Raw genomic sequence first — 57,671 nt, 5'->3', positions numbered from 1 at the left:
CGGGTCGTCCGGGAAATAATGGACCAGGGTCAGCACGGACGGGATCCATCGGTCGAAGGCATATGGTTCCCGGCATATCCAACCGCGTGAACGACCCGGGTGGAAGAACATATTGGTGTTCACCCCGTTCAAGTCCGCGGGCAGCTCGTAGTCCGAGTAGTACGGTCCGTTGTTGACGAGGAAGTACTTGCCAGCCGAAAGGAAGCTCAAGCCGAAAGATCGGTGATTCTCGGTCACGTCGAAATCGACAATTGAACCGGGCACCGCGGTCATCAACCGCTCTGCGATCTCCGTCATCCTCTCACTCATCATGAAAGCGAAACGGTCCGCTCGTTCGCTCGGGGTGTTGGTGTCGTCTCCGTGATGGTGTTCCGGGCTGTCGCAGCCGTACTGGCTCACCGCATCAAGTTTGAAGTATGTAATGCCGAGTTCGCGATTGATCCGGATGAGGTGACCCACGAATGTCTCGAACCAGTCACTAACTAAACACATGGGGGCGCTGGGCTCGGTCTCCCACACTTCTCGTGGCCGAAGGGGTTCTCCTTGCCACGTCTTCATGTCACGGGGATGCGCGGCCAGAGCGCGGCTCGAGAATGCCGCCAACGTCGGATCGAACCAGATCCCGAGGCGGAGGCCAAGTTCGCCTGCTCGTTGCCTGACATTCAGCAGGGCGCCAGGGAAACGTTCCGGGTTCACCTCCCAGTCTCCGGTTGCGGTGTACCAGCCGGTGTCGATCACGTAAGTATCGATTCCCATCCGAGCTGCCACTTCCATCTCGGCGAGCACGCGCTCCTCAGTCAGACCATCGATGTAGGTCCTGTCGTGCCAGTAGCGCTCACGCTCCTGGAAGTTCCATGTGTTGTAGAAGATCTGCGGTCGACGGGACTCCGCGTTTTCGGACTGGTACTTCAACAGAAACGTACGGAACGCTGCCGCCACGTCGTCCAGATTGCCTTCGACAGCGGCCGCTAGAAGCCAGGGAGTCCGGAATCCCTGGGCCGTGTCCAGCCGCTGACCGTTAAGGTAGGCACCCTTGACTGAGCCAATTCGAACGCCGCGGGCGCCATCGACCCAGAACCCGCAGAACAGATCCCCGCCAGAGGTTCCATGCTCGTAGGCCAGCAGCCAAGAAGCCCCGTCCTCAACGCCTACCAGAATGGGGCCGATCAAAGGCGACAATGCCTTGGCAGCCGCAGAATCGATGGGGACCTCGTTGGGCATGAAAGAGTGGCCAAGCTCGACGAAATCGGAGATCCTCACTTCAGTGATGGCACTGGTGGGACGGAGCAACTCGACGTATGAAATCCCTTCCTTGCCAGCACTTTTGGTGAGCCGCCGAGGCGTCGAACTGCGCAATTCGTAGCGGAAGCGCACCACTGGGCTTTCCGGTGTCACACGCAGCCGCATCGCGAGCTGGAGCCCGGGCTCGCCGTCGACCTCGCCCTCGAATAGGAATTCCTCAGCGCGGCTGGTCAAGATACGGCGTTTGACTTCGCGATTAAATTCCCGAACTGTGCACGTTACAGCTCGTCCATCGATTTCAAAGACCGGCGCAGCGATAATGAGGCGCATCTGAGTGCTGTTGTTGGTCAGCTCCCAGAGCGGGCTGGTTTCGGTGTGAGATGGCCCAGAGGCGATGATCGACCACGACACGACGGAGGCGGATTTAACATTTGAATCGATGGTCACTGTTTGACAGCTCCAGACAGAAGACCGGCAACGAAATAGCGCTGCAGGAAGATGAATACAAGACATACGGGGATGATGGAGAAGGTTGTTGCCGTGATGAGGGTGCCGTAGTCGGTCAGATTGACATCACGGAAGGATGCCAGGGCCACCGGCACCGTGTAAGCAGATTCTGCGCGCAGGATCACCAAGGGCCAGACGAATTCGTTCCAGATCGCCAGGAAGAGGAAAATCGCCAGAGCGGCCATTGCCGGGAGGATCGTTGGGAGCACGATCTGGAACAGGATGCGGAACTCGCCCGCGCCATCGATGCGGCCGGCCTGGATCAATTCGTCAGGTACTGATTCCATGGCCTGCCGCATTAGGAATAGTCCAAACGGGTAGGCCAGTCCCGGGAGGATGAGGCCTTGATATGAGTTGAGCCATCCGAGTGTCACCATCGTCTGGAACAGGGGAACCAGGGTTACCTGACTCGGGATGGCGAGGGTCGCAATAACCACGCCGAAAAGTAGCGTTCGGCCTCGGAACTGAAACTTCGCGAAGGCGTATCCGCCACAGAGGCAGATCAACGCACCAAGAATCACGAAGATGACCGAGACAGCAGCGGAGTTCGCGATTGCACGCCCGAATCCGAGGTCACCGAACAGGACCTGAATGTTTGTCCACAGCTGATCTCCCGGCAATAGATTTGGAGGGTTGGCGAAGATTTCATCTGAGCTGTGCGTTGAGCCGATGACCAGCCAATAGAAGGGTGCCACCATCAAGATGAACCCTAGGAAGATGACTGCCGTGAGCAGTGCGCTCGAAGCTTTGGTGTGCCGGATGCGCGCGGAAGTACGCATTTTCTCTACTGAAGTGCTCAACTTTTCTTCTCCTGAATGAACCGGAACTGGACCAGGCTGACGATGACAACCATTCCGACAAGGACGAAGCCGATAGCTGAGGCATAGCCGAAATCAAAGAACTTGAAGGCGTTCTGGTAGAGATACATGCCGATCGTCATGGTTGCGTTGTCGGGACCGCCGTTGGTCAGGATGTACGGTTCATCGAACAGCTGAAGTGTGCCGATGGTTGAGGTGACGACCGTCAAGAGGATTGCCGGGCGTAACCCCGGGATGGTTACGTTGAAGAACTGTTTGACTGTATCTGCGCCGTCCATGGAGGCCGCTTCGTAGAGGTCCCCGGAGATGCTCTGCCGCTGGGCAAGATAAATGACAGCGTTGATCCCCGTGTAGTGCCACGTCATCGCGATTCCGAGCGAAATTTTCGCCCAGAACGCGTCCTGAAGCCAAGGGATCGCCGGTAGACCAACCGACTGAAGCGCGACGTTCACGATGCCGTTGTCCGTGGCAAGCATCATGCTGAAGACAACACCATAAGAGACGAGACCCATGACGACCGGAACGAAGTAACCGAGACGGAAGACCGCACGGAACTTCAGGAGGGTCGAATGGAGAGCCACAGCCAGCAGGAGCGCCAAAATGAGCATCACCGGTACTTGGATCACCAAGATGATTAAGGTATTGCCCAGAGCGTTGTAGAACAGGGGGTCGCTAAAAATGCGCTCGTAGTTCGCGAACCCAGCGAAGCCCTGCACTCCCCCACGGTTGGTCGTGAAACTTAGCCACGCAGCATAGCCGACGGGGTAGACCTTGAACGCGGCGAAAAGGATGATCACCGGAGAGAGCAGGACATATGGCACCTTGCCCGGAGTAAGCCAGGGCCGCCTGGAAGGGGGTACTCGTCGTGCCACCGGCGGCGATTCAACTTGTGGCGATTGGACGTGCGTATCGGTCATGACCGTGGTGCTCCCTCGGTGGCGCCTGGCTCCGCCACGCCTACCTGGTGGGGCGGGGCCAGACGCTCTATCGGATTTGGTGAAAAGCGGCTTCAGCCGGTGTTTCAGCTGGCGATCTTTCGGCCAGTTTGAGCGGCGAGGAGCTTGGCAGCCTCGTCGAGCGCGGCCTTCGGGTCTGCTCCGGAGAGCATCACTTTTGTCTGGGCATCTGTGTAGATTCTGATTGCGCGAGCGTAGTCGCTTGTGTAGTTCGACACGGCGAGGTCGGGCTGAGTGATCGAGTCGACGAAGACCTTGCTTGGAGAGTCGCCGACCCAGTAGCCGCTATTGTCAGTGAAGCCTGGAGTCTTATACATCGGTACGAAGCCGGGGGTGAAGGGCTGTGCGGTCTGCATCACCCGCTGACCATCCAGTGTGCCCAGGGCAAAGTGAACAAATTTCCACGCCAGGTCCTTGTTGGCGCTATTGCCTGCGATGGAAAGGTAGGTGGATCCCGCCAGGGCAGCAGTTGAGCCTCCTGCGTCTACCACCGGGCGCAGTGCGGTGGCCATTTTTCCTTTGAGCTGAGGTTGCTTGGCCTCGATGTAACCGGGCCACCATGACGCACTCGGGCTTATCGCCACCGACCCGTCTGCGAACCTAAGCCCATTGCTACTTGTAAAGGATGCAGAGTCCGCGAGGACTCCCTTGTCATTCATCTTCTTGAGCAGTGTCAGCGACTTGACCCCTTCCGGGCCATTCAGCGTGATGTCGCCGTCTTTGTTGAAGTAGAACGCGTTCTGCTGCTGCGTAAGTGTCTGCCAAAAGTCGGCTGCGTTCGTATTCGCTGCAGCCTTGTTGAGTTCGAAGAGACTCGCTCCGGTTTTGGCTTTCAGCGTAACACCGGCGTCGATGAGCTCGTCCCAAGTTTTGATGGATGCCATGTCGATGCCTGCGGCATCCAAGAGGTCCTTGCGGTAAGCAAATCCGGCCGTGTTCACCTCAAACGGGATACCCCATACCTGCCCGTCCTTGCCCAGTCCTCCACCCCAGGCGCTAGGTACGAAATCGCCAGCGAGATCCTTGGCCCCCAGGGGGCCCATGTCCGCGAAGCCGTTCGGGAACTTGTCGGTGTAGCCGGGCAGCTGGTCGATGGCGGTGTTCATGATGTCCGGGAGTCCTTGGCCGCCAGCAGCGAGGCCGGTAGTGATTTTGTCCCAGATGGCAGGGTTTCCTACATCGACAATGTCGACTTTGGTTCCCGGGTTGGCTTTCTCAAAAGCGTCCGCGGCCGGTTTGAGAAGCGCACCCGCCGTCGTCCATGTCCAGACGCTGAGAGTCTTGCCGTCGCCGGATGATGACCCGCCCGAGCTGCAGCCCGCGAGTGCCGTTGCGGCGAGGGCGGCGATGCTGAACACGGCAGCAAGCCGTCTGGTGAAGGGTTTTAGCTTCATTGGTAGTTCCTCTTTCATGTGATGCGGGTCCGGTACAACGTTTGGGCTCGATCAGGTGCGCCATTACAGCTGCTGAACGCGTCGTTCTGAGCCTGCCGCGAATACAGCCAGGCATCGTCGACCGGGATACGGAGTGTGACCGGGCACGGAGAATGACCAGGATAAGGAGGGGATAACCGGGTACGGAGGGTCGACCGGGATAGGGAGGACTTAGGAGAGATCGTACCCACAATTTAATGACGTTACAATTCTTTTTTGAGAAAATTTTTGACGTTACAATAAATCCAGCACCCACCGTGGGTGCGTAGTGGCCACGACACCCCTCGCTGCGTTTTCCCCATCCATACTGCCGCTCGTCGCCGAGCCAGCACCCTGGGGACACCGCGTGAGTCAGGTCGGGCTCAACCGGTTCGCTGATTGAGCCCGGCTTGAGGCTGAATGCTCGCGAACTCGAATCCGAGCCGGGGTTAAATGCGTCTCTATAAGCAGGGTTGGGGCCAATCGCGTTCCACTACGAGCTGGCAGGCAGGGAGGGCAAAATGGCAGCCGACTACAACGAACCGGGGGGCGCCCCGCGTCATACCAACATGAACGATGTAGCCTCACACGCGGGCGTTTCGGTGATGACGGTCTCGAATGTCATCAATCGCCCGGATATCGTCTCCGAGAAGACCAAAGCAAAGGTCCTCGCGTCGATGAGAGAGCTCCGTTACCGGAAAAGCACTGCCGCCACGAGCCTGCGCCTGTCCAAGCCGACTCAGATCGGATACGCGCTTCCCTCCACCCAGCGCAGCGGTGACGGGTATATGGATGACTTCCTATACTCGCTCGCGGCCGCGTGCCAGGCAAAGGGCATGCATCTGACCCTCATCGCCGCAGCAGACCCTGAGGATTGGCTCAGTGCATGCGATGCGCTCTACTTCGGAGGCTCAGCCGCAGGCATCATCATGGGCAGTATCGCCCCCCATGATCCCCGCCCTGCGCAGCTGGTATCGCGTTCCATTCCCTTCGCCGGGTACGGCCAGACCTTGGAAGGAAAATCGGCGCCTTGGAGTTGGGTGGAGATCGACGAAGCACGCGGAATTGAGCTGGCAGTCGAGCACGTCGTTGAACGCGGTCACCGGCAGCTCGCCTTCATCGGCCTCGGGGTCGATGCCGTGTGGAGCGCGGCGCGTCTCGAGGGATACGTCGCGGCGTGCCGGAAGCACGGGCTTCAGCGCTCCGTCGTCGCGGACCGCGTTTCCCTCGCGACCGATGAGATCGCCGCAGGGGAAGAAATAGCCATGCAGCTCCTCCAGTCGGAGTCGCCTCCAGACGCCATCATCTGCGCGTCTGATTACCTTGCAGTTGGAGCGATCTTCGCGGTGCGTGCACACGGTCTCGTTCCAGGCGTTGACGTGGCCGTGACCGGGTTCGATGACACATCCTTGACGTCATTGGGCGCCATCGGCATCACGTCAGTACGTCAGCCTTCGACCCGCATCGCCCAGGAACTCGTGAAGATGATCATCGACCCCCCTGACCAAGCGCTCCATCTGCTCCTCGAACCGGGGCTGACGATTCGATCGAGTACGACAGGCAAAGCCCCCACGGCCAGTTTTCGAACACGTATTGGACCAGCCGACCCACTCCCTGACTGAGTCACCGACCTGTTCCGCATGGGCAGCCATGCGGAAATAGCTATCGCAGCGCTCGAAGCCGGTCAATTTCCGGTCCGGTGCAGGAATGGCAGTCGTCGTCGCCGCCATTGCTCTCCGGCCGTAGGAGGCGGTCGGCTGTGGTTTGGCCAGTTCTCATCGGGGTTCTTCATGTTGCGCGTTCCGCTTGGTGAGGTTCTTGGAAATGTACTGACTGAGTAGTGAGGAATTCTTCAATGCCGTGGGCTCCTCGTTCCCGGCCAAACCCTGACATCCGGAAACCTCCAAATGGGGCATCCGGATGGGTGGCCGCCCCATTCACTGAAACGCTTCCGGTCCTGATCTTTGTGGCCACCAAGCCAGCTTCTTCCGGACTTGGCCCCCACACAGCTCCACTTAGGCCATACGGTGAGTTGTTGGCGATGAAGATCGCTTCCTCGACGTCGGCGTATGGGACGACGGCCAGCACTGGACCGAAGACTTCCTCTTGGGCCAGTTCGTCATTGGCGCCGGTGAGAAAAGCTTGAGCCGGGACGTAATAGCCTTCCGGATCCCCTGAAACAGGGCCGGAGGCCAGAACTTCAGCTCCGGATGCACGGGCTGCGGTGGTGAGGTTGAGGACCTTGTCGCGCTGCGCGGCCGTGGCGACCGGTCCCAGGACAGTGGCCGTATCCTGAGGGCTGCCGACGGCAAAAGCAGACACCTGTGATTTCAGTGCCGAGGAGACCTGTTCCAGCGTCTCGGACGGGACCAGAAGCCGCGTGAGGGCTGCGCACGTTTGCCCGGAGTTCTGGAAACTCTTCTCGAGTGTTTTGCCCACCGCGTGCGGGAGGTCGGTACCGGGGAGAATGAGGCTTGCCGATTTTCCTCCGAGTTCCAGCGAGACCTGCTTGATGAGGCCGCCGGCGACGCTGGCGATCCGCCCACCAGCCCGGGTCGATCCGGTGAAGGACACGAAGTCGATTGCGGCGTGGCTGATCAGTGCCTCACCGGTGGTCGGGCCTTCGCCGAACACGACATTGAAGACCCCCGGGGGTAGTCCCGCATCGGCGGCGACATCTGCCAAAATCGCTGCGTTGCTCGGCGCCACCTCGCTGGGCTTGAGCACGATCGTGCAACCGGCCACGAGGGCCGCTGCGACCTTGGATGCAATCTGGTACAGCGGGTAATTCCACGGGGTGATGCACGCTACCACCCCGACTGGAACTTTGTGGATTTGGGTCGAGTCCAACTGTTCGGGAACCAGGACTCCGGGACCGAGCCGGGCCGCGCTGCGGAAGCTGTGCAGGGCTGGAACCACCTGCATGCGCACACATTTGTGCCGCGGCGTGCCCACTTCAGCGGTAATGCCATCGGCCAATTCCTCCGCACTTGCCTCAAGGCCGTCAGCAATCCGGGCGATGATTGCGGCCCGATCCCCTACTGACGTGGTGCTCCACGATGGAAAGGCCTCAAGAGCGGCCAGGCTGGCAAGGTCGACGTCCGTCTGGCTGGCCGCGGCCACCTCTCCGATGAGCTGTCCATTGGCCGGGTTGTACACACCCAGAACATTCGAGCCAGTAGCCGGCCGCCAGTGGTTGCCGACGAAGATCCCCTTCAACACTGCGGTTTCAGCCATTGTCCTTTTCCCCTACCGTGTATAGAATCATATAGGAAAGTCTATAGGAGAACTTAGGATTGGTAAATATGCAGACCACCGCAAATGAAAACGGAGCCGGCCCCAGGATCCGGGCAGCGATCGATGGGCTTCCCCCCTACAGTGCGGGAAGGAGCGTTCGTGATGCCGCTGGGGAAGGCGCCGTACTGGAGCTCCTCGGGTTGGCCGCCAATGAAGGCCCCTACGGCCCGTTCCCGTCCGCCGCGAAGGCCGCACTGGAGCAGGTAGGAAAGGCCAACCTGTACCCAGAGTCCGGTTTCCGCACCCTGCGCGGAGAATTGGCCCGGATGCTAAACGTCGACGTCGCTGAGGTCGCCGTTGGCGCCGGCGGCATCGGACTGATCCACCACTTGTCCGTTGCCCTCCTCGATGAGGGGACTAACATTGTGGTTTCAACCCCCACCTTCCACGCCTACGCCCTCGACGCACGGAAGCAGGGAGCAACCACGCTGAGCACGCCCGTGCGCGAAGATGGCAGCTACGACCTCGAGGCGATGCTGGGCCTGATCACTGAAGACACCCGCATCGTCTACGTCTGCAACCCCAACAACCCCACCGGCGGCATCGTAGGCCGCGAAGAGCTGCTCCGCTTCATCGATACTGTCCCCGAGTACGTCACCATTGTTGTGGACGAAGCCTACTTCGAATACGCCCAGTCCCCTGAATACACCGACACGATTGCTGAACCCGCATTCAACCGCCGCAACCTCGTCACTCTCCGGACGTTCTCCAAGGCCTACGGTTTGGCCGGGCTGCGCGTGGCCTACCTGGTGGGGTCCCGCGAACTCATCGCCGCTGTCCAGAAGGTGGAAAGCAACTACGAAGTTTCCAACGTCGCCCAGGCTGCAGCCCTGGCGAGCCTGCACGAGGAAGCCGAACTCACCCGCCGCGTCGGGCTGAACAAGGACGGCCGTGACGCCCTCACCACCGGCCTGCGCGAGCTCGAATTTGAGCCCCTGGAGTCACATGGGAACTTCGTCTACGTCAAAGTCGGCGACGCCAAGGCATTCACCAAGGCCCTGGAAGGCGAGGGAATCATTGTTCGCCCCGGTAACGCCATGGGGGATCCCGAGAGTGTCAGGATCACCGTTGGAACACCGGAACAGGTGAAGGCAACCATCGCCGCCATGGGCCGCGTCATCCTCAGCACGGCACAGCACAGCACATAAGAGCGGAGATTTTGCGAGTGGATCCCGTCGCAGCCGGACACGATCGCATAGGATTGGCTATACGACCCTTTTGGGTTGTCGTGAGCTGCCCCTGACCGTCGCGGGAAAGGGCATTGCCAATGCCTGAGTTTTCGTCGTTACCGCTCCGAGGGGGAGACATGACAGTTACAACACCAGCCGCTGCTACCCAGTCCAAGGTTGATTTTGCCCATGAAATCCTTCGCAATCGCATAGTTGGCTCACAGTACGCTGCGGGCCAGCGTCTGATCATTGACAATCTTGTCAAGGACATCGGAGTCAGCCAGGCTCCGATCCGCGAGGCGTTGCGCCGGCTCGAGGCTGAAGGTTTGGTCGAGTACGGGGCGAACTCGGGTCCTTCCATCGTGCAGCTGGACAAGACGCACTGGTTCAACCTGATGGAGATGAAGGCCGTCATGGAGGCCTACGCGACCCGGGCGGCGGCGCCGCTGCTCACCGCCGAAGAGATTGCGGCCCTGCGGGAAACCAACGGCCTCCTCATGGGCGCACTGGATGAGTTCGATTTTGAATCCTGGACCAGCCTGAACCGGCGCTTCCACGAGATGATCCATAACCGTTGCCCCAATGCCCTGCTGATCCAGGAACTGCAGCGGCTGTCCCAGTGGACAGACACGGTCAGCAGCCTTGTGTTCGCGCGCGAACGGGGCATCATCATTCAGACCCTTGGGCTTTCTGCGGGCAAGGAAACCATTGGCTTCCACACCCGGATTCTTGATGCCATCGAGAACGGAGAGGCCAACTCCAACCTTGAAGAGATCAGCCGCGAGCACACCCTGGTTCTGGTCCGCCGCGTGCAGGAGAAATTGAGTTCCCGGCCCGCAGCCTAAGTGCCGGAGGCATGCCCGGTAAATCAAAGAAAAAAGAGAGGTGGTAACGGCCGCAGAGCCAGTACCACCTCTCTTTCTGTTGCCATCTTTACGTCCTGAACCAAGTTGCAGTGCGCTGCATGAGTTCGGTCGAGGACAGCGATGCCACCGAGTGCAGTGATTCACTGACTTCCTGCTCGGTGGCCCATATCCGGTTCGAGCTGACACCCAGTGAGTAGACCGAACCAGTGACCTTCATCAACGCGTCAGGACGGACCAGCAGGACATGCCGGTGGCGCAGGACATGCTGCATGAGACCGGCGTACAGTTCCGGGTCGTACCCGGTGGAGGTAGATCCGGAGATCCCTAACTCTCCGGCAGGAGCCCGAAGCGAGTTGGTCAGTTCATCCAGAAGGTCAGGGGAAGCGTTGTTGCTCTCGTAGGAGCCTTCGCTGGATTCCATGTCCTCAGCCCGCTGGCGTTTGAGCGTGAGCTGCAGCTCCTTGGTAGGAGCTACCACGACAAAAAGTGTCTCTGGCCCGGCCAGGGGTCGTTCTGCCTCATCGCCGGTGATGTGGGACAGCTCAGAGAACCTGCCCCCGATATGAGGAGCTTCCACGATCAGCATTTCTTCGCCGCCGGGGTGTTCTGCGAACCACTTTCCCACCGCCGAACGGACCCAGGTGCCCATGGCGAGCCTGATCCCCGCATGGGTGATCCCGTCAACTTCGGGATAGAGCGCCGACGCCGTGGAATGGGAATCCCAGGACTCCCGTGAGACATCCCATTGCAGGACGGTACTGATTCGCCCGGTCGATTCCACAGCTGCTGCGAGTTCACGCACCAGCAGGCTTTTCCCGGTCCCGGGCAGCCCGACGATGACGACGCAGCGCAGCTCGTCCAGCTTGCCCCAAAGTTCTTCCAGGTACGGCGCCGGCGGCCTTTTCAGCGTCTGGCTCACCGGAACTGATCCACACTGATCATGTTTCCAACCACAACTTCAACTACCGTGGGCTTGCAGGACCGGAAGGCGTCTTCAAGTACCGGCCCCAGTTCCTGCGGGGATGCCGCCCGGCCATAGGAGGCACCAAACGAGGTGACGAACTGTTCAAAGTTCGGGTTGACGAGGTCCGTGGCGATAACCTTGCCGCCGTAGAGATCGCGCTGCATTTGTTGGACGTTGCCGTATTGGGAGTTGTTGAACAGGACCGTTACGAGGCCAATGTTGTGCTGGACTGCTGTCGCCAGTTCCGTAGCAGCGAACATGAATCCGCCGTCTCCGGTAACGGAAAGCACCCGCGTGTCCGGCTTTGCGACTTTCGCACCAAGCGCTGTCGGGAACCCGTATCCAAGTGTGCCCATGTACCCGGTGGAGATGAAGGTGCGGGGTTTGTAGACAGGGAGCAGGATGCGGCTTGCGAAACCAATTTGGGTCAGTTCGTCAACGAAGATCCCGTCCACGCCCAGGGCTTCGCGGATCACTGCGAGGTAAGCTGTCTGCTGGTCCAGGACCGCGCTGCGTTCCTTCCATTCCTTGTGCACCAGTGTCATTTGTTCGGTGATGTCGGCGTTCTGGACACCGCGTTTTTCCAGTCCCTCGATCAGGGCAGGCAGGTGCGATTCGAGGCGTCCGGTGATGGCGGCATCGGGTTGGCCGTAGCGGCCGTGGACCGTCTGGTCGACGTCGATGCGGATGAGTTTACGGTTGCCACGTCCCCAGCCCTGCAGAGCAGACCTGGCACTGCCTCCCAGAGCGATGACGACGTCGGTTTCGGCCCACAGCGGCTTGGCTTCGGGCAGGAAGCAGCTCAGCGGATGGCGGCTGTCAACAATGCCTCGTCCGGTGCGGTAACCGACCACGGGCGCCTGAAGGATTTCGGCGAGCCTGGTGACTTCGGCGGAAACATCCTGGGCGCCGTTGGCGACGAAGATCATGGGGTTCTTTGCGCTGGCCAGGATGCTCAGGGCCTTTTCGATGCCCTCTTCGTCGATGATGTCTTCGGCCGTGTCGGCCACCGGGACGTGGTCCGGGACAGGAGCGCGTTGTTCCAGAACGTCCATGGGGACTTCCAAGGCAGCGGGGCGGGGCCGTCCTGTGTTGAGGGCGCGGATAGCGTCGGCGATTTTGGTACCGGCTTCGGCAGGGTGGGTCACACGGTCGTAATGCTTGGTAAGTGAGCGCAGCAGTCCAGGCTGGTCCGGGACTTCGTGAAGGGTTCCCAGTTCACGGCCGATCAGCTTCTGGGGAATCTGGCCGGTGAGGAACAGCATTTTGGCGTTCAATCCGTAGGCGGTGGCCAGGGCGGCTCCTGCATTCAATGCGCCGGGGCCCGGAACGACGTTGCACACACTGGGCTTTCCGGTAGCCATAGTGTGACCCAGTGCCATGTAGGCGGCGCCTTGCTCGTGCCTGGTGTGGATGATGCGGATGTCATCCCCGGCGTCGTAGAACGCGTTGTACAACCAGTCGTTCTGGACGCCTGGCAGTCCGAAGACAGTGGTCAGACCGTTGGCCTTGAGACTGTTGACGACGGCTTCGCCGCCGGTGTTGTAAGTGGTCATGGAATTAGTTCTCTCCTGGTTATGAAAGTGGTATGCGTAGGAAGTCGCTGCCGACCCGGGTCCTGCCGGTGAATTCGCCGGCCGCCTCGGCGAGGATTTCGTCGTCGGACGCCGGGCCGAACGTGCCTACCGGGCTTAGCAGAAGCTCCCTGGACCCAGCCTCGGCTGCAACATGGGCGGCTCCCCGGGGGTCGCTGTGGACGCTGCGCATGCGGGGAAGCACGCGAGCAGCCCGTTCAGCGCTTAGATAATCAGTGGCGTTGGTCAGGTAGGTCGTCTCATGGATCAAAAGGTCCGCGCCCCGCGCCAGAGAGGTGATCGCTTCGCTGGGACGGGTATCCCCGGAGAAGCACACACTCAGGCCGCCCTGGTCGATCCGGTAGCCGAAGGCGTGTTCAACCGGCGGGTGATCCACCAACACTGCGGTGATTGTGGTGGAGCCGTCATCGATGGTTTCAGGGCCGGTTATTTCCTGCACACGGACAAATTCGCGCAGGTGGGGGCGGCCTTCATCATTCATTCGTGACCGGATATCGAAGTCGAAAGCCTCGTAATGCAGCGCGAACAGACGCGCCAGCGGCGGTGGACCGATGACGTGGACAGGGGCCTTCAGCTGGGACCATGCCAGATGCAACAGCATGGCCACGTCCGCGACGTGGTCAATGTGGTGATGCGAAATCAGGATCCTGCGGAGCCGCCCAAGATCCAAACCGGCGCTGACGAACTGACTGACTGTGCCGTTACCGCAGTCCACGAGGGTGACGTCCTCGTCGATCACCAGTGCATGGGAAACGGGACGCCGACCGGATTTAGGGGTTGGACCGCCCGCTGAGCCGAGCACAACAACTTCGTTGACCTGCGGCGTCAGCCCCGGGTCCTTTGATTCGCTCATGCGTGCCGCTTCCTTCGAGGGATCACTTTGAAAGCACGGGAACGCGCGCGGGGCTCACAGATGCGTCGGTGAGGTTCCTCTTATAGGTCTCCGGCAGCTTCAAGATCGCGATCATCCCGATAGCCCCGATCACGATCAGGTAGAACGCCGGCATGAGTTTCAGTCCTGTGGAAGCTACAAGGAACGCCGCGACATATGGGGCGGTGCCGCCGAACAGGGCGTAGGCGACGTTGTAGCCCAGGGACGCTCCGGAGTACCGGACCTCGGTCGGGAAGAGCTCGGTTTGGGCCACGACCACGGCTACGGAAATGGCTGTTCCCGGGACGATGGCCATGATCTGTCCGACGATGGCCCCGACGAGGCTGCCGGATCCGATGAGCAAAAAGGCCGGGACGGCCAGAACCATGAGTCCAAAGGTGCCGCCGATGAGGAGTGGCTTACGACCGATCCTGTCGCTGAGCATGGCGTAGAAGGGAATCAACGCCGCCGCCAGCAACAAAGTCACCGATGTGGACAGCAGAGCCGCGCTGGAACTCAGACCGATCGTTGAGATGAGGTAAGTGGAGGCATACGTCTTGGCCACGTAGGAGGCGACAGCTTCGACCATGACGATACAGATCAGGAGCAGCAGGGCTTTTTTGTGGTGACCGAGCAGCTGCCTGATCGGCACGGGCCGGTGTTCGGACTCCTCCTTGGCCACGGCTGCCTGGAACGCAGGGGTTTCTTCGACTTTGAATCGGAGATAGAGTCCGATGCCGGCAAGCGGGAGCGACAGCAGGAAGGGAATCCGCCAACCCCAGGCGATCAATGCCTCTTCACCAAGGACGGCCGTCAGGGCCGCTACAAGGGACGCCGCACAGACAAACGCAACGATTCCCACTGCCTGGATGCTGGAAGTCCACAGCGCACGCCGGCCTTCGGGAGCTGATTCGGCAAGGAACGCTGCTGCACCGGATGTCTCACCTCCGGCGGAGAGTCCTTGAAGAAGGCGAAGGGAGATCAGCAGAATGGGCGCGAGGACGCCAATGACCTCGTAGGTGGGCAGCAGGCCGATGGCTGTTGTGGCGGCGCCCATAAGCAAGATCGTGGTGGAAAGGATGGCCCGGCGGCCGAGTTTGTCTCCGAGATTGCCAAAGATCACAGCACCGACGGGGCGGGCCAGGAAGGCTACGCCAAATACCGCCAATGCCGACAGGATCGAGGTTGCCGGATCTGCGCTGGGGAAGAACAGTTTGCCCAGCACCGTCGCCAGGTATCCGTAAACGCCGAATTCGAACCATTCAACGGCGTGACCGAAGCATGCGGCGAGAACGATCCGCGGTTTGGGTCGGGGTAGGTTGTTGGTTTGGGTGGCCACGTGTGGCCTCCTTTCTGTGGTGCAACCCGGGGTCAGGAGCGTGTGACCTGCGGGGCTGTTGCGTGTGTGTGGTCACTTGCCTGGGAGGCGGTTCGGGGTCGGCCCAGGTGTTCTGCCAGTGTGAAGGCCGCTGTGAGGGCCGGGCCAAGGGAAGCTCCTGATCCTGCGTATCCGGGGCCCATTAATGCCGCTGCGCTCTCACCGACGGCGAAGAGTCCTTCGACCGGTACGCCGTCGTGATCCAGGACTCGTGAGAGGTGGTCCGTAGCAAGGCCGCCTTTGGTTCCGTTGGCACCAAGGACGACTGGGACAGCGAAGAATGGCGGCTGCGCGATAGGACCCAGGCAGGGGTTGGGCTTGTGTGTTTCGTCGCCGTTGAACCGGTCGTGGGGGCTGTTCCCCCGGCCGAACTGGATATCAGTGCCGGTTGCAGCCATCTGGTTGGTTTGGGTGACGGTTTGAATCAACGACGTTGCGTCGATACCGGCGCGGTCGGCCAGGGACTCAAGGTCCTCTTCCTGGATAAATTCGTTTGGAAGGCTGGCCGTGGGGGCCACTCCGGCAACCGTTCGGGTGCTGCGGAAGTCGGCGTCGAAGATCAGCCAAGCAGGTTGGTTAGGGAACCGGTGGCTGGCTGGATCAAACGCAAAGAACGCTTTGCCGAGGTCGTTGTAAGAACTTGCTTCATTGACGAACCTCTCCCCTGACGCGTTGACGAGGATGGATCCCGGGTAGGCGAGTTCCCGGACGACGTTGCGATGCAGGGGCGCATTGTCTATGGACTCGCCGCCGATGGATATCGCAGCGGTCCACCACGCTTCGCTCATCCCCCTCAGAGACCCGCCAAGGGAGGTGCCCAGCTTCAGACCATCCCCCAAGGATCCAGGTGCCGCGGTGGGGACGATGTCAACACGGGGCAGGAAGGCGGAGCGAAGGGTCGCATTCCTGGCGAAACCGCCGGCGGCCAATACTACGGTTCCTGCACTGATCTTGCCCTTGGCAGTGTCCAGAACAAACTGTTCGGATGCCCTTGTGATGGCCGTGACCCGCGCATTAATCTGCAGATCGACGCCGCGCCGCAGGGCCGCCTTCACCAGACCCGCAACAAGCCCGGAACCTTGTGTACGCACGTCGGCAGCGGAGCGCTCACGAAGGACAGACTCCTGGACCCCGGTACGTCCTTCAGGGCCGGTAATGGGTCCCCTTATCGGCGATGTCCGGGTGCGATCACGCCAGGGGCCAAGTTCCTCCGTGGAGACCGGCAACGGCTCGAGGGAACGACCGGAGGCGGCGCCCGTCCAGTCTGGGTGGTAGTCCGGACGGTCAATACTGACCACCGGCATGTCCAGTTCGTTCTCAAGGTAGTCAATGAAGCGTGGCGCGTTGGCAACGAAAGACTGCAGGGATGCCTCCGAGGTGGTTCGGAGGGTGGTGCGCCGCAAGTACTGCAGGGCATCGTCAGCGGAGTCTTCGACGCCGGCACGAGTCATGGCCGGAGACCCTGGAATCCACATCTGACCACCAGAGAGCGCTGTTGTCCCGCCAAGCAGACTCGTCGACTCCAGGACGGCGACGGACAAACCGTGGTCGGCCGCGGCGCATGCGGCAACGAGCGCAGCGCCGCCCGAACCGACCACGGCCACGTCGCAAAAGAATCTGCTCATCGCCTGTGTTGCCCCACTTTTGTTGCTTCGCTGGATTGTCTGCTGTCGGTGCTTGTTGCGGGTTTCATCGGCGGTGGTTCTTCCCTCCCGGGCTGCTTAGGGCAAACGGATTGTTCTCTGCGGCACCTACTGCGACGCGAATGATGCTATTGGAAATCCTATAGGAGATCCTTTAATAGTGAAATTGCTTTTGGGAAGATTTTCTGGACGGCGGGGTCCCAGGATTTGATGTGAACCGTACGCTGGTGGACTCAGCCGAGTCGTGGACCTCATGCCCAAAGGACCCGTCGGCCCTACAGCACCAGAATCTTCGAGAGGAAATCCCTGGCACGTTGCGTTGTGGAGTTCTGAAAAAACTCTTCAACGGGCAGGTCTTCAAGGATCCTGCCCTGGTCCATGAAAACCACCCGGTCCGCGGCCCTTTTGGCGAAGCCCATTTCGTGGGTGACACACAGCATTGTCATGCCCTCCTTTGCCAGACCAGTCATGACTGAGAGCACTTCGTTGACCATTTCCGGGTCCAGCGCGGATGTCGGCTCGTCGAAGAGCATGATCTCAGGGTCCATGGCCAGGGTGCGCGCGATGGCCACCCGCTGTTGTTGCCCACCAGAGAGGTTTTGCGGGTATTTGTCCCCGTGCGCTTCCAACCCGACACGGGCCAGTAGTTGTTTCGACCGTTCCATGGCTTTGGCCTTGCTTCGGCGAAGAACCTTGACCTGGGGCAATGCAACATTCTGCAGGGCCGTGAGATGCGGGAAGAGTTCGAAGTGTTGAAAGACCATGCCGACATTGAAGTGGAGTTTGCGTGGCACCTTTTTGCCCGGCTCCAGCTTGAACCCGGCGATGTCAATTCGTCCCGCGTTGATCGGTTCGAGTCCGTTGAGGGTCTTGATGAAAGTGCTCTTGCCGGAGCCGGATGGGCCGCAAATAATGACGACTTCCCCCTTCTCCACCTGCAGGGAACAATCTTTGAGAACCTCCACAGCCCCGTAGGATTTGGAGACGACCTGAACAGTGATCATGTGATGCGTCCTTTGCTTGCGTAACTGCTGTGGGCTCGACTTGGGGCGAAGCCGGCCGGCGTGTCAGTGGTGAAGTGCACGGAGGAACTCGATGAACCGTGGGTGCGTGGGGTTGTCGATGGTTTCTTTGGCTGGCCCATCCTCGGCAATTTGACCGCTTTCCATGAAAATGACGCGGCTGCCGACCTCCCGCGCGAAGGCAAGTTCGTGGGTGACGACCACCATGGTCATTCCCTCGGATGCGAGCTGCTTCATTTCCTCAAGTATGTCGACCCGCAACTCAGGGTCCAGAGCGGAGGTTGCTTCGTCAAAGAGCATGACGTCAGGCTGCATAGCAAGCGCACGGGCAATGGCAACGCGTTGCTTCTGACCTCCGGAGAGGGAACTGGGGAAGAAGTCTCTCTTCTGTTCCATGCCGACTTTGCGCAGCCCGGCAAGGGCAAGTTTCTCAGCTTCGACACGATCAATGTTCTTAGCCCTGAGCGGACCTATCATGGCGTTCTCAAGCACTGTCTTGTGGGGAAAGAGATTGAAACTCTGGAAAACCATACCCATGGACATCCGCCACTGTGCCATCGCCTGCATTTCTGCCCGGCGACCCCTGAAATCGAAGAAGTCGATCTCACTGTTGGTCCAGGTCTTGCCCTTGAAGGTGATGGATCCCGTGTCTGGGGGCGCAATGAGGTTCATGGACCGCAGCAGTGTGCTCTTGCCGCAGCCGCTGGGGCCGACAAGGACCACTACTTCGCCGGCGTAGACGTCCAGATTAATGCCTTTGAGTACATTGACCTCTTTGGCGGTGCCGGCGTTGTAGGTCTTGGACACTTTGCGAAGTGCAAGAATCGGTACGCGCTGTTCAGTTTCGTCGCGCTGGGGGTCCGCGTCAGGGAGATCTTCAATGTCTCCAACGGCTATATCCTCGTGCGTCATGAGTTCTTCGCCGTTTTCGACTAGCGGATCGTTCATGGCTTGTGGCCCTTTCATACTGTGAGGCCGCCATCAGCCGTGAAGGCAGCGCCGGTGACATACGACGAATCATCGCAGGCAAGGAAAGCAACGAGGTTAGCGATCTCCTCATAGCGCCCCTCCCTCTTAAAGGGAACAATTTCCCGCACTCTGGCCCGCCGCTTTTCCATCATTTCGTCGGAGGAAATGACCTTGCGGTCTGCCATGAAATTTTCCAGAATTCCTGGGCAAACTGCGTTGGCCCTGATGTTGGCATCGGCGAAGTCTCGGGCCGTCACTTTGGTCAGCTGGAGCAACGCTGCCTTGGAGACGCTGTACGCGGCTTCGTTGGTGGAGGCCTTGAACGCGGCGATGGAGGCTGTGTTGACGATGACGCCGCCTCCGGCTTCGATCATCGACGGGATGACGCGTGAAGTCATCATGAACGCTGAGCGGACATTGACTTTCATGGTCAGATCCCAAACGTCCAGCGGGGTGTTCACGACGTTGCCAGTTGGATTGATTCCGGCGTTATTGAACAGCACATCGATGCTCCCGAACGCCTCCAGGCCGGTCGCCACCACCCGGTTCACGACCTCTTCTTCCGAGACGTCGCCGGCCACAGTCACGACCTCCGTCCCGAACCCGGCACGGCACTTGGCCGCCAGAGTCTCGACTTTGTCCTGGTCCAGATCGATCAGGACCAGCGAGGCGCCTTCAGCTGCAAAGCGTCGGGTGCAGGCCTCCCCCAAGCCGCCGGCAGCTCCAGTGATGAGGACTACCTTTGATTGAAAACGCATGGGAGCCTTCCGGTTTGATGTGCACCATATGCCTGGCGTATAAGGGGTGCTGGCTTGAAGATCTGTTGCCCGACGGCCGTGGAAGGCCGCCGGGGAGCATGAGTGGGGGACCAGATCACGGAATCCGCAGCTTTCGCTCGACCCATGAACTGAAGATAGTCATGATGAAAACGACCACCACATACATGAGTCCCACAAGGGTGTAGTACTCGAAGTATTGGAAGGTCTTGGCAGCTGTGTGGCTTGCCCTGTACATGATGTCGGCAACGCCAATAACACCGATGATCGACGAATCCTTGAGGATGATCGTCCACTGACTGACCAACGAAGGGATGGCCACCCGGATGCCTTGCGGCAGGATGATGTCGGTGTAGGTGCGGGTGGCCGACATGCCCAAAACGGCCGCCGCTTCCCGCTGGCCGCTTCCAACGCTGGACAAGGCCGAGCGCAGGATCTCTGCGATATAGGCGCTGTTGAGAATGGTAAGACCGATAATTCCAGCCACGATGGGTGGGATCGGAATGCCGGTGACGGCAGGGAGTGCGAAGTAGATAAAGAGGATGTAAACAAAAGCCGAGAGCGACCGGAAGATCTGCGTCAATGCAAATGCGGTCTTTTCCAGCCACTTGAGGCCGCTCAGACGCATCAGGGTCAGGATGAGCCCACCGATGCAGGCAAGGCCGAAGGATGCGAAGGTCACCGCGAGTGTCACGTAGATGCCCTCGGAGATCGCACCGGTGGAACCCAGAACAGGACCCCACGTGGCCCAAAGCTTTTCGAACCAGTCGCTCATTTGATCCGTAGCCCCCTTTCGGCGAGGTTGAAGGCAAAGGACGCCGCGAAGGCCATCAGGATCAGGATTATTGCCAATCCTGCGTAGGCCTCGAACGGCAGGAACAGGCTTGTCGACATGTCCTGGGCTACGAAAACGGCTTCAGCGACTCCGATGACGGCAGCGTAGGTGGCCCCTTTGAGTTGCATGACGAAGACGTTCCCCAGCTGGGGTAAGGCAATCCGGATTGCTTGGGGAAACAGCACGGAACTGTAAGCCTGCCAGCGTGTCATTCCGAAGGATTTGGCCGCCAACGCCTGTCCCTTGTCGAGGGCAAGGAATGAGGATCGAAAGACCTCGGCCGTGACTCCGGACGTTGCAATGCCTAGCGCGACGATCACGGCAGCCACCGGCGGGATGTTGAAGCCGATGACCTGCGATACGCCGAAATAGACCCAGAGAAGGAGAACGTACAACGGGGCCCCGCGCACGAACTGGACGAGGATGTAGGAAATCGTTCTGAAAAAACCGTTTCCGCGGGACATCGAGGCTAAGCAGAGGCCGACGACGACTGTTAGCACAAAGCTTGCAAGGGCAATGTAAATGTCCACTGCTGCCCCGGCAAGGAAGAGATCATACCGGCTGAGGACTTCGCCCCAATTCATATCAGGCATTATTTCCTAAGTGGCTGTGGGGAGGCTATCCCGGTTAGACCTCAATGAGGGCGCCGCCGGGTCCGACGGTGACGACCGGGAGCTTGAATTCGGTCCGGAGCGCATCTCCGACCCATTTGTTCCACAGTGTCGCGATCGTGCCACGGCCAGCGTGGTGGCGAAGCCAGTTTGAAACCCAGACCTGCGACTTGAAGTCGCCCTGGGGCAGAAGGAAGGTGTTGACGTCTACGTACAGCGGATCGCCGGGCAACACCGTCAGGCCCGGGTTGTTGCGGAGCCCGTTCATGACATTGAAGATCGATGCCAACGTGATGTCCGCACGGCCCGAAGCAACCTCTGCGATAGCCACAGTTGCATCGGCCAAAGCAACGAACGTTGCCCTGGGGTATCGTTGGGCGCCGATAATGGCCTGCGAGGATCCCTGGATCACAGCGATCTTCACGGCTGGATCGTTCAGTTGGGCGTCCTTTTCAAGAGTGCTGCCAGGCCTACGAAGAGCGTAGATGGCTGCATAGTTCGCCGGGATATCCGCGAACATGCCCTCGTTTGCCCGAGTCGGCAGGTTCGTCACCGGTTCGAGCATTTCGACTTTGCCCGACACCAGCGCAGGGACCAGCTGAGCGAAGGGCATCTCGGTGAAGTTGATCTTAATGTCCTTGTCCAGGTCCGCCATCATCATCTTGATCATTTCAACGCTGAACCCGTCCGGCTCCCCTGCGGAGTTGCGGAACTGCATCAAGGGGGTGGAGAACTCCCAGCCCAGGTTGGCTTCCTTTGTACGACGCCACTTGTCCACCAAAGGTTCTTTGTCCGGCGCGCCGGCACCCCCAGAGCTCGCACCGCCGTCGGCGCCCGGAATGAGGCGGGTCAGGCCAAATACGGCAGCACCAGCGGCTGCGCCGGCAATGAGCCCGCGGCGTCCGGGGTGCTCAGTGGCCTTGGTTGCCTGGGCTTCCTGCGTGTCGTTCTCGGTCTTGTCGCTGATGGCCATCTCAAGTCCTTCCTTGTGGGGACGCGGCTCATTCGATCCACGTTGCTGTGATGTAAATCATGCTATCTCATATCGTATAGGAAAACCTACAGGTTCTTGATCGTATTTGAAGTTTCGCCAAATTTGTCTGGGCAGCGTTTGATTGCGGCTTTGACTAGGCCGGTTGTGCCGGCAATTCCCGGGTCATGAATACCCGTGCATGCGCGTCAGGCTGCCGAGTACCGTTCCTCGCTCTGGCAGGCAGTAGTGTTATCTCATCTGCCGTTGCCGTCGTACCACTCGACTTTCCTGGGGAAATCTATGAATGAGAACGCTCTGCATGGATTTGGGGCTCGGCACTGATCGTCATCGCTTTGACGGCTTGCGGAGGCAGCGGCACGTCGAGCGACGCCGTGTCCAAGCCTGCCAGCAAGACAGCCACGCCGACGCCGACTGCGGCGAAAAGGAATTGACACAATGACTGAAATTGCTTGGACCGAGGGAACTTGGACGACCGAACCTGCGAACGTGGAGTTTGCCGAAGACGGCATGCTGGTGACCGCCGTCGAGAAGAGTGACGCCTGGCGCGTCACTTCGTACGGATTCATTCACGACACCGAACACGCCCTCCTCGCCCCTTTCGGGCAGGACACTGCCATGGAGGTGTCTTTCCATCTCGATTTCTCGGCCCAGTTCGACCAGGCCGGGATCTTCGTCCGTGTCGATGACACGACATGGATCAAGACGGGCATCGAGTGGAGCGACGGCGAGGGAAGCCTCGGAGCGGTGGTGACGCGTGGTGTATCTGATTGGTCTTTGTCCCCGGTTCCCGGCTGGGATGGCCGGTACGTCACTGTCCGGGCCAGTAGGTCCGGCAACGCCCTGACCGTCCGGGCCCGAGTTGATGACGACCTATGGCAGCTGGTAAGGGTAGCGCCTCTTGACCCGGAAGCTGTCGTCACCGCAGGGCCCTACTGCTGCGCCCCTTCGCGCCCTAACCTCACCGTGCTCTTCACGTCCTGGCGAACGACAGCCCCGGACGACAGCTTGCACCCCGACGCTTAGGTGCCCATCGAAGGCCGCGCTCCCCCGCCTGCCCTAACTGTCCTGCAGTCTCCCAGCACGGATATCCTCCTCATCCGTGCAAGAAGTCTTGACGGGGTGGGCGAGCCTCGTCTTCGAGATAGAGCCGCACGACCGGACCCGCCGCCGTCGACGATTGGGGCGGCAACGTCACATCAAGCGACTCAGCGGAACGCTGCCAAGCAACGTCGTCGGCAGAACCGAGGACTCGAACCTCCCGGATTCCTCGGGTAAGGAGCCCGGCGCCGCTTCCAAACGATCGGATTCTGGCCTTTCCATCCTGCGGATGTGCAAGCAATGTCGCATAAACGTAGTCGCCGGTGACATCGTTCCGAGTCGTGAAACGAACATCGGCGCCGGTGTAATCAGGCGAGGAAGTGTCGACGAACGAGCCGGCCGTGACCACCGTTGGACCTTCCCCGGGAATGATCCACGGTCGACTGCCGTAGATCGCTTCCCCGTTTCGGGTCAGCCACTCCCCGATGGCTTTGAGGAGCTGTCGTTCCCTTTCCGGGATGGTGCCGTCGGGCTTCGGTCCGACGTTCAGGAGGAGAACGCCGTTTTTTGAGACGGTGTCAACCAGTTCGGCAATTAGCTCGTCGGCGCCTTTGTACACGTGTCCTTCGACCCAGCTCCACGATGTTCGCGACACCGACGTGTCATTCTGCCAAATGTCGTCGCGAATGCCGCCCATCGTCCCGCGTTCGATGTCGTAGACAGCGCTCCCGGGCGCGAATGAATTCCACTTGAAGTTGATGACGACCTCACGGCCCCACTCGGCGGCGCGGTTGTAGTAGTACGCAGCGAAGCGACGCAGATACGGCTCGAACGCAGCCGACTCGATCCACCAATCGAAGTAGAAGATCTGCGGCCGGTATTTGTCGACGATCTCGACACACCTCAGAAGCCAGTCCTCGAGAAAGCGCTCATTCGGAGCGATCTCCTCACGCTGGGCCGGTCCATAGAAGTCCGCGTAAGCGGGATCGCGAACGTCGGAGTCGAACCGGGCACCTCCGTTCATGAAGAACCAATGCTCTGCGCGATGACTCGACGCGCCGAGAACCATCCAGGCACGATCCACTGCGTCGCCGAGCTGCCGGAACACGTCCTGGCGCGGGCCCATCTGCGTCACGCTCCACCGCGAACGGCCGGTGTCGTACAGGGCGAAACCGTCGTGGTGCTCGGCCACCGGCACCACGAACTGCGCCCCGGCCTCCTTGAACAGCGCGGTCCAGTCGTCGGGCTGGAACTTGTCCATGGTGAAACTTGGGATGAAGTCCTTGTACCCGAATGTGCGCTGCGCTCCGTATGTGGCGATGTGATGCTCGAATGACTTCGTACCCTGCAGGTACACGGAGCGGGAGTACCACTCGTTCTCAAACGCAGGGACGGAGAACACTCCCCAATGGAGGAAGATCCCAAACTTGCCGTCGCGATACCACAGCGGTGCCCGGTACCTCTGTAGCGACTCCCAGGTCGAGTCGTAGGGCCCGGCATCGATGACCTGCTTCACGCCCGCCAACGCCGCGGTGTTATCAGAAACATCGACCGGAACGGGGAGGTCGTCAGGGTTGATCAAGGGCAACGTCATTGTGGATCCTTCTCACGAGCGTCATCGAATCGAGGTTTTTGGGCCAAGCCGACCTGTTGGAAGGTTGACAGCATTGGGCGTTCTGCAGGACAGTGTACCTCAACTTGGAGCGCTCCAAGGATATGACTGTTCAAAGGAGAATGGAATGGAAATCCCATGCTGAAAAGTCCGAAACGTCCCCGAGCCATGCTTTCCCTCCTCGCCGCCGTACTCCTCACGGTGGCGGCACAAAGCAACGCCGGGGTGGCAAACGCTGCAGGATCAGACCACTTCGTTGATTGCTCGGCCAGCACGAATGGCCTGGGGACTCAGGCGAGTCCGTGGAATTCGCTGGCACCGGTGAACTCCCTGCAGTTCGGCCCTGGCGAACGAGTCCTGTTCAAGGCGGGAACGACCTGCGTTGGTCAGCTGACACCGTCCGGGTCGGGAGCGGCAGGCAGCCCCGCCGTCATCACAAGCTATGGATCTGGTGCCAGCCCGACCATCGATGGCAACGGCGTGGTGGGTGCGGTGATCMAGCTCCTCAACGTCCAGCAGTGGCAACTCTCGGGTCTCGAGGTCCGTAACGCCGCGGCGTCCCCCGCGTTCAGGAGCGGAGTGCTGGTCGAGAACTCGTCGGGGACGACGCTCTCGGGCATTTCCATTACCAACATGACGGTTCGCAATATCTCCGGATGGTCAGGCGGCTGGTACTCGTCGAACGCGGGAATCGGCGTCCAGACCGACCAGACGGCGTCCGTCTCCACCTGGAACGACATCACGATCGCCAACAACACCTTCGACCACGTCGACCGCATCGCCATTGCTGTCACACCAGACGGCAACGCTCGTGGTACGGGCCAGACGACGAACGTTCGCATCCTGAACAACAACATCCGGTACTCCGGCGGCGACGACATCCTGGTCGTCAACGGCGCTGGAGCGCTGATTGACGGGAATGATGCGGCATACGGCGGGGTCAAAGCGACGACCGGCTGCCCGCCCTCCGGGAACATCTGCAATACGGCCGCAGCTTCAATCTGGGTGGCCGGCAGCAGCGACACGACGATCCAGAACAACACAGTGGCGTGCACGATCAACCAGCAGGACGGCATGGCGTTCGACGTCGACTGGGGCAACCACAATACGACGATCCAGTACAACTACTCGCGCAATAACTCCGGTGGCTTTCTCTTGATGATGCAGCAGATCGGGAGCGAACCCCCAAGCGACGGAACGGTCGTCCGCTACAACGTGAGCGAAGACGATACGAACACGGCCGGTTGCCCGATTACCAGCAACTTCAACCGAGCTCACAACGTGTTTGACTTTCCCGGGGCCATCCCCAACCAGAGCGGCTCAGCCGCGCCCCTTCCGGACATCTACAACAACACGATCTATATCTCATCCGGACGGGCGACATCGGTGATCGGAACGCGAACCGGCAATACGCAGTCAGGTTCCTACAAGCTCCGAAACAACCTGGTGCTGAACTTCGGATCCAAGGGCTACCTGCAGACGACGGGTTCCGTCTTCGCCAACAACCTGCTGTATGGGCCGCGCAATAACAATGAGCCGACGACGGGGACCATCTATCTGTCGCCACAGTTGGTCGGTCCGCTGCAATCCGCGACGCAGGCATCGGGCGGCGCGGCGGCCTATCAGCCGCGCGAGTCCTCGCCCGCCTTGGGCGCTGGCGTCCCCATCGCCTCGAACGGCGGCCGGGATTTCGTCGGCAACCCGGTTGCGGCTGTACCCAGTATCGGTGCCTATGAGACAGCCAGCACGAATCTTGTTCCAAATGGCAGCTTTGATTCGGGAGCCCTCACGCCCTGGACGCTGAGTGGGTCAGGATCGTCAGTGACGACAAGTACGTGGTCGAACGGCCCCTCTGCCCTGCAGACCGGCAATGCGAACAGCGGAGCCGAAAACACTGTCAGCGGGCTCACTCCCTCGACCACGTACCTCCTCTCGGCATGGGTCAAGGTGGGTGTCGTCGGCGAGCAGCTCGCGATAGGAGTCAAGAACTACGGCGGAACGGAGACCTTCAGCAAATCGACCGACACGGCCTGGGCGCTCAATACGGTGGCATTCACGACCGGATCCACCAACACGACCGCGACGATCTACTGCTACAAGAACGCCGGGACCGGCCCGGGCTTCTGTGACGACTTCAGCATCGTCAAGCTCACCAACCCAGGAAGCCTGGTGTCTAACGGAGGGTTCGAGACCGGCTCTCCATCACCCTGGACGCCGTCGTCGTCAGTCCCCGTCAGCCTCAACGCTGGTGCCGCCCACAGCGGGTCGTTCGGGCTCGCGACGGGACCGGCGAACAGTGGGGTTCAGCAAACGATCAACGGGCTCCGGCCCGGCACGACGTACGTTCTCACGGGGTGGCTGCATGCGGTGGCGGGCGAGGAGATTGCTCTCGGCGTCAAGTCATTCGGCGCTGCCGAGTCATTCCACGCGGTGGCCGGGGCGACATACGCTCCCGCGGCAGTGGTGTTCACCACGGGCACTGCCAGCACGCAAGCAACCGTCTATTGCTACAAGAACGCGGGATCGRCGGCCGGGGCATGCGATGACCTCGCGCTGAAAGAGGTGGGCTAGTCACCAACTCAATCTGTGGCTGTGTCGGCAAATCGCCGACACAGCCACATCGCGCTACTGTCTTTCGTACGCTACTGTCTTTGTTACGCTCCAAATCGGCCGCCGGCCGATGGATCTTCAGGCGCGGCGAGTTAATTATCGAAGGACGGGAATGGGCCGGCAAGTAACACTGGAAGACGTCGCCGCCGAGGCGCACGTCTCGAAGAGCAGCGTTTCGAACGTGATCCGAAACCATCCGAATGTTAGGGAATCGATGCGCCAGCGCGTCAACGCGGCCATCGAAAAACTCGGCTACCGCCCCCAGGCCATTGGCCAGAATCTCGTCTCAGGGCGGACGGGTCTCGTGAGTCTTGCGATCCCCAATTTTGCGCAGCCCTACTTCGCCGAGTTGGCGCGGGCCGCGGTTGCCGCAGCCGACGATGCCGGGATGCGCCTGATCGTTCAGCAGACCGATAATCTCCTGGAGCGTGAACGAGAAGCTGCGGACTCGTGGAATCTGGGCTCCGCGGATGGTCTCATCTTCAGCCCATCGGTGATCGAGGACGAAGAGATCGAACTGAGGCGTGGCCGGGCACCGCTCGTGCTGTTGGGTGAGCGATCGAAGTTGTCGTCCGTTGATCGCGTCGGCATTGACTCGGTGGCGATTTCACACACTGCCACCAAGCACCTGTTGGATCAGGGCCGGTCGCGACTGGTGATGATCGGGGACAAGACGTTCGGTGACCCATTCGTGGTGTCGGAGCGTGAAGCCGGTTTTCACCTGGCGCTGGAGGAGGCCGGTCTGCGCGAAGCCGGGCCCGTCACGGCCGTTCGGGATTGGACTCGCGACGACGGAGCCCGCTCAATCGAAGAGCTCGTCGACGCCGGCGTCGAGTTTGACGGGGTTTTCTGCGCGAACGACCTGCTCGCACTGGGCGCGATGTCGGCGCTTCGGCGACGCGGCCTGAAGGTCCCGGAGGACGTCGCGGTGATCGGAATCGACGACATCGAAGACGGCCGGTTTGCTTCACCGACGCTTTCCACGATGTTCATCGACAAAGAGTGGATGGCGCGTGAGGCGATCCGGCTGCTAGCCAAGCAACTCACCGACCCGGACTCGGTCCCCGAACAACTCAGCGTTCCGTTCCACCTCGTCGCGCGCGAATCAACCGCTTAGCCCGCTGACCCCGGGGAAACCACATCAGTTGTCGCCGGCACCTGCGCAGCGACTGCCCCCTGCCCTGCCCAGCAGAACCGCAGAGCCTCCATCACCGGCTCCCCGAAGGGCGGACGCTGCGGCGCCCGCGGGTGCACGGCCCTCAGCCTCCGGTGCTATCCGCACGGCCTTCCGTCCATGGTCCCGATGCAGCCGGTCCTCGCACACAAACTCCTCCGGAACCTGCTTCTCGCTGCCAGATTGAAGCGGGCGTAGCGGGTCGATATCGCCTTCGTGACGTCACTGCGTTCGCTTTTTGAAAGCTCCCCGGTGGAGCGTGCCGTAGCGGCGCGCGCCAGACGGCGCCCGCCGCTACGGGACATTCACAGAGGATTCCTCGAACACCGCTCCCGGGCATCTCTGAGAAGTCGAAAGCGCTGACTTGACAAATCCATGGTGCGAGATCATTCTGTAGATGCGCCCATTTGGAGCGTTACAAATTCTCAATGGAGAGGACACCATGAATCACAGCACCCGACCTGTTCGCAGGGATGTTGCTCCTTCAGACAGCACTAGAGGCCGTCGCGGACGCCTGGTCGTGGGAGCTGTTCTCGCCCTGTCCGCGCTCCTGATGACGGGTTGCTCGTCGACTGGCGCAAGCGGAACCGGCGACAAGACTGTCCTGAAGGTGTATGGCTGGAAAGGCGGCGACGCCGAGCCGGCGAACGTGAAAGAAATCAACGCCGCCTTCGAGAAGGCGAATCCTGATATTTCGCTCAAGTACGAATTCATCCCGTCAGCTGCATATCCCCAGCGTGTGCAGTCCGAACTTCTCGCCGGAAACACCGCCGACGTCATCATGACCGACTCGGCCAAGGTTCAGGACTGGGGATCCTCGGGATACCTCGAGGATCTGTCGTCGCAGCCCTGGGTGGGCGGGGTGCGCAAGGAGATCAAGCCGTTCGTTGAGAACGAGGGTAAGACCTATGCGATGCCGATGGAGGTTATTGGCATTTCGCTGTTCGCCAACAACGCCCTGCTGCAGAAGGCAGGAATCACGTCGACGCCCGCGACGTGGCCCGAGTTCGAGGCGGCCCTTCAGAAGGCGAAGGACGCCGGCATCACTCCAATTTCTTTGCCCAACAAGGGCGGGTGGACGGGAGACGCGGCGATCAACGCCATTGCTGCCACGCTCGTGTACAAAGACAACCCGACGTTCGACGCGGACTTCGTGCAAGGAAAGGCGTCTTTCTCTACGTGGAAGTCGTCGCTGCAGCAACTGATGGATCTGCAGTCGAAGGGGTTTGTTGATTTCAAGAGCGAGCTTGGCGTTGATGAGTGGAGCACTGGGATCTCTGACTTCCAGGCGGGCAAGAGCGCATTCTATGTGCAGGGCGCGTGGAACCAGTCAGCGTTCACGAAGGCCGGGCTGGATGACTCGTTGATCCCGTGGCCGGCGACCAGCAAGGCCGATTCGAACGCGAACCTGTTTGTCGGGACGATGTTCAGCGTCAATGCCAAGTCGAAGGTCAAGTCGGCGGCAGAGAAGTATGTCGAGTTCTGGTCTGAGAGCAAGAACGCCTCTCCTTATCTGGAGGCCGAGAATGCAGTGTCGCCGTTCACCAACGGCGAGAACCCGTCCGGAGCCGCGACAAAGGCCTTCGTTGCGGCGGTGAACGAGGGAAGGTACCGCATCCTTCCTTCCAACACGTGGGCGGATGCCGCGGGCGAGAAGACATTGCAGGAGCAGATCCAGGCCCTCTGGCTTGGTCAGCAGAGCATCGATCAGACGGTCAAGAACCTCGACGAGAAGCTCAAGCCCAAGAAGTAGGCAACGGCGGCAGGGGCCGTGTGGCATCCAGCTCGGCCCCTGCCGTTCAGTTCAATTGAAGGAATTTCGATGATCCACCGCAGACCGCTCGTAGCCGTCGCTTTCATGGCCCCCGCCCTGGCGTTGTACTTCGCCATTATTGTGTACCCGCTGGTGCAGGGGCTCGTGTTGAGCGTCACGGACAGCAAGATTGGCAATGCCGGCGACTTCGTCGGAGCGGCGAATTACGCCGCCATGGCAAAGGACGGCGACGTCATACGAGCACTGGGCGTCACGGTGGCGTATGCGGTCGTGGTGGTCATCGCACAGAATGCGATCGGTCTGGTCCTGGCCAGGGCTCTGTTCATGCGCCCGCGCGTCCGCCAGCTGGGCAGCACAATCATTCTCGTTCCCACTCTCATGTCAGCCGTGATGGCCGCGTTCGTCTGGAACTCGCTTCTGGCACCAGACGGAGCTGTCAACTCCCTCCTTAAATCGCTGGGTTTGAACACGCTCACACATGTGTGGCTCGGCGATCCGTCAACGGCACTCTGGGCGATCGCGCTGGTCAACATTTGGATGTTTTCGGGCTATTCAGCTGCCATCTTTTTAGCCGGGTACATGAACCTCCCGGCCGAACTCCTCGACGCATCGAGCGTGGATGGAGCGACAGGCTGGCGCAGATTTGTCTCGGTCGAGTGGCCGCTTCTCGCCCCGGCCACGACCGTAAGCGTCACCCTTTCCCTTCTGGGGTCGCTCAAAGTTTTCGAACTCCCCTTCGTGATGACGAACGGTGGGCCAGCCGGTTCAACCACGACCCTGACCATGCTGATCTTCCAAAAGATCTTCGGAGGACAGGGAAGTTTCGCCTATGGCACGACCATTGCCGTCCTGCTTCTGGTTGTCGTCGTGCTGTTTGCCGGAGCCACCCAATCCCTTCTTCGACGTCGCGAGGAGCGAATCTAACATGGAGAACACAACGATCACCGCAGCTCCAACACCCCCGACAGCATTCCGAGGGGAACGTCGAGCGGAACGTCGAGCCGGGGCACGACGTCGGCGCGGGCCCCTATCGCTGGTCGGCGACGTGATCCTGGCCATGTCCGTCATCCTGATCTTCGTCCCGTTCGCCTACACAGTCGTGACATCCTTGCGCCCGCCTTCCGACGTGATCAACGGTCCGCTGGGCTGGCCGACGAGCCTGACGATCGATAACATCACGAACGCCTATTCGAAGATGAACTACACCCAGGGGGTGCTCAGTTCGACCATTGTCTTGGCGGGCGCGTTGATCTTGACCATCATCGTCGGAGCGCTTGCCGCGTACCCGCTTGCACGTATCACCCGTTCGTGGACGACGTGGGTGTACCGCCTCTTCCTTGCGGGCTCGACGGTCCCGATCTTTGTACTAATCGCACCGCTATACCTCTTGCTTCGAGACGTTGGCCTTCTGAACAGCTACGCGGGAATCATTCTCGCCTACACCGCCATCAACCTTCCGGTCGCGATCTTCTTCTACACGTCGTTCTTCCGACAGATTCCGATCGAGCTGGAGGAAGCGGCCGCGATCGATGGATCGGGACCGGTGCGCACGTTCTTCGTTGTGCTGTTCCCTCTCCTCCGACCCGTCACTGCGACCCTTGCCACGTTCCTGACTCTCAGTGTCTGGAATGACCTGCTCATTCCGCTGGTCTTCGTGCAGGATCCATCGTTGAAAACGGTGATGGTGAATGCCTACTCCCTTGTTGGCAGCTACACCCTGGACCCGAGTTTGCTCTTCCCCGCCGCGTTGCTCGGCGTCGCGCCCCTACTCATCGTGTTTGCCTTCTTGCAACGGCAAATCGTAAGCGGACTCACGATGGGTGCCGTGAAGTCCTGACAATGGCGAACAACAACTTACAACAGGCAACCGCTCTCCAAACAACGAACCCACGCCACGCCACGATCGAACGGTCCGAATTGCGCATCCGAGACCCGTACATCGTGGAGTACGAGGACCGCTACCTGCTCTTCGGGACGACGGATCCGAGCCCCTGGCACGGGCCGGGGGCCGGGTTCGACCGTTACGAGAGCGATGACCTCGAGCAGTGGAGTGGACCCTTCCCTGCCTTTCGTCCGGGTCCTGGATTCTGGGGCGAGACCCAATTTTGGGCGCCAGAAGTGCATTACTACAACGGCACATGGTGGATGTTTGCGACCTTCGCCGACCGCGCGGGCCGCCGCGGCACCCAGGTGCTGGCAGCAGCAGCCCCAGATGGGCTGTTCCAACCATGGAGTGACGGACCTGTCACACCGAGTGGATGGATGTGTCTTGATGGCACCCTGTACCAGGATCGCTCCGGTGCGCCATGGCTGGTCTTCTGTCATGAATGGCTTCAGGCAGGGGATGGCGCAATTTATGCGCAGCGTCTCAGTGACGACTTGCGAACCTCGAGAGGGGATCCGATTCTCCTGTTCACGGCCTCCGAGGCGCCCTGGACACGACCCTTTCGCAATGAGGAAACGGGTTACGACGACATCGCGTTCATCACTGATGGTCCCTTCGTGATCCACGATGACGCGGGGCTTGCACTCCTCTGGTCCAGCGGCGGCGAAGGAGGCTATTCAGTCGGAGTGGCCCGCAGCTCCACCGGACTCATCACCGGACCTTGGGTGCACGAATCGCAACCCCTCGTTGGATCTGATGGCGGACACGCAATGCTGCTCACAACACGAAATAGCCGCTTTCTGGTGTTTCACCAGCCCAATGAACTGACCTTTGAGAGGCTTACGATCCGATGCGTGGCCGAAACCAACGGGATCTACCGGGTCCCAGCTCCAAATGACGACTATTCCAACTAAACAAAACAATCGCCTCAGTGGCTTAGCCGGGCGACCTTTCCTTAGTGTCCTTTTTTGAACTGATCGGGAGATCTTGTGAATCAGAGAATTTCCGTTGGCTTCGTAGGACCTCGTGATGCTGAACTACTTGAGGGTCCCGCGCTGTCCAGAGCACAGGTGAATCGCGAATATTTGATGAGTCTCACCGCTGAGAACTTACTTCGCCCCTATCGCATGGAGGCGGGGTTGTGGCGATACTCCGGCTCTGTAGGGACAACTGTCGGAGAAACTGCAGCCGACGGCCCCGAAAACTGGCACTGGGGATGGGAATCGCCCACGAGTGACCTTCGCGGACATATCCTCGGTCACTGGTTGTCGGCCGCAGCCTACCTGTCAACACACGACGAGGAAGTACGAGCGCGAGCCAACCACATTGTCAAAGAGCTGGTCAGATGCCAGGAGGCGAATGGCGGTCAGTGGGTGGCTGGGATTCCGCGCGGATATATGGACCGGGTTGTGCAGGGTCAGGAGGTGTGGGCACCCCAATATACGGTTCACAAGATCCTCATGGGGCTGTGGGACATGTACGCGATCGGAGGCAGCGCCGCAGCGCTGAAGCTGCTCACGAACTTCGCTGATTGGTTCGTGCAGTGGACGGATCATTTGAGCCGCGGGCAGCTTGACGATGTTCTGGATGTGGAGACCGGGGGGATGCTGGAGATTTGGGCGAATCTCTACGGCGAAACGGGCGAGAATAAATACTCAGTGTTGATGAGCCGCTACGACCGCCCACGCTTCTTCGATCGTCTGCTCAGCGGTGAGGACGTGTTGACCAACAGGCACGCCAATACGCAAATCCCTGAAATACTGGGCGCTGCCCGAGCGTGGGAGGTTACGGGAGACCGGCGCTGGCGTGACATCGTCGAAGCGTTTTGGTTTCAGGCCGTTACTTCCCGTGGCACTTACTGTACGGGTGGGTCTACATCGGGAGAGGTCTGGCAACCTTCGAAAATTGTACTTTCGCGTTTGCACCGCGTGCAGGAGCATTGCACTGTTTACAACATGATGCGTTTGGCGCAAACCTTGTATAGCTGGACGGGCGAAAAGAGCTATGCGGACTACTGGGAACGGAACCTCGTAAACGGAATTTTTGCGCAGCAAAATCAGAGGACAGGCATGGTGACCTACTTTCTTCCCCTCGCGCCTGGCAGTGAGAAACAATGGGGTTCGCGCACCAACGACTTCTGGTGCTGCCACGGCACCCTCCTGCAAGCGCACTCTCACCACGCGACGGCTGCCGTGCAGCGGGACGAGGATGGTCTCCGCATCAGCCAATACATACCCTCGGACACACGTTGGGACGATGTCGCCGACACAAGCGTCGCCATTCGGATTCAGCAGGATCCTCTCGACGGTGTGGTGTTCGGACAAACTGAAACCCTGGACGGTCTAAACGCTATCCAACGTCTGGAGCCGGATCTGCCGACCGAACGCCCCGACCGAATGGTCTTCGATATCAAGGTGCGTCCAGACCAAACGACGCGATTCACCTTGCGACTACGAATACCAGATTGGGTCCGTGCCCCACTTCGCGTGTATTGCAACGGGAATGAGCTTGCTTACGTCGAGGAAGAAGGGTGGGTTCTCGTCGATCGCGACTGGTCGGCGGGAGATCTCCTACGCGTCGAATTCCCGACCCGGGTTCGCGCCATCCCGGCTCCCGAGAACCCTGGCGTACTGTCCTTCGAAGACGGACCCTATGTTCTCGCTGGATTGACCTCACGGCGCGTGCCAGTCGAACGCGCACATGGCGGGGACGCCACCACTATTCTCGCGCCGGATGAGACCAGGACGCATCACTGGTGGAATGCAGGCACGTACCGCACCATCCGCACCCCTGACATACAATTCGTACCCCTTTCCGACCTAACTGAAGGCGACTACACCGTCTACTTTCCCGTGGAGTCCGGCGATGACAGAAGTACAAGGAGCTTCAATGAGTAAAAGCACCCCGATCCGGGTCACAGTTTGGAACGAAAACCGGCATGAGCAGGAACACGAGCAGGTGGCAAAACTCTACCCCCGCGGCATTCACGGCGCAGTGAAGGAGGGTATCGAGGAGAACCTGGGTGCCGCCGTCGTCGTCCGCACCGCCACCCTGGACGAGCCGGAGCACGGCCTTACCGAAGAGGTCCTGGCCACCACGGACGTCCTGACCTGGTGGGGGCACATGTCCCACGCCGATGTCGATGACGAGATCGTGGAGCGGGTGCACCGCCACGTGCTCTCGGGAATGGGGCTGATCGTGCTCCACTCAGGCCACTGGTCCAAGATCTTCACCAAGCTCATGGGCACCACGTGCACCCTGCGCTGGCGGAGCGAGCAGGACCGCGAGCTGGTGTGGACCGTGGACCCCACCCACCCCATCGCCAAGGGCGTTCCGCACCCCATCATCATTGATGAGCAGGAAATGTACGGCGAATTCTTCGACATCCCTGGGCCGGAGGAACTGGTCTTCATCAGTTCGTTCAGCGGCGGCGAAGTCTTCCGCTCCGGCTGCACTTTCCGACGCGGCCACGGCAAGATCTTCTACTTCAGCCCCGGCGATCAGGACTTCCCGGTGTATCACCACAAGGACATCCGCCGGGTCATCTCCAACGCCGTCCAGTGGGCATTCACCGACCGGTCGCGCCGGGAACTTCCGGAACTGCTGCAATATGACACCGATGAGTTCTACAAGGGCGCCGACTACAAGGGCGCCACCGCGATCTACGAGGAAACCACGGCATGAGCCGCCCGTTCGCGACAATTGAGGACGATCGGGGTCCGCTAAAAGTGCTGCTGGTCGGCGCCGGAGCCATGGGCCACACCTGGCTGGGGGCGGTGGAGGCCTCGCCGCTCGTGGAGCTCAGCGGCATCGTTGACCTTAACCTGGACGCCGCGCGTGCCAGCGCCGCCTCGATCGGCAAACCTGACCTTCCAGTGGGGAGGGGAACAGCGCAACTGGCGTCCGACGTCGGCGCCCAGGCGGTCATCAACGTCACCGTTCCGGCCGCCCACCACCCCGTATCCGCCGAGGCGCTCTTCGCCGGGCTTCCCGTGCTGGGCGAAAAGCCGGTTGCGTCCACCGTGGCTCAGGGCCTGAGCCTGGTCGCTGCCGCCGAGCTCACCGGCCAGTTGTTCATGGTCAGCCAGTCCCGCCGCTACAACCGCGACCTGTTCGCCGGCAAGGCTCTCGCCGGCGGGCTCGGCCGGCTGGGCACGCTGTCCGCCGATTTCTTCAAGGCACCGCATTTCGGCGGATACCGCGACCAGATGGAGCACCCGCTACTGCTGGACATGGCCATCCACCAGTTCGACATGGCGCGCTTCCTCCTGGACGCGGACCCCGTCTCCGTATTCTGCGAGGAATACAACCCTGCTTGGAGCTGGTATCGAGGGGACGCGGCAGCCGTAGCGTCCTTCGAAATGTCCGGCGGCGAGCGGTTCGTGTTCAACGGAAGCTGGTGCAGCCCCGGGCAGGAAACCTCCTGGAACGCAGCCTGGCGGCTCGGCGGCGAAAACGGGACTGTCGTGTGGGACGGTGATAATCCCCCGACCGTGACCCCATCCTCCCCCGCAGACGCCGCTGCTGACATTGCTGTAGAGGATACTGTTCAGGTGCATGCCCCCGTTCACCCGGGCCCGAGAGTGGTGGAGGAGCCGGGCCCGGACGTCCACGGATCCTTGCACGAGTTCGTTTCAGCGCTCCGAACAGGAACTCCGCCCATGGGTCAGGTTCACGCGAACATCCTCAGCCTGGCCATGGTGGAAGCAGCCATCGAAAGCGCAGCCACCGGCTGGCGGGTGCAGATCGACGCACTACTGGAACGTTCCTATGAAGAGGCTGTCCGGGACGAGAAGCGGCAGGACGTGGCCGCCGTCCTCCACTCCTGGTCCATCGATGGTGCCTTCTCCGCCGCAGCCGCCCTCGGACCTGCTCCTGGTACGGAAATGCCAAGCCAGATCCAGCCAGCCCCTCCAGAAAACAACAGAATCGGACGCGATGCCACTTTTTGACCTCCCGTTGGCCCAGCTCCGCAGCTATACCTCCGATGTGACGATGCCGGAAGACCTTCGCGAATTCTGGGATGCCACGATCGGGGATGCCAGAGCCTACCCCCTGAACGCCCGGTTTGAGCCCGTCGAGAACTACCTTTCTGTGATCGACACCTTTGACGTGACCTTCGCAGGGTACGGTGGGGAACCCATCAAGGGATGGCTGCACCTCCCTGCCACCAGGGACTCAGGTTCCAGGCTGCCTGTGGTGGTCCACTACGTCGGCTACTCCGGTGGGCGGGGACTGGCGAACCAGGAAACAGGGTGGGCGCAGGCGGGGTACGCGCATTTCATCATGGACACCCGTGGCCAGGGTTACGGTTTTGCTGTGGGTGAGACTGCTGATCCCCATCCGTCGGCTGGCGGCGTGGGTTATGCCGGCTTCATGACCCGGGGCGTCGGCAGCCGCGAAGACTACTACTACCGGCGGGTGTACACGGATGCCTTCCGGGCAGTGGAGGCAGCACAATCCCACCCTGAGGTGGATGCGGCACGAGTCGTCCTCGCCGGCGGAAGTCAGGGCGGCGGCATTGTGGTAGCTGTCTCCGGGCTGGTGGCCGGTCGGCTCGACGGCGTCGTGGCAGCTTTGCCCGACGTCCCGTTCCTGCAGGATTTTCCGCGCGCTATCGACATCGCCCCGCGTGGCCCGTACCCGGAAATCGCCGCCTTCCTTGCCCGTCATCGGGACCGGTATGAGCAAGTACTTGACGTCCTGCGCTATTTCGACGGCGTCAACCTCGGACGATGGGCTACGGCGCCTGCGCTCTACTCGGCAGCGCAAAGTGACGACATCTGCCCGCCCTCTACTGTCTTCGCCAGCTTCAACGCGTACGGCTCGGGCACTTCTGACGCGTCCCGTCCCGGCCCAACGAAGGAGATGGAGGTGTACAGGTTCAACAACCATGAAGGAGGGCAGGAACACCACTGGATAAAGCAGGTTCTGTTTCTCCGCCAGCTCTTAGTCTAACTCCCGGTTCAAATCGGCCGAAAAGACAAACCTGCTACTAGTGGGTTTGTGCATTTTCGACGGCAATCCTCATCAAGAACCTCGCCGCGTGCTGTCAATGCTCCCGGTCTCTGTGTCCCGTGGGTACTTCGACGTTGCCCTCATGTCGGCAACCTTGGCGATCATCGGCTACCGCTGCATCCATAAGTTCTCCCACATCGTAGCGGTCCTCAGCGCCGTCGTGTTCGTGATCCTGCTTGTCCGCATTATCACCGACTCGAACCTGGGCGCGGTCGTCGAAACGAACGTCTTCGATGGTGCCGCATTCGTCCTCGGGGTTTCCCTGTCGGCCGAGTTCCAAGGCGAGTCTGAGAAATCAACGCCCCTGACGGTCCCCTCTTCCTTAGCTTGACGACAGGGCACTTATCGGCAGACTGGCCGCTTCCGCACGCTCGGCCGTCAAGCGCGTGATCCGGCAAACCTCCACAGCCCCTGCCAACGACTAACAGCCCGCGCCGCCCCCCTTGCATTCGTAGTGCCGCATCGACTAAACGGATAAATCCGGCCTGAATGCCCTCGGTCGGCTCAGCGACGGAACCGCGCACGCAATGAAATTCAAGACCGGCGTCATGTCGTCATTGCACGCGCATGCGATGAGCAGAATGTGGGCCGAAGGAGGACTAGGCAAATGGCTGCGAACAGCTACGAAAAAGCGGATTTAAGTGTGGACAATGTACACACCCCCTTTGGCCTGACAAAGCCGTCCCCAGCTAAGGCTCTCCGCTCCGGCAATGAGCCAGAACTGAAGAACTTTGACGCAGGCTCTCGAAGTCATGTCGCGCTCAGTACCCCTACCCATGAAGTGGTGTAGGCCAACCACGACCTACCGGACGAACCAAGAAAGGAACATATAGCCCCAGTTCAGAGCCAGCGGAGGGCCAAGCAGCCACGACCCTGAACCCGCTCCCCCACAACCAAACAGGCGGCCCGCGGCGCCAGGCACACCCTGCGGCCAGTGTCAGAGGGACCTGACCAACCAGAATGTACACGCGTTAAAGCAAAAACCCCCTCTGACGAGGGGGTATGCCGTGCCCGAGGTGGGACTCGAACGGGATTCGCGGCCTTGTTATTGCTGGGAAGTGGCGGAAACATACGGAATCCGGGTCAGTCCGGCGGCTGTACGAGCCAGTCCGAGGCCGGAGGTGTGGACATTGTCCACACCTCCTTTTGCCCCTGTCGGCGGTCATCGGGTCGCCGTCCACGGCGAAGCAAACGTATTGCGCATCGGTCTTAGCGCCGGGTTCATCTTGGCTGCCGCAAGTGCGGACCGGAACTGAGCAAGTAACCTTCATTGGATTTCCTCCTTTCCCAACTTCATAGGTAATCAGCCCAAGAGCAACATGACATTGCAAACCTGACTACAGAGACATTGAGGTGGCGTCCTACTGTGACCGACTGATATGTAGGTTCCGGTGTCAAGAGGCATGGATGACGGGCTCCTGGGTTTGTTACGGGGGCCGCTCATCTTGTGCCTGGTCGGTTGTAGTGGGAAGTGCGGGCGGGTCGTTTTCGACGGCAGCGTCAGACTGATAGTGGCGGGTTGATTGACGCACGACGATGTTCGGCTGGAGCTCTGCGAGGTGTCTAGGGTCGAGCGTCGACGGTCTGATCCGCCTGCTTCCCCGGGATACTCCTGATGATGCAGAGCGGGTCGATGCCGTAGATGGGGCCGGCGAGCCTGTTGTAAGCAATTACCAAATCGACCGGCTACTGAGTGCTGCTATGGACCGGGCGCGCAAACGGCCGACAGGTAGCCATTCCGACCTCGAGAACAGGAACTGAACTGCCCAATTCTGCGCCCCGCGCTCCCTGTGCGGAAGCAGCAAATAGACCACTTACGACTACGGTTCCGATCGCATTAGCTCGGGTTCTATGCGATCCAGCAACAGACGGGCGGAGTTCTCAGCGTGATCCCCCATAATGGCCAACGCCTGTCGGCCGAAGCCATCCCAATCGATCCCCATTCGCACGGTTTTTTCGTCGATTCGGCGACCCTCTTGTTCCATGCTCTCGAGGGCAGGAACCTGTTGGATCAGGATGACCAACTCAATGAAGTGGTGCTGCATCTGCCGTATCGCCAACTCCAGCATGCCGAAGTCCACTGATTTGCCGGGTTCCCAAGGGTCAACCGATATGTCCATCGACGAATGCGCTGCCCACTTGTTCCGCATGTGACGAACGTACTTGAGCTCCGGAGTCTTGTTCTGGATACCGACGTGTTGAATTTCGTTCACGAGGTCGACAGCGGCATCGCGCTCTGGAGACGGAGGACTGTCTTTGAGTTGCCTGCGAACCACATCCAAGGCTCTGTACAGCGAATTAGAACCGGCGCCGGTCTGATCGAACAGCGATGCCGTGTCTACAACCGCCTTTTGAAGCACACTAACAACCAGATGATCTAGGCCGGCACCGACCGGGTTGTGTCCAACTCGGTCGCTGGCGTGTCTGAGGCGGGGCGCCGCTACCTTGGCAAACGAAACGGAATACGCGGCGTGGCCCAACTGGGCAATGGCATTTTCGATGCGTACTCCAGGGGGCAGAGCGTCGAGCCTAGCTTTGAGCTGCTCATCGTCTAAAGGTTCGACTCCGCCTGGAGTCGTAAGGGTTGTCGCGGCCTCGGGTGCCTCATGAGTCTCGGTCATGTCGTGGGGGGCGGGTCCGTCAGACATTTCGCCAACCCTTCAACTTGTTGAGGATGCCTCGGGCATCTTTGATCTCCTTGGTGTGATGGCCAGTCTGACCGTCGTCATCGTGGTACACGTATTCTTCGCGGATTCCGATGTCGTCAGTGAAGGTTTCGGTGCGACTCTCCCGGCGAGTGTATTTGCCGTCCGAACTCCACCCGTCGTAAGTTCTGCTTCTGGTGTCGGTCTTCCCCTTGTAGGTCGAGTCGTAGTTGTCGATGAAGTCGCTCAAGACATTCGCTTCCTCGTTCGTGAGACGAGTTTTGGATATATCCAAATGCTCGCCTATGGCGTCACGAAGCCTTTTCTTCTCGTTTCGATCCATGTTCCTGCCCCATCCTCATTGACGTCATTGCGCCTGAAAGTTATCGAATCCGTCTGTCAAGCCACGGCGGGCGTCCCGCCAATGCCGATCGCAGAATCTACCACGCCTCTCCTTCGAGCAGCGGCGCCGCGCCGTCGGGAGATCCCACCCAACAACAGTGCACGCGTTACTGGAGATGCACCATCAGGAGCTAAGTTCGCTTGCGACGTGTACGATTCGGTACTTGGACTGCAAGCTCCCCCGCTGAAGCCCGCCAGCCACTAGGCTGGTGCGGACTCCCTCATTCTTGGTCGGGCTTCTTTTCGCCCGTGCAATGTTCATCGTGCCGACGCTGCATGTCCTCGATGAGGCTGCGGTCGTTTTCATTGGCAACAAGACCGTGGAGCGAGCACCGTAAGGCCCAGCCTGTCACACCGATTTTCTCGATTGTAGATCTCATGCGAACCGCTCCAAGAGTGCGCCCAACCTCGCATGGATCTTCTTCAATTCTTCAGGGTCGGCGTTGAGCACGGCTACGGGCTCATCGCCGCTTGTCTCCCAGCAGTTGATATTTAGAACGGGGCGTTCGTCATCATCGTCTTGGGTTACCTCGAAAACGAGTCGTGCGATTGTCTTGGGGCCGCCGTTCGCGAAGAAGGCCGGGGTTACCTCGGTTTCGTCTTCGAAAAGCGCTGGTGCTGTGCGGCAGTAGCCCGCCGCATAATCGTCCTGCAAATCGCACCAATCTTGGCATTTTCCCGATTTCGGCATGCAAATTCTCCCAGTGTTAGTCCTGAATGGTCACAGGCTATCAGCCAGTTCGAGCGCATACGGCTCCAAACGACTTAGCGCCATTGTGGGTCCCGCGGTCGTTCGGACTGGATTAGCCGCCAAAGAGGGCGGCTCAAATGTCGGGGTACTCTCCCCGGCCGTGGACACGGCCGGCATCGGATAGGCGGTCATAGGCACTGTCCGTGAACCACGCCCGGACTTCACCGCGTGGCGTCTGCATGCTCTGCTGCACGATGCGGCTATCAGGAAACCGCGGGATGATTCCGGGGACCCTTCCCCCATTGGATCGGCCGTAGCGCTTCCGGGCACCTCTCGCACTCTTCAATGTCCCACTCTGAATCCGTCACCCGCCTCAAGACGCCGGGTATCCACGCCCGTAGTTGCCCAGGATGGTCGGGAAGCAGCCCTTACACCGCGCGACTTCGCCATCTACGACACCACAAGGCCCTACGACCTCTACTTCGACGACGCGTTCCACATGATGGTGGTGACAAAAGGCGACCGAATTCCACAAGGCATACCCGCAAATCGCTGAAAAATACACCGGCGACATACAGGATCAGTGTCAGCTGAACGAGGTTGTCCCGGACACCGATGAGACAGTAGTCGTTCCAAAGGCTGACTCGGGCAGGGGTAGCGGCGGCACCTGGGGCGGCCAATAATTCACTGGCCCTGGATTAGAAACTGAGACTAGCGGCCATCGATAGGAGGGGCCAACAGCCGTTAGGCTTAGCGATCTTGGGAACCCGATCTAGTACTTTCCAGCGTACTCCGTGTATAGCGGCTCCGGCCGGGCGTCACGGTAGGCCTCGACTGCGTCTTGTACTGTCTTGTCCTTCAGGTTCAGCGAGTAGTAGACATCCTTGACCTTGATGATCGATTCAATGCGTTGATAGTCGTCGCCGTGCTCCTTGGCGTAAGCCACAAGCCCCTTCAGCTTCGGCACCGAGTCGCTCTGATTCTGCGCATGCGGGTCCAGAATCGACGGCACGATGCCATCATCAGTTTGGTGGAAGAACACGAAGTCTGGAGCCATGCCGTGATGCCGGCGGTTCATGTAGTACGGCACCTTCAGCGATCCGATACCACCGGTCGGGTTGCGGTGCCAGGCCAGGCAGCTCTCATCCTCCAACTCGGTGTTCAGAACGTGGATCTCCCAGTCATTCAACTTCACGGGGTAGTCACCAGTCGGCGAAGACAAGATATGCCTGGGCCAGACCACTTCTGCCACAGGGAAGGGCTTGTTCTCAGGCAAGGAAATGACCGATTGCTCCGGTTCAGTCGCTTCTGAGCGCACCTCATCGAACTGAGCCTTCAGGGCAGCCGGCGCTTTGTTGATCTGTGTCTGGTGCTCCTTGAACCACTCGACGATCGTCGCGTTGGCAACCTGATCAAGCTTCTCTTTCACGCCTGTCTGGTGAGCCACAACGGCGACGGACATCATCATGGTGAAAGTGTCGCCGTCTTCTTGGTAACGGTCGTTGAAGTAGGCATTGGCCATCGTGCGACCGATACGGCGTTCCGACTGGGCGAACAGTTGCTCTACGCCCTTACTGTCGATTTCGACCTCTTCGAGCTGATCGATTTCCAGAACTGCGTTGCCATCAAAGAGGGTCGTTACTTCGTTCTCGATGAAGAAGTGAGCCAGCTTGTCGGCCTGCTCCTTGAACTTATCTGCGGCGTCGAGCTGGACGCGGGCTTCCCGGAGCACGTTGATGAGACGGTCGTCAGCAAGCTTCTTGGCACCCTGCAGGATCGCATTTTTGCCACCACCGGTGAGTAACGTGGCGAAGTTCTTGAGGCGGTCGACCTGGGTCCGGTACTGAAGACCAGGGATGACGTACGACGGCAAGCTCAACAGGAGCTCGAAGATGGAACTATCGAGCTTCGGATTCTGTACCAATCGAACAGTCTCGTTCGTGAAAACGGTAACGCCCGTCGCACCCGGAGTGCCCTCGTCCTCCTGGTCACCAAGAACGATCGGCTCTTCTGCAGGCTCGACAACAGGTGTTTGCGTCCTATCCGGCTCAGCGTCACCTTCGCCTTCGGTCTCGAAGAATGCAGCGTTGAGGTCACGCTCGATCTTCTCCTGACGCATACGCTCTGCATGCAAGCCGGTGTTTACCGTCGTAGCCCGCTTAGCGATGGTGCTATTTGCCAGCGTTGCCTCTGTGGTGGGGACCTCCGGTATGAGTTCCGGGACGACATCCGGCTCCTCAGCAATGACGGGATGCACCCAATCCTCGCGGAAGGAGTCATCGCCCAGCTTGAGTCGATCCTTGATCTGCTTGACTCCTGCTTTGTTGAAGCGAGGCAGGAAGCAGTGCACGTAGTTCAGCACTTCGTTCTGGTCGACGCGGCGTGCGAGAGGAGTCCGGATCATACGGCCGATGATCTGCGTAATGGCGTCCTGGTCCTCGACCTTGCGGTATGAGAGGAGTACCTCCGCGCGGGGGCAGTCCCAACCCGTGGTGATTGCCTGCTTGCAGAGCACTACACGGATGTCGAGATCGTCCTGGATGTCTTCAGGATTGGAGTAGGGGATGGCATAGCTGCCAACGTTCAGTACCCCGTGCTCACCAAAGGTATGGCAGATGTTGTGCAGCTTGAGTCCGGGCCAAGCGTCGAGCACGACCTCGATGATGCCGGACAGTTCGTCGGCCGCCGGCACGTTGCCAACCTGGATGACCATTGCGGGTAGCACCTGCGGCTCGTTGTTGGTCGCCGAGTATGCGCCCCATTCCGCCTCATACTGACGGACGGTCGCCACCGAGTGACGAAGCAGGGCGGACTCATTGAAGTTGGCGACGAGGTGCTCAGGGCGTGCCAGGACGATGCCGTCCTTGAGCAGGCCCGATGCCTGGACCTCCTCCACACCAATGCGGGTGGGACGGACCCGGCGCTGGATCGCATCCATGGCCTTCTCAAAACGCTTCGGCGTCGCGGTGATACCGACGATGACGGGAGCAGCAGGCCGGCCCGTCTTTGCGCCGCCGATGATCCGCGAGACGATGGTGTCTCGCGTACGTTCGGCCTTCATGCCGACGTGCGCCTCATCGATCATAATGACGAACTTGTCGGGCTTAGTCTCGATCGTGTTGGTCAGCGTCTGCCAGAACGAGTACTCCCGCAGATCGCCTTGCCCTTCTTTGGACAACCTGGCGCTTGCGTTCAGCTTCTGGACGTTGAGGAAGTAGACCTTGCCACCGTCGAGGACCTTTTGATCGAAGCTCGGCTCAATGATCTCGATAGTTCCGTGGGAAATCTTGTCCGAAGCCGTCAGGAACTTACGGGCCGTTTGCTCATTTAGCGAGGGATCATCGGACACCCAGAGGAACGTCCAGTCCGGGTTAGCGACCACGTCCTCAGCGCCGAAGAGCGCAGTCTCGATAACGGCGGCAGCGATAACTGTCTTACCTGAGCCGGTAGGAGCGGTCAGCTGCACGGCGGTTAGCCGCTCGCCATCGGTTTCGACGTAGCGCTCGAGCGCCTCGGTAATGTCCTCCAGCACGTTCTTCTTAGCAACCGCCTGGTAGCCACGGAGTTTGAATTTCATAAAGTGTTAGCCCTGCCTCGTGTTGATCTCGAAGGACTGCAGGTAGTCCGAATAAAGCCGAACCGAATCGATCCCCTGGTTGATCTGCGCGTTGATGGCTTCAAACTCCGCCTGCGAATCCGTGACGATGAAGACGGACCGGATGTCGTTACGAGCGTTGACTGCATCAACGAAGGGCTCCCACTGGTCGATATCAGTGAGTAGGCCGTAGTAGCCGTCCTCCGGCAAGGCCCACCCATCATCAGGGAGACCGTCGATTCGTTCGCCCTGGGCGCCGGCGCGCATCCACATGATAGGTGCAATGGCTTCGAACTTTTTACCGAGTCGAACCAGGTGGTTATCCTCGTAGGTCAGCTTGAAGAACTCGACATTCTCCTCGAAACCTTCACTCATTGGAAACTCGTCGTTGAATCGGTAGGTGCCTTTGACTGGCTCCATTTCCGGTGTCATGCCCGTCAAGGCGGCAGTGATTCGCGGTCGGGTGATGTGCTCGAAGATGCCGTGTGATTCCCAGTCCTCGTCACCAGGCTCGAGACCGGATGCACCAAGCACTTTTTGTTCTCCCGCTGACACTTCATTGTTCGTGACGAGTATTGACCTACGCCGACCACCGTCCTGCCGGTTGAGCCGCATGACTGCGTGTGCCGTAGTCCCCGAGCCGGAGAAGAAGTCAAGCACGATAGCGTGCGGCTTGTCCTTTACGAAGAATCGCAGGGCATCTTCCACCGCGTATAGAGACTTGGGGTAGGGGAAGTCGCGCCCGGGAATGAGGTTATTGAGCATGGTTGATCCATGATCGGCAGCCCCATGGGACGGCTTGTTCCAGGTCGACACCGGCCTTCGGATGACCGAAGTCCTCCCAAGGATCAATGCACCTTCTGCGTCCTTGCCGATGACTTCAATCTCGCCATTCCTTACCTTGTCCGCTGCTCCCGAAGGGAGGTACGAGATGGAGCGCCGCGTACCTCCCGGCGACCAGGGCCCAAACCTGGCGAGCCCTTCCTGAATCAGATTCTGAAGTGTTACGTGCGAAACCCTCCAGCGTTTTTCAGTCGATCCAACTACGGGAAAAACGGAAAAGGTGCCCACCGGAGGCTCTACCTCAGTGCGGGATTGGCTGAGTGCCAGCGGCTTCCCAATCGAATGAAAAGTGCCATCGACCTCTCGAAAGAAGACTGGGTAAAACATGTTCGGTCGATCAGTACGGTTGCTCGCTGAGCCTGACCGAACAAGGCTGTCCCATCGCACGTCAGAGGACTCGACAACCGGCCTAAGCATGTCGTCATTGCTAGGAACAACCTGAGCGCCTCCAACAAAGACAAAGTAGATATATTCGTCGGTCCGTGAAAAGCCCCCCTGACGCGAAGATCCGCTCGGGTTGATCACGCTCGAAACCATTTGGATTTCACATTCTGAGAACGTCTGTTCTAAGAGGAGACCCAAGCGAAGAAACTCCTTCTCATCGATGGTGATGATAAGAACCGAGTTGACAGGATTTAGCAGCCGCTTGGCTAGCTTCAGACGCCGCTCCATGAAGGCGAGCCATTTGGAGTGACGGTATGTGTCGTCCGCATCGACGTAATCATTGTTGTATTTCCAGTCCTTGGCACCCGTGTTATAGGGAGGATCAAGGTAGATGGCGTCAATTTTCCCTTCATAAGGGTACAAAAGCATTTCGGTCGCGTGATAATTTTCAGCGTTGATGATTGAATGGAACGGCTTGTCACCACCGCGGACGACTTTCCCTAAGCTCTTAAGGCCGGGGTAGATTGGATCACCGAACTCGCGAATGACGATCAGTTCCTCGACGGATGCTTCCGCACGCTGAGCCGCATCGCCAACCCGAACTATAGAAGCTACACCGTTGACGAGTCTGAGGACGGTCCAAATGCCAGGCGTTGAACCGTCCTTGAACACGACTTTGCCGCCGCGAGTAACCTCGAAGCCAGGTAGCTGCACTGACTCAGGTCGATGCTCCTCGAAAACCAAACCGAAGCTCGTCTTAGCGGTAAGGCGATTGACCTGGTGCTGAATCTCACTCTTGAGCTTCTCGTCCGGGATCATCGCGATCAGCGTGTCGAGGTGTGCCACCCATACTCCTTGAATCATCAAGCCGGCAATACCCCCTGGCGCGCGCGGCGTACCTGACTTTACCTCCCAGTCCGCGCGGGGCCGGTATTGGCGAAAGGACACGAGATCTCGCGCACTTCCCGCATCTGCCCGCAGCATCTGATTCGAACATGTGTTCTATAGTTAAGGCCGTGATCAAGCGAGGCGACGCGGAGGACTTAGAGCGCATGATGGCTCGGGCTCTTGCTGAGGAGCGGCGCCCGTTCGACGATACGAGCAAGTTTCAGACCTTCCCCAAGTACGGCAAGCCACTGGTCCGAGTCGGCGAGACCTGCGGCAAGGCGACCGGCTGGACCGCCATCTATGGCCTAGTCGAGTGGCTCGACGTCTCCGGCAAGTATCACATCGACTGGGCGCACTCCTCCAACATCAAGCGAGTGAAACCTGACGAGTGGAAAGGCTCAAGCCGGCTCTAGCCCTTCAGACTCAGTGGGGCCGAGTCGCATAAGGGCTCGCTCGCGCACATACCCCTCCCCCAGCGGACTCCCGTTGAGGGCTGTATTGCACCACTTGTGGGCAGTCCTCAGGTTATAGAGCTCATCCTCGCCGCCGTCGACCACCCGGATGATGTGATCCAGAGTTGGGTACAGCTCCGAGGATGGGCTGGCTCCGGGATCAGTCGGCAAGCCGCAGATCTGACAGATGTAGTGATCTCGCTCCAGGACTTCCGCGCGGTAGCGGCCGTGCGTCGTTGCTCGCCGTTGACCCGTCATATACAGCGGCTTGACGATGCCCTTCTGCTTCTTGCATTCAGCACAGCGGCAGTCGTCCTTACGGCCGATCTCATCAAGAAAGAGCGCTCGACAGGCCAAATGCTGCCCGGGAAAGTCACCGAAGGGCGTTCCAGGCTCATTCCGATACAGGCCGATCCCGTATTGCCAGGGGACCTGCGCCTTGCAATAAACGCAACTTCCAGCTTTCGCGAAGTCGTGTGCAAGACGGCAGTCGTTACAGCAGAACAGCCGGCTCTTTTGATGGGTCTCGAAAGTGATCCCACAGCCCCTGCACGCCACGTGTGCTCTATATGCCATTCCCCACCTCACAAGCACGCCATTCTTTACTGCTGATTCTACATCTCAGATATGCGAAGTTTGACGGTGAGTTTTAGTGAGAGACAGCAAAGGCGCCTTATGAATAAAAGGGGAAGAGCAGTTCTAAAACTGCCCTACTCACCAATTAGCAATAGCGCCGTCGCCTTGAGTTAGTGCCGATATTCCTATTCGGGACACTCGATGCGAAAATATGGGGTTAGATCGTTGAACTCACCTGGGTTACTTCAAGGATCCTTTGCGCTGAAACAGGTCTGGATGCCTCGCTACTGATCCTGTCGGCGACGGTCTAAAAGTGAGCCATTGTGACGAAACGGCTCACTTTTCGACCAGCGATGACAGATCCGAGAAATGCACGGACTCTAGCTAGAGGCAGACGCTCCCGCACGTTCGGCCGTCTCGTCTGGTGCAACGGCTGCCAGGGAAGGATCGGCGTTCTCATCCTCCCAACTCTCCGGCGCAGGCCGGAAAACTTTCCGTGCTGACTTCACCACTAACCACCCGAGCAGGTCGTTGCCCCAGCCGCCGTGGCTACTCCGATCATGAGCGGCACCTGCTTGCCGAACACGAGGATGCCCTGCTTGGTCAGCCTCTCCCCGGGATCTGACAGACGGTCACTAATCGCATTGAATCTCTCAAGAAGAGGCCCTGTATGAAGGTCTAACAGAGAAATAGTTCAAATACTCGCTGCCTACGACCTGATCGGATCGTTTCGGGCAACCGCGCAGCGCACGGGCTGCTCGCATCACGCTGTCGCCGGACACGTCGCCGCGCGGGACGCGGGCCGTCCCATCGCCGACCCCGCCGCCAGGGATCGTGTCTCTGACGCGTTTCCGGCCAGGATCCAGGAATGGGGCGAGGCGTCCACGTCAAAGTAGACGTTCGAGTTCGTCAATTGGCCCCATGATGCTGAACTCGTAAATTTTGAGTGCTAAGTCCGCGAACTCACGTGGCAGATCGCCCCCCAAAGACAGAGCAGCCTCCTTCACTTTGTCGCGGGAAAAGTCTGCTCCGCGCATGTGCTTCAGCCAGGACTTGAAGTCTTCCTTAGTGGTTCCGGCGTTCCTGGCTCGTTCGTAGTCGGCCGACAGCTCCTCCCAACCAGCAGTGCCTGACAGAAAACTCGAAGTCGGCAGATAACACAGAACGTCACGCTTCAGAAGCCCAAACGGCTTGATGCGGTGAAGGACGTTCGTTTCAATGGCCCTCTCGCCCAAGGCCTGGAGCCAAACTACCTCGCCGCCACGTCCCAGCCGACTGAGGCCGGAAAGGATTGATTTCGCTGCTTTTCGATTTCCGTCACGGCAGGCCTGGGTCGCCTGATTCCACACATCGAGGACGGGCTGGGAATCGACGTTGTCAAGGACAAGGACAATCGTTGCTGTCGTCGCATCTAAAAGGATCCGGGCATCGGCGATGGATTTGGCATGTCCTGCCCCGTTGATCGGGATGATTCTCCCGCGGGCACGACGAATATCCTCACCCAATACCGAATCGAAGACGATCTCGTCGTGGGCACCTTCAACGAGCACCACTACCCTAGTTAGCTGTAAGAGGTCACTCGGTGCTAGTCCTAGTTCCGTCGCGGATGATGAGAGCAATGAGCTCGATCCGAGATCCACCTCATGCAGGGTTGTTGGATTGCCCGGCAACCGCCTTACATGATGCAAGGCTGCTCCGACCCGCCCGTCAAGGAAAGACGGTGCGTGCGACCCCGTAAGCACCATGAGGTTCCTCGACCTTTTCAGCAGATTCTGTAACATTCGCGGAAGATCTTGCTCCCGTATGCGATGAAGCCCTCGTTCAGGCTCGTCGATAAGAAAGACCAGTGGCAAGGTTTGGTCAACCCCTGCGTTGCTCCACTGGAGCGCTGCCAGAGCCCACCGGAGTTCGGCCCCGGATAGCCGTCCTATCCCGAAACTCCGGCCATCCGGTCCAAGCACGACCCATTCCGGGATCTCGCCGACGAACCACTCATGGGGGGACTTCAGTTCCAGCCTAAGCTCGAACGAATGGGGCCCTGTGAGCTCAAGGAACGCGTTGGCGTCTCCTTCCAGCCGTTCAACCGCCCACATAAACCCGGGGTGCAAGCGAGTTTCAGCATCGTCGGCGATGTCGATGAGTTCCCCATTCTCCTCGGCAAATGATACGAGGAGGCTGTTCGTTGTGGCACGAGTGCTGCCAATGGATCCGCTATCCGAAATTACCTGGACAGGGGGAACGGCGACCTTTCCTAGGGCGGAAACGGGGAGCGGGAAATTTTTGGGCCAGCCTGATAGGTGGTCGGGCTCCATAACTCCACGACCGGACGACAGACGCGTCCACGGCGTCTCCCCGAAAGCACCCACCGGGTCCCTACCAAAATCGTGGTCCGGTTTCCACGCCCCTGAGGCCACCACCGTATCGATGAATTCACGTTGCCGCCGGCGTGACTCGCGAACGTCCTCCCAGTTCTCGTCACCCAGTTCGACACTCAGGTATGTCCCCCATGCGGGTCCGGATGCGGTCCCCCGCGGCACCAGACAAAACGAGATCGCGGCTTGCTGGGAAAGGACAGGATCGTCCCAGATCCACTCCTCATCAATCTCGCCGCCCAGGCACTCATGAAGGAGCCATTGCCATCTTTCAAGCCGCGAGATGTGCTCGGGCATAACAGCCAGATGCCCAGTTCCAAAAAACGACTCCACGAAAGCGTCTTCAAACTCTGACGTTTCAAATGAAGCAGGATCCTCATCCAATGCGGAAATCCGTATGTGTAGACAGGACAATTCCGAAGCAACCCCATTCACTTCGTTTGGTCCGATGCCTCGAAGAACGGCTTCGGCTTCTCGGAGGATTGAAGTCTTTCCCGCTCCGTTCAAGCCATAAAGTACGGAGAGTCCGTCATCGAGTTTCACATGCACAGCTTCCAAAGGCTTCGGACCAAAAAGACTCACTCCCCGTAGCTCAAAGCCCCGTCCGGCTAGAGTCACACTTGCCTCCTCTTCGCTCTGGGATCAAACGTAAGCGCCCACATCGGTAACAGGAGAAGTGACGTTGCCCTGCGGGTCCCTCGGAATCAACATACCCGACCACGAACAATTGACCCCTTTCCGACCGCTAAGCTTGCGGCTTGTTGGGACCATATTGATCAAGTCATCAGAATCGATTAAGACTCGTTCGTGCTGTTCTTCCCAGGCCTGATGGGCTCTTCGATTCCGCTGGAGCTTCCAAGGGTAGCTTGCCCAGACTAGCAATGCGGAACCGTCGGTTCACGCAACCGCATTGTCCGAACAAATCTGTAGCTTGATCTAAGACAAGTCATTCTTGTCAAAGGCAAGTCCTGTACGGCTTACTCCGGCCTACGCTTATTTGGCGCGGAACGCCGCCTCCTTGAGTGACGAACAAGGATGCCGCCAGCAAGGAACGTCGCCATGATGGTAGCCAGTACTCGCTTGCGATGCCTTCGTCCGAGCAGACGGCTGGGTGAAGAAGTTCTCACCGCTGTAAGGGAGGAAGCAGTAGTTTGCAGATCCCTCTCCGCGCCGATAAAGAAAGTCCCAAAAAACCAGATCAGGCCACCACCAGCTATGCCGAACAACCCGGAAGCCAGAAATAGTTGCCCTTGCGCCCAAGCATTCTCTTGCTGGTCAGTTCCTGTTATACGGTAGCTCTTCGAGTCTTGAACGGCAGCAATCGGAAACTTCCATTCCAAAATGCCCGAATCTGGCATCGCTGGGGTAGTAACAGACGGAACGAATTCCCTCGGGAGACCCTTGGGCGTCAAGGTTGCCCTAGAATTTTGTGCCACAGCGTCCATCATTAGCACATCTCTCGGAAGAAACGTTGATGTGATGTTTGGAAAGACGAATCGCTGTTGGGCACCTGCAATTGCCGCGGTAGGTGCCAACGCTTCGCCTTCAAAGAAGACTGCCCAACTCGCCCCTGCAGTCCCGACAAGAAAGCCCGAAAGTTCGCTGTTTTGGACAATCAGCATCTTGCAGTCGTCCTCGAGGGAGATATTGAACCCTACAGCACCGGAGAAGTAGTCTCGGCCGGTCGGCGCTACCAGCGGTTCCAGTCTGAGCTCGTCGCTTCCGCCCGCTTTCCTCAGCCTCACATCTTTCATAGCCCCGCAAAAGCCTAGTATGAGATCTCCAGCTTTTTCAGGAGTCACAGGCACCTCCGGATCGCCAAGCAGCGATAGTGAGAACTTGCCCTCGCGTTCGGACGGGTGGAGAGTCATATGCACATCTACACGGACGGGCGTAGCTGCACTGCCATGCTTTACCCCGACTAAAATGGATCCGGCCTCAGCGAGCGCTGGAGTCGTTGCGAATGCTGGTTGAGCCATCAGGAATCCGAGAATTCCCGTCACCAGGGTTACAGCCCCTGCACCAATCCGTTGTCCGAGCCCGCGCATACCGATCACGGATGCAAGTCTATGACCGAACGATGATGGCCCCGGGGACGGTGGCGATATGCCATGCCACCGCGCCGGGCCGGGCCGGCCCGGCGTCATGGTCCTGGCACGGTAGACATCCATGAATAACGACAGCCCTTGAACCGCCAAAGGAAGTCAGTCATGAATGCTCTCACCATCCGGGACCCCGCCGACCTGCTCAGCTTCATCGGCCACACCCTCGGGTTCTGGCCACAAGAAAGCCTCGTCTGCATCACCCTCAACAAAGACAAAGTCGGCGCCACCCTCCGCATCGACCTCCCCAAACAACCAGGCTACGAAATCCACTTCACACGCACAGTCGCCGCCTACCTCACCACCGACGAACGAGCCAACGGCATCGTCTTCGCCCACTACACAACACAAAAACCCGAACCAGGCGAAGCGCGACCGCACCGGGCCACCATCGCAGCCCTTACCGGCGTCCTGGCCCAAGATGGCATCACCGTCCGCGATGGTATCTACGTCACCAACACCACCTACTCCCCCTATGACACACGCCCCGGCGAGGACATCCCCATGCCACTCAGCACGACTGAGTACTCGCCGGTCAATGCCGAATTCATATACCGGGGCAGCACCATCCAATCCAACAACCAAATCACCCTCCCACCTGCCGCTCACAAGCGGGAGCACGCGACCGCCGTCGAACACCACATGGAAGCCATCCTCAACCGCTCACCGTCGGCAGCAATCCAGGACGCCCACCGCCTCTGGACCGGCATGCTCAACACCAACGACTATCCCACAGACCAGGACGATCTGAAGCTCGTCGCCTATTTCCAGTTTCCACATCCGCGATCAACTCATGGCAGACATCCCCGGCATCGACGAACCACACGAACACATCCTCTTCGGCCAAACCACCACAGCACCAAACTGGTCACGCATCGAACGGGCCCAAGACCTGCTCCTCCACACGTACACCCTCACAGCCCCAGAGCACGCGGCACCCGTACTCACCACCATCGGCTACATCAACTGGTGGGAAGGCAGGGGATCCAAAGCCCACCAATACCTCCAACTCGCCCTCGACACCGACCCCGGCTACCGCTTCGCACGCCTCACCGACCACATGCTCGGCGCCGGCGTCATCGCAGGCTGGAACAACAACAAAACCACCGCCCTACCAGAGCACCTTTGACATGCCGTGACCCTGTGGTGAACTCGCTAAGCGAGGACTCAAAAATCTGTGGCTTCCTAAGCTAGTTTGACGGCTAGAAAACTGGGAGCCATAGCTTGACGAAAATGCGCTTATCGGCAGCGCGGCGTATGGGCGCTCATCGGCAGACTGGGCAGCGTCTACGTGTTCAGCCGACGTTCGCGTGAGCTGCAGGGTGCCGGAGGCACCCCTGGGAGCGGTCATCTGCGTCAGGCCCGCGTCCCGCTTGATTTCGCAGTGCGCCTGCGTTGACACGGCCAAGACCCATTTGATGGCACTCGGCCGACCGTGGCCGCCGAACTCTCGCCTCGGAATGATCCTGCACATGCAGAGCGCTTCCGGATCCGCGTCATGTCGCTATGGCCACTCACATGCATGAGTGTACGTAGGCCCAAGGAGGGAAGAGCTAATGGCCGCAAGCATGCGCAATAAAGACGATTTAAGTGTGGACAATGTCCACACCCCCTTTGGCCTGACAAAGCAGCCACCATCCACGTCTCCTCGCCCGAGGAACGAACCGAAGTCAGGATCTTTATTGCAAGTTCCCAGAGTCATGTCGTGCTCAGCATCCCTACCCATGAAGAGGTGTAGGACAACCACGACCTCCCGAACGAACCAGGAAAGGAACGAATAGCCCCAGTACAGAGCAAGCGGAGGGCCCACCAGCCAGGACCCTGAACCCGCTCCCCCACCCAAACTGAACAGGCGGTACCCGACGGCCAGGCACGATCCGGGACGATGAGGCAGAGGTCCTGTCAAGCTTTGTACACACGTTAAAGCAAAAACCCCCTCTGACGAGGGGGTATGCCGTGCCCGAGGTGGGACTCGAACGGGATTCCGAGCCTTGGGAACACTGGGAACCCTTGAAAACATGCGGAATCCGGGCCTGTCCGGCGGCAGTACTGGTCAGTCCGAGGCGGAAAGTGTGGACATTGTTCACACTTCTTTTTTGCCCTGTCGCGACCACTCCCGGGGCCGTAACTGGGCATGAAAAGTTCGAGCGAAAGAACCATGTTTTCGAGGGGCAACAACGCAGCAATTTCCATCAAATCGATTCACCTCCTTTCATATCCTTCATGGAGTGCCCGCCCTGAAGTACATGACAGAGATCAGCAACCCGAGTGCCACATCGGAAGCCCGATGCGCTGGTCAGCCAACCACCGCTTCACTGGATCGAGTCAGGATTTGCCTAGGTGGAGTTCAGGGGAGGTCGGTCCTATTACGATGCACCGTCCGGCCCAGCGCTCCTGCAGTTCCCAGCCGCACAAGCCCCCGGAGCTATGAACCCGCGGATGAGCCGCCATTGTCGGCCTTAGTCCGCCCCCGCGCAAACAGCCAGAGGCCGACCCTTCCAGGAAGAAGGACCGGCGTCCGGGCCAACGGCTCAACATGCCGAGCCATGAAACCGCTGTCACTCCAGCCTGTTAGAGCGAGTCAAGCACCGCGCTGTCGATCGAGTCGATTCGTTCTTGGACCGACCTCAACCCTGTATGGCCGGCCACGTGGGCGGATGCTGCGGCGACGGCAAGATCGATCGGCCTTAAATTCGTTGGCCCTTGTCCGGACGCTCCAACGCAATACCCCGCGACGAACGCGTCACCGGCCGCAACAGCTACCCGCGCCTCAGCGACCGGACAACTCGTAAGCATGATCGCGTCATCCCAACGGTGGACAATCCCGCGCGCCCCTAGGGATACGACAGGCTCGTCGACCCCGTGTGACGCCATCCAACGCAGCCCGGCGATCGCACGTAACAAGAGTGGGTCATCGAGTCGCACACCAGGAATCGCGCCCGCCTCATGCTCATTTGGCTTTGTCATCGCCACGACACCCGTGCGTACAGCCTCGACAAGGGCAGCGCCCTGCCCGTCGACAACGACAGAGCCGCCGGCGGCCACGACAGAGTGTGCCATGCGAGCCCATGTGTCGACGTCCAGACCGTCTGGGATCGCGCCGCTCAAGACCACGATATCGCCAGGACTCACGTCGCGAAGCAGCTTTGAAAACAGCCGATCAACTACTTCGGACGAGACTGCGCCGAGTCGCGGTCCGCTGGCGTGCCCGGCCATCGCGCCCAAAGCTTCACTCGTTAGCGTGAGGTTATCTCGTGTCCGGCCCGGAACAGCGAAAGTGTCGACATGAACGCCGTCGGCCGCCGCCGCTTCGCGGAACCTTCCCTCGTCGAGATCACCGACCAGGGAGTACGCGTGCGCTTCCGCTCCGAGCGTCTTGACGAAGCGCGCGACATTCATTCCCTTGCCTGCAGCGTGAACACGCCACGACATCACCCGACCAACCTCACCAGGATCGATGCGGTCAACATGTACTTCGTGGTCAAATCCTGGACTAAGGGTTACCGTGCGTATCACGCTCTGGCCGCTGCGAGCCACGTCTCGAGGTAGGCTGCGACACCGTCATCGTGATGGCGCGCGGTAGTGACCGTCGCCGCGTCGAGCACCGCCTGTTTGCCGTTCGCAACCGCGATAGAAGTTCCCACGGCGGCGAAGGCCGGGATGTCGTTGTAGTTGTCCCCGAAGAAGTAGCAGTCGCTCTTGTCATAGCCAAGCTCTTCAGCGGCGGCCTCGACCCCAAGTCCTTTCGAACAAGCCGAGTTGGCGATCTCGAGGTAGGTGTCTTTGGAACGGTATGTTACGACACTGGGCTCGGTGCTGAGCAGCGCCTCGATCCCATCTACCAACGACTGCTCACCCATGCACATGACCTTGTGCGGCGGATGTGCATCTACCCGACCAGAGGAGATGTATGTCTTCGATGGCATCGAGTTCGGCGAAACCCCCGTGTTGTTGATTTCACGAGCCGTCCACTGATCATCGCCCCATACATGCCAATCCTCGCCAGCGAAGAAGCTCGCGTGCAGGTCAACGCCGGAGCAGTATTCGGCGATCCTCCGAGCGTGCTCCGGTGCGATGGCGATATCGTGTACAACTGCACCCGAACGGGACAGCACGAGTCCGCCATTGTAGGCAATCAACGGCTCGTCGGCGCCGTCGTACAGTCGCTCGAGGATCCGCATCGACTCCGGCATGCGCGAAGAACAGAGCACGAAAGCATGCCCTGCGGCCCGGATGGCCCTGACAGCGTCGATCGTGCGCAGAGATAGCGTTCGGTCCGGGTTGAGCAATGTGCCGTCAATGTCTGTACAGAACATGGCCATGTCTTGGGTCTCCTCGTGCGATGTGAACAATTACGTCAGGTGTGGGGCAGAAACGGGCAGCCGGGTCCGATCGTCAACGATCGGTTCCCGCAGCACAAGCCCCTCGACGTTGCAGTCACGCAGGTCGGTGCCGCGTAAATCCGGAGACTCGAACGTGGCGTTTCTCAGGTCCGCGGCGCGCAAGTCAGCATCGCGCAGATCCGCGCCTATTAGCCGGCCTCCACGCAAACTGGCTGCCCGCAGATCCGTCCCCCGAAGAACGACCGCGCTGCCACAGCAATCCGACAGGTCGGCGCGGCGCATATCCGCTCGTTCAAAAACTGCACGGTCAATCAGCGCCCGTGGAAGCCGGATATCCACAAA

General features: G+C 59.7%; 47 protein-coding genes and 1 pseudogene (2 of these 48 running past the window's edge). 19 read left to right on the top strand and 29 right to left on the bottom strand.

Annotated features, from left to right (window positions below):
- The 4 genes from AB4Y87_RS03825 to AB4Y87_RS03810 all read right to left on the bottom strand — a co-directional run.
- Positions 1-1,689 carry the 5' portion of an alpha-galactosidase gene (locus AB4Y87_RS03825; RefSeq protein ID WP_442003125.1) on the bottom strand. It extends 399 nt beyond the left edge of the window, so the window shows 1,689 of its 2,088 coding nt (coding positions 1-1,689); the start codon lies at positions 1,687-1,689; the stop codon falls past the left edge of the window.
- The gene (locus AB4Y87_RS03820; protein ID WP_441437342.1) at positions 1,686-2,549 is read right to left on the bottom strand and encodes a carbohydrate ABC transporter permease; all 864 of its coding nucleotides are present in this window, start codon (positions 2,547-2,549) and stop codon (positions 1,686-1,688) included. The genes AB4Y87_RS03825 and AB4Y87_RS03820 overlap by 4 nt, the downstream gene beginning before the upstream one ends.
- Positions 2,546-3,484 carry a carbohydrate ABC transporter permease gene (locus AB4Y87_RS03815; protein WP_441437343.1) on the bottom strand — a complete coding sequence of 313 codons (939 nt, stop codon included), beginning with the start codon at positions 3,482-3,484 and terminating at the stop codon, positions 2,546-2,548. Before AB4Y87_RS03815 ends, AB4Y87_RS03820 begins: the two co-directional genes overlap by 4 nt.
- A gap of 104 nt (positions 3,485-3,588) precedes the next feature.
- The gene (locus AB4Y87_RS03810; RefSeq protein ID WP_441437344.1) at positions 3,589-4,917 is read right to left on the bottom strand and encodes an ABC transporter substrate-binding protein; all 1,329 of its coding nucleotides are present in this window, start codon (positions 4,915-4,917) and stop codon (positions 3,589-3,591) included.
- A 539-nt stretch (positions 4,918-5,456) separates the two neighbouring features.
- On the opposite strand from AB4Y87_RS03810, the gene AB4Y87_RS03805 reads away from it, so the two are divergent.
- Positions 5,457-6,557: a LacI family DNA-binding transcriptional regulator gene (locus tag AB4Y87_RS03805; protein ID WP_441437345.1), complete on the top strand. Its 1,101-nt coding sequence runs from the start codon at positions 5,457-5,459 to the stop codon at positions 6,555-6,557.
- 166 nt (positions 6,558-6,723) lie between these two features.
- Here AB4Y87_RS03805 and AB4Y87_RS03800 read toward each other — a convergent pair whose 3' ends face one another.
- On the bottom strand, positions 6,724-8,172 hold the full coding sequence (locus AB4Y87_RS03800; protein ID WP_441437346.1) for an aldehyde dehydrogenase family protein: 1,449 nt from the start codon (positions 8,170-8,172) through the stop codon (positions 6,724-6,726).
- A 68-nt stretch (positions 8,173-8,240) separates the two neighbouring features.
- On the opposite strand from AB4Y87_RS03800, the gene hisC reads away from it, so the two are divergent.
- A complete protein-coding gene (hisC, locus tag AB4Y87_RS03795; RefSeq protein ID WP_442003124.1) occupies positions 8,241-9,380 on the top strand; it encodes a histidinol-phosphate transaminase in 1,140 nt (379 codons plus the stop codon).
- A 158-nt stretch (positions 9,381-9,538) separates the two neighbouring features.
- The gene (locus tag AB4Y87_RS03790) at positions 9,539-10,246 is read left to right on the top strand and encodes a GntR family transcriptional regulator (RefSeq protein WP_441437348.1); all 708 of its coding nucleotides are present in this window, start codon (positions 9,539-9,541) and stop codon (positions 10,244-10,246) included.
- 88 nt (positions 10,247-10,334) lie between these two features.
- On the opposite strand, the gene AB4Y87_RS03785 is transcribed toward AB4Y87_RS03790, so the two are convergent.
- The 11 genes from AB4Y87_RS03785 to AB4Y87_RS03735 all read right to left on the bottom strand — a co-directional run bounded on the left by AB4Y87_RS03785 (position 10,335) and on the right by AB4Y87_RS03735 (position 21,904).
- On the bottom strand, positions 10,335-11,186 hold the full coding sequence (locus tag AB4Y87_RS03785; protein WP_441437349.1) for a hypothetical protein: 852 nt from the start codon (positions 11,184-11,186) through the stop codon (positions 10,335-10,337).
- Positions 11,183-12,787: a thiamine pyrophosphate-dependent enzyme gene (locus tag AB4Y87_RS03780; protein WP_441437350.1), complete on the bottom strand. Its 1,605-nt coding sequence runs from the start codon at positions 12,785-12,787 to the stop codon at positions 11,183-11,185. Before AB4Y87_RS03780 ends, AB4Y87_RS03785 begins: the two co-directional genes overlap by 4 nt.
- Positions 12,788-12,806: 19 nt before the next feature.
- The gene (locus AB4Y87_RS03775; protein WP_441437351.1) at positions 12,807-13,679 is read right to left on the bottom strand and encodes an MBL fold metallo-hydrolase; all 873 of its coding nucleotides are present in this window, start codon (positions 13,677-13,679) and stop codon (positions 12,807-12,809) included.
- A 22-nt stretch (positions 13,680-13,701) separates the two neighbouring features.
- On the bottom strand, positions 13,702-15,036 hold the full coding sequence (locus AB4Y87_RS03770) for an MFS transporter (protein ID WP_441437352.1): 1,335 nt from the start codon (positions 15,034-15,036) through the stop codon (positions 13,702-13,704).
- Between the two features lie 32 nt (positions 15,037-15,068).
- On the bottom strand, positions 15,069-16,700 hold the full coding sequence (locus AB4Y87_RS03765) for an FAD-dependent oxidoreductase (protein ID WP_441437353.1): 1,632 nt from the start codon (positions 16,698-16,700) through the stop codon (positions 15,069-15,071).
- 293 nt (positions 16,701-16,993) lie between these two features.
- Entirely contained in the window at positions 16,994-17,722 is a 729-nt protein-coding gene (locus AB4Y87_RS03760; protein WP_442003123.1) for an amino acid ABC transporter ATP-binding protein, read from the bottom strand.
- 63 nt (positions 17,723-17,785) lie between these two features.
- The gene (locus AB4Y87_RS03755) at positions 17,786-18,688 is read right to left on the bottom strand and encodes an amino acid ABC transporter ATP-binding protein (RefSeq protein WP_441437355.1); all 903 of its coding nucleotides are present in this window, start codon (positions 18,686-18,688) and stop codon (positions 17,786-17,788) included.
- 14 nt (positions 18,689-18,702) lie between these two features.
- Positions 18,703-19,467 carry an SDR family NAD(P)-dependent oxidoreductase gene (locus AB4Y87_RS03750; RefSeq protein WP_441437356.1) on the bottom strand — a complete coding sequence of 255 codons (765 nt, stop codon included), beginning with the start codon at positions 19,465-19,467 and terminating at the stop codon, positions 18,703-18,705.
- Between the two features lie 115 nt (positions 19,468-19,582).
- Positions 19,583-20,260 carry an amino acid ABC transporter permease gene (locus AB4Y87_RS03745; RefSeq protein ID WP_441437357.1) on the bottom strand — a complete coding sequence of 226 codons (678 nt, stop codon included), beginning with the start codon at positions 20,258-20,260 and terminating at the stop codon, positions 19,583-19,585.
- Positions 20,257-20,913, bottom strand: coding sequence for an amino acid ABC transporter permease (locus AB4Y87_RS03740; RefSeq protein ID WP_441437358.1), 657 nt, complete (start codon positions 20,911-20,913; stop codon positions 20,257-20,259). The genes AB4Y87_RS03745 and AB4Y87_RS03740 overlap by 4 nt, the downstream gene beginning before the upstream one ends.
- Positions 20,914-20,947: 34 nt before the next feature.
- Positions 20,948-21,904: a transporter substrate-binding domain-containing protein gene (locus tag AB4Y87_RS03735; protein ID WP_441437359.1), complete on the bottom strand. Its 957-nt coding sequence runs from the start codon at positions 21,902-21,904 to the stop codon at positions 20,948-20,950.
- 456 nt (positions 21,905-22,360) lie between these two features.
- Between AB4Y87_RS03735 and AB4Y87_RS03730 the strand changes: the two genes are divergently transcribed.
- Positions 22,361-22,948, top strand: a complete 588-nt coding sequence (locus AB4Y87_RS03730) for a DUF1349 domain-containing protein (protein ID WP_441437360.1) — start codon at positions 22,361-22,363, stop codon at positions 22,946-22,948.
- A 70-nt stretch (positions 22,949-23,018) separates the two neighbouring features.
- Here the strand turns inward: AB4Y87_RS03730 and AB4Y87_RS03725 are convergent, their stop codons facing one another.
- Positions 23,019-24,557: an alpha-L-fucosidase gene (locus AB4Y87_RS03725; RefSeq protein WP_442003122.1), complete on the bottom strand. Its 1,539-nt coding sequence runs from the start codon at positions 24,555-24,557 to the stop codon at positions 23,019-23,021.
- Between the two features lie 156 nt (positions 24,558-24,713).
- Here AB4Y87_RS03725 and AB4Y87_RS03720 point away from each other — a divergent pair, with 156 nt between their 5' ends.
- From AB4Y87_RS03720 to AB4Y87_RS03670, 11 genes are all read left to right on the top strand, one after another.
- Complete coding sequence (locus tag AB4Y87_RS03720; RefSeq protein ID WP_442003121.1) at positions 24,714-27,146, top strand: carbohydrate binding domain-containing protein; 2,433 nt, start codon at positions 24,714-24,716, stop codon at positions 27,144-27,146.
- 151 nt (positions 27,147-27,297) lie between these two features.
- Positions 27,298-28,302 carry a LacI family DNA-binding transcriptional regulator gene (locus AB4Y87_RS03715; protein ID WP_441437363.1) on the top strand — a complete coding sequence of 335 codons (1,005 nt, stop codon included), beginning with the start codon at positions 27,298-27,300 and terminating at the stop codon, positions 28,300-28,302.
- A gap of 499 nt (positions 28,303-28,801) precedes the next feature.
- The gene (locus AB4Y87_RS03710; protein ID WP_441437364.1) at positions 28,802-30,112 is read left to right on the top strand and encodes an ABC transporter substrate-binding protein; all 1,311 of its coding nucleotides are present in this window, start codon (positions 28,802-28,804) and stop codon (positions 30,110-30,112) included.
- 69 nt (positions 30,113-30,181) lie between these two features.
- Complete coding sequence (locus AB4Y87_RS03705) at positions 30,182-31,057, top strand: carbohydrate ABC transporter permease (protein WP_441437365.1); 876 nt, start codon at positions 30,182-30,184, stop codon at positions 31,055-31,057.
- A 1-nt stretch (position 31,058) separates the two neighbouring features.
- On the top strand, positions 31,059-31,970 hold the full coding sequence (locus AB4Y87_RS03700; RefSeq protein ID WP_442003120.1) for a carbohydrate ABC transporter permease: 912 nt from the start codon (positions 31,059-31,061) through the stop codon (positions 31,968-31,970).
- A gap of 2 nt (positions 31,971-31,972) precedes the next feature.
- Complete coding sequence (locus tag AB4Y87_RS03695) at positions 31,973-32,932, top strand: glycoside hydrolase family 43 protein (RefSeq protein WP_441437367.1); 960 nt, start codon at positions 31,973-31,975, stop codon at positions 32,930-32,932.
- A 75-nt stretch (positions 32,933-33,007) separates the two neighbouring features.
- Positions 33,008-34,915, top strand: coding sequence for a beta-L-arabinofuranosidase domain-containing protein (locus tag AB4Y87_RS03690; RefSeq protein ID WP_441437368.1), 1,908 nt, complete (start codon positions 33,008-33,010; stop codon positions 34,913-34,915).
- Positions 34,908-35,702, top strand: a complete 795-nt coding sequence (locus tag AB4Y87_RS03685; protein ID WP_441437369.1) for a ThuA domain-containing protein — start codon at positions 34,908-34,910, stop codon at positions 35,700-35,702. The genes AB4Y87_RS03690 and AB4Y87_RS03685 overlap by 8 nt, the downstream gene beginning before the upstream one ends.
- Positions 35,699-36,970 (top strand): Gfo/Idh/MocA family protein, encoded by a 1,272-nt coding sequence (locus tag AB4Y87_RS03680; protein WP_442003119.1) that lies wholly within the window; start codon positions 35,699-35,701, stop codon positions 36,968-36,970. Before AB4Y87_RS03685 ends, AB4Y87_RS03680 begins: the two co-directional genes overlap by 4 nt.
- A complete protein-coding gene (locus tag AB4Y87_RS03675; RefSeq protein ID WP_442003118.1) occupies positions 36,957-37,976 on the top strand; it encodes an acetylxylan esterase in 1,020 nt (339 codons plus the stop codon). Before AB4Y87_RS03680 ends, AB4Y87_RS03675 begins: the two co-directional genes overlap by 14 nt.
- Before the next feature lie 88 nt (positions 37,977-38,064).
- Complete coding sequence (locus AB4Y87_RS03670; protein WP_441437372.1) at positions 38,065-38,367, top strand: hypothetical protein; 303 nt, start codon at positions 38,065-38,067, stop codon at positions 38,365-38,367.
- Between the two features lie 1,489 nt (positions 38,368-39,856).
- Here AB4Y87_RS03670 and AB4Y87_RS03665 read toward each other — a convergent pair.
- The 6 genes from AB4Y87_RS03665 to AB4Y87_RS03640 form a co-directional block, all read right to left on the bottom strand.
- Entirely contained in the window at positions 39,857-40,684 is an 828-nt protein-coding gene (locus AB4Y87_RS03665) for a hypothetical protein (protein WP_442003117.1), read from the bottom strand.
- Positions 40,677-41,024 (bottom strand): hypothetical protein, encoded by a 348-nt coding sequence (locus AB4Y87_RS03660; RefSeq protein WP_442003116.1) that lies wholly within the window; start codon positions 41,022-41,024, stop codon positions 40,677-40,679. Before AB4Y87_RS03660 ends, AB4Y87_RS03665 begins: the two co-directional genes overlap by 8 nt.
- Positions 41,025-41,304: 280 nt before the next feature.
- Positions 41,305-41,463 carry a hypothetical protein gene (locus tag AB4Y87_RS03655; RefSeq protein WP_442003115.1) on the bottom strand — a complete coding sequence of 53 codons (159 nt, stop codon included), beginning with the start codon at positions 41,461-41,463 and terminating at the stop codon, positions 41,305-41,307.
- Entirely contained in the window at positions 41,460-41,774 is a 315-nt protein-coding gene (locus AB4Y87_RS03650; protein ID WP_442003114.1) for a hypothetical protein, read from the bottom strand. Before AB4Y87_RS03650 ends, AB4Y87_RS03655 begins: the two co-directional genes overlap by 4 nt.
- A gap of 772 nt (positions 41,775-42,546) precedes the next feature.
- Positions 42,547-45,351 carry a DEAD/DEAH box helicase gene (locus tag AB4Y87_RS03645; protein WP_442003113.1) on the bottom strand — a complete coding sequence of 935 codons (2,805 nt, stop codon included), beginning with the start codon at positions 45,349-45,351 and terminating at the stop codon, positions 42,547-42,549.
- A gap of 6 nt (positions 45,352-45,357) precedes the next feature.
- Positions 45,358-47,442 carry a site-specific DNA-methyltransferase gene (locus AB4Y87_RS03640; RefSeq protein WP_442003112.1) on the bottom strand — a complete coding sequence of 695 codons (2,085 nt, stop codon included), beginning with the start codon at positions 47,440-47,442 and terminating at the stop codon, positions 45,358-45,360.
- A 170-nt stretch (positions 47,443-47,612) separates the two neighbouring features.
- Between AB4Y87_RS03640 and AB4Y87_RS03635 the strand changes: the two genes are divergently transcribed.
- Positions 47,613-47,897 (top strand): hypothetical protein, encoded by a 285-nt coding sequence (locus tag AB4Y87_RS03635; protein WP_442003111.1) that lies wholly within the window; start codon positions 47,613-47,615, stop codon positions 47,895-47,897.
- Here the strand turns inward: AB4Y87_RS03635 and AB4Y87_RS03630 are convergent.
- Positions 47,883-48,194 carry an HNH endonuclease gene (locus AB4Y87_RS03630; protein ID WP_442003110.1) on the bottom strand — a complete coding sequence of 104 codons (312 nt, stop codon included), beginning with the start codon at positions 48,192-48,194 and terminating at the stop codon, positions 47,883-47,885. The two genes, AB4Y87_RS03635 and AB4Y87_RS03630, sit on opposite strands and share 15 nt — an antisense overlap.
- Before the next feature lie 1,205 nt (positions 48,195-49,399).
- Positions 49,400-50,152 carry a hypothetical protein gene (locus AB4Y87_RS03625; RefSeq protein ID WP_442003109.1) on the bottom strand — a complete coding sequence of 251 codons (753 nt, stop codon included), beginning with the start codon at positions 50,150-50,152 and terminating at the stop codon, positions 49,400-49,402.
- A gap of 390 nt (positions 50,153-50,542) precedes the next feature.
- Between AB4Y87_RS03625 and AB4Y87_RS03620 the strand changes: the two genes are divergently transcribed.
- Positions 50,543-50,677, top strand: coding sequence for a hypothetical protein (locus tag AB4Y87_RS03620; protein ID WP_442003108.1), 135 nt, complete (start codon positions 50,543-50,545; stop codon positions 50,675-50,677).
- Between the two features lie 1,184 nt (positions 50,678-51,861).
- Here the strand turns inward: AB4Y87_RS03620 and AB4Y87_RS03615 are convergent.
- A complete protein-coding gene (locus AB4Y87_RS03615) occupies positions 51,862-52,941 on the bottom strand; it encodes a hypothetical protein (protein ID WP_442003107.1) in 1,080 nt (359 codons plus the stop codon).
- A gap of 153 nt (positions 52,942-53,094) precedes the next feature.
- Between AB4Y87_RS03615 and AB4Y87_RS03610 the strand changes: the two are divergent.
- Positions 53,095-53,511, top strand: a pseudogene (locus tag AB4Y87_RS03610) (DUF4192 family protein); the annotation flags it as partial.
- Between the two features lie 268 nt (positions 53,512-53,779).
- Positions 53,780-54,115: a DUF4192 family protein gene (locus tag AB4Y87_RS03605; protein WP_442003106.1), complete on the top strand. Its 336-nt coding sequence runs from the start codon at positions 53,780-53,782 to the stop codon at positions 54,113-54,115.
- Between the two features lie 1,442 nt (positions 54,116-55,557).
- Here the strand turns inward: AB4Y87_RS03605 and AB4Y87_RS03600 are convergent.
- The 3 genes in view from AB4Y87_RS03600 to AB4Y87_RS03590 are tightly spaced (at most 30 nt apart) and all read right to left on the bottom strand, a layout consistent with a single transcriptional unit that may run on beyond the window.
- Positions 55,558-56,523, bottom strand: a complete 966-nt coding sequence (locus AB4Y87_RS03600) for a 1-phosphofructokinase family hexose kinase (RefSeq protein ID WP_442003105.1) — start codon at positions 56,521-56,523, stop codon at positions 55,558-55,560.
- Positions 56,499-57,308: a Cof-type HAD-IIB family hydrolase gene (locus AB4Y87_RS03595; protein WP_442003104.1), complete on the bottom strand. Its 810-nt coding sequence runs from the start codon at positions 57,306-57,308 to the stop codon at positions 56,499-56,501. Before AB4Y87_RS03595 ends, AB4Y87_RS03600 begins: the two co-directional genes overlap by 25 nt.
- 30 nt (positions 57,309-57,338) lie before the next feature.
- A protein-coding gene (locus tag AB4Y87_RS03590; protein ID WP_442003103.1) for a pentapeptide repeat-containing protein crosses the window boundary here: on the bottom strand, positions 57,339-57,671 show its 3' portion. 555 nt of this gene lie beyond the right edge of the window; the window shows 333 of its 888 coding nt (coding positions 556-888); its start codon lies off the right edge, out of view; the stop codon is at positions 57,339-57,341.

It is taken from the genome of Paenarthrobacter sp. RAF54_2, assembly GCF_052113945.1.
Lineage (GTDB): Bacteria > Actinomycetota > Actinomycetes > Actinomycetales > Micrococcaceae > Arthrobacter.
The sequence above is the reverse complement of the archived record's forward strand: the minus strand, read 5'-3'. Positions and strand labels throughout refer to the sequence as shown.

What these genes read in the sequence shown, in the direction of transcription:
- AB4Y87_RS03705 (WP_441437365.1), top strand. Translation starts at nt 30,182, where the DNA reads ATGATCCACCGCAGACCGCTCGTAGCCGTCGCTTTCATGGCCCCCGCC.
- AB4Y87_RS03675 (WP_442003118.1), top strand. Translation starts at nt 36,957, where the DNA reads ATGCCACTTTTTGACCTCCCGTTGGCCCAGCTCCGCAGCTATACCTCC.
- AB4Y87_RS03755 (WP_441437355.1), bottom strand. Translation starts at nt 18,688, where the DNA reads ATGAACGATCCGCTAGTCGAAAACGGCGAAGAACTCATGACGCACGAG.
- AB4Y87_RS03645 (WP_442003113.1), bottom strand. Translation starts at nt 45,351, where the DNA reads ATGAAATTCAAACTCCGTGGCTACCAGGCGGTTGCTAAGAAGAACGTG.
- AB4Y87_RS03665 (WP_442003117.1), bottom strand. Translation starts at nt 40,684, where the DNA reads ATGTCTGACGGACCCGCCCCCCACGACATGACCGAGACTCATGAGGCA.
- AB4Y87_RS03650 (WP_442003114.1), bottom strand. Translation starts at nt 41,774, where the DNA reads ATGCCGAAATCGGGAAAATGCCAAGATTGGTGCGATTTGCAGGACGAT.
- AB4Y87_RS03760 (WP_442003123.1), bottom strand. Translation starts at nt 17,722, where the DNA reads ATGATCACTGTTCAGGTCGTCTCCAAATCCTACGGGGCTGTGGAGGTT.
- AB4Y87_RS03605 (WP_442003106.1), top strand. Translation starts at nt 53,780, where the DNA reads ATGGCAGACATCCCCGGCATCGACGAACCACACGAACACATCCTCTTC.
- AB4Y87_RS03815 (WP_441437343.1), bottom strand. Translation starts at nt 3,484, where the DNA reads ATGACCGATACGCACGTCCAATCGCCACAAGTTGAATCGCCGCCGGTG.
- AB4Y87_RS03775 (WP_441437351.1), bottom strand. Translation starts at nt 13,679, where the DNA reads ATGAGCGAATCAAAGGACCCGGGGCTGACGCCGCAGGTCAACGAAGTT.
- hisC (WP_442003124.1), top strand. Translation starts at nt 8,241, where the DNA reads ATGCAGACCACCGCAAATGAAAACGGAGCCGGCCCCAGGATCCGGGCA.
- AB4Y87_RS03800 (WP_441437346.1), bottom strand. Translation starts at nt 8,172, where the DNA reads ATGGCTGAAACCGCAGTGTTGAAGGGGATCTTCGTCGGCAACCACTGG.
- AB4Y87_RS03725 (WP_442003122.1), bottom strand. Translation starts at nt 24,557, where the DNA reads ATGACGTTGCCCTTGATCAACCCTGACGACCTCCCCGTTCCGGTCGAT.
- AB4Y87_RS03620 (WP_442003108.1), top strand. Translation starts at nt 50,543, where the DNA reads ATGGGGCCCTGTGAGCTCAAGGAACGCGTTGGCGTCTCCTTCCAGCCG.
- AB4Y87_RS03695 (WP_441437367.1), top strand. Translation starts at nt 31,973, where the DNA reads ATGGCGAACAACAACTTACAACAGGCAACCGCTCTCCAAACAACGAAC.
- AB4Y87_RS03750 (WP_441437356.1), bottom strand. Translation starts at nt 19,467, where the DNA reads ATGCGTTTTCAATCAAAGGTAGTCCTCATCACTGGAGCTGCCGGCGGC.
- AB4Y87_RS03660 (WP_442003116.1), bottom strand. Translation starts at nt 41,024, where the DNA reads ATGGATCGAAACGAGAAGAAAAGGCTTCGTGACGCCATAGGCGAGCAT.
- AB4Y87_RS03685 (WP_441437369.1), top strand. Translation starts at nt 34,908, where the DNA reads ATGAGTAAAAGCACCCCGATCCGGGTCACAGTTTGGAACGAAAACCGG.
- AB4Y87_RS03595 (WP_442003104.1), bottom strand. Translation starts at nt 57,308, where the DNA reads ATGGCCATGTTCTGTACAGACATTGACGGCACATTGCTCAACCCGGAC.
- AB4Y87_RS03730 (WP_441437360.1), top strand. Translation starts at nt 22,361, where the DNA reads ATGACTGAAATTGCTTGGACCGAGGGAACTTGGACGACCGAACCTGCG.
- AB4Y87_RS03715 (WP_441437363.1), top strand. Translation starts at nt 27,298, where the DNA reads ATGGGCCGGCAAGTAACACTGGAAGACGTCGCCGCCGAGGCGCACGTC.
- AB4Y87_RS03765 (WP_441437353.1), bottom strand. Translation starts at nt 16,700, where the DNA reads ATGAGCAGATTCTTTTGCGACGTGGCCGTGGTCGGTTCGGGCGGCGCT.
- AB4Y87_RS03655 (WP_442003115.1), bottom strand. Translation starts at nt 41,463, where the DNA reads ATGAGATCTACAATCGAGAAAATCGGTGTGACAGGCTGGGCCTTACGG.
- AB4Y87_RS03805 (WP_441437345.1), top strand. Translation starts at nt 5,457, where the DNA reads ATGGCAGCCGACTACAACGAACCGGGGGGCGCCCCGCGTCATACCAAC.
- AB4Y87_RS03680 (WP_442003119.1), top strand. Translation starts at nt 35,699, where the DNA reads ATGAGCCGCCCGTTCGCGACAATTGAGGACGATCGGGGTCCGCTAAAA.
- AB4Y87_RS03710 (WP_441437364.1), top strand. Translation starts at nt 28,802, where the DNA reads ATGAATCACAGCACCCGACCTGTTCGCAGGGATGTTGCTCCTTCAGAC.
- AB4Y87_RS03735 (WP_441437359.1), bottom strand. Translation starts at nt 21,904, where the DNA reads ATGGCCATCAGCGACAAGACCGAGAACGACACGCAGGAAGCCCAGGCA.
- AB4Y87_RS03700 (WP_442003120.1), top strand. Translation starts at nt 31,059, where the DNA reads ATGGAGAACACAACGATCACCGCAGCTCCAACACCCCCGACAGCATTC.
- AB4Y87_RS03810 (WP_441437344.1), bottom strand. Translation starts at nt 4,917, where the DNA reads ATGAAGCTAAAACCCTTCACCAGACGGCTTGCTGCCGTGTTCAGCATC.
- AB4Y87_RS03630 (WP_442003110.1), bottom strand. Translation starts at nt 48,194, where the DNA reads ATGACGGGTCAACGGCGAGCAACGACGCACGGCCGCTACCGCGCGGAA.
- AB4Y87_RS03745 (WP_441437357.1), bottom strand. Translation starts at nt 20,260, where the DNA reads ATGAGCGACTGGTTCGAAAAGCTTTGGGCCACGTGGGGTCCTGTTCTG.
- AB4Y87_RS03780 (WP_441437350.1), bottom strand. Translation starts at nt 12,787, where the DNA reads ATGACCACTTACAACACCGGCGGCGAAGCCGTCGTCAACAGTCTCAAG.
- AB4Y87_RS03790 (WP_441437348.1), top strand. Translation starts at nt 9,539, where the DNA reads ATGACAGTTACAACACCAGCCGCTGCTACCCAGTCCAAGGTTGATTTT.
- AB4Y87_RS03740 (WP_441437358.1), bottom strand. Translation starts at nt 20,913, where the DNA reads ATGCCTGATATGAATTGGGGCGAAGTCCTCAGCCGGTATGATCTCTTC.